The following is a 57,671-nucleotide window of genomic DNA, read 5'->3' as shown; positions in this document are numbered from 1 at the left end:
GGCCCGGGAATCGAGCGTGGGTTCGTCGCCCGTTCCGGTCGTCCGGCCGGTCCGCTCGCCCCGTTCCCGGCCCGGGGTACCCGCGCCAGCCCGGGCCGGCGCGGGTACCGCCGTCCCGTTCCCCCGTCGGTGCACGGCATGACGTCGGTCGCGGTGACGCCGATCGTGAGGGCCTGGACGCCGCCACTATCGGCCCGCTGGTCCATCCGCGCGCCCAAGCGCCTTTGTACCGCCCGGAGTTCCACCAGCGCGGCAGAAGGAGTCGAGGCCGGGGCGCGGTGGCTCAGGCGGCGTGGCGCCGCATGACGGGCACCCGCATGGGGCGGGAACCCGGGCCGCCGACGTGCGAGAAGGGCTGCGTCCGCCAGTCCAGCCCCTGAGGGAGCGTCAGCAGGAGCGCGGTGTCCTGCTCCTGGGGCTCGATGGACTCGTCCGCGGGGCGCGCGTCGGCGGCCCGGCGTCCCGTGCCGGCGCAGACCGTGAGGCCGAACGGGTTCCACGGCGAGGCGCACAACGCGTGCTCCGGAAGGAAGTCCTCGTCCGCGAGCAGGGCGATGGGCTGTGCGCAGTCCGGGCAGATCACCCGGTACATCTCGAAAGTGTCGTACGCGTCGAGTTCGTCCGCGTCCTCGCCGCCGAAGGCGTCGGGTTCGACACCCTCCGGCTCGGGCTCGACGACCAACTGCTGCCGCCTGGGTGCGGTACGACCTGGGCGCTGAAGACTCTGCATGGGATTCTCCCCCTCTGGCTGGGCCGTGAAGGCGCTGCGGCCTCGACCACAGCAAGCACTTCCCAGCCCCTCTCCGGGGTAATCACGACTCCATCACGGAGAATGTTCGAAGCCTGTGGCGTTCGTCACATGCCGCTCGCAGGTGCCACGCGTGGCGCTTTTGTCCCCCGCGTGGTTCACGGGCTGCTCTCGGGGACATCACGAACCGGGCATGACCTGCACCGCTGAGGTGTCCCGTGAGGTCAGGCGCACTGTAGGTTCTTGCGCCATGGAGGAGCTGGACCGACAGATCGTGCAGCTGCTCGTCAAGGACGGGCGGATGAGTTACACCGACCTGGGCAAGGCCACGGGGCTTTCCACGTCGGCCGTGCACCAGCGGGTGCGCAGGCTGGAACAACGCGGGGTCATCCGCGGATACGCCGCGGTCGTCGACCCCGAGGCGGTCGGGCTGCCGATGACAGCCTTCATCTCGGTGAAACCGTTCGACCCCAGCGCCCCCGACGACATCGCCGACCGGCTCGCGGGTGTCCCCGAGATCGAGGCATGCCACAGTGTCGCGGGCGACGAGAACTACATCCTCAAGGTGCGGGTCGCCACCCCGCACGAGCTGGAGGAGCTTCTCGCACGGGTGCGTTCGCTGGCGGGGGTCTCGACGAGGACGACGGTGGTGCTGTCCACGCCGTACGAGGCACGGCCGCCGCGCGTCTGAGCCGCCCGGCGTCCACGGGGTCCGGCGGGAGGCGCGAGACTGTGTGCCATGAGTGAAAGCACCGCCCCGACCGAGACCGTCCTGCTCCGCCGCGGAGAGGTCCACAGCCCCGCCGATCCGTTCGCGACGGCGATGGTCGTCGAGCGCGGCCAGGTCGCCTGGGTCGGCTCCGAGGGCGCCGCCGACGCCTTCGCGGACGGTGTGGACGAGGTGGTCGACCTGGACGGGGCCCTGGTCACCCCGGCGTTCACCGACGCCCACGTGCACACCACCTCCACCGGCCTGGCGCTTACCGGCCTCGACCTGTCCGACGCCGGCTCCCTGGACGAGGCGCTCGCCCGCGTACGGGAGTTCGCCGCCGCCCGCCCGCACGACCGCGTCCTGCTCGGCCACGGCTGGGACGCTTCACGCTGGCCCGGCGGCCGCCCCCCGACGCGCGCCGAACTCGACGCGGCCACCGGCGACCGCCCCCTCTACCTCAGCCGCATCGACGTCCACTCGGCGGTCGTCAGCACGGCCCTCCTCGCCCTCGTGCCCGGACTGGAGCGGCAGGACGACGCCCCCCTCACCCGCGACGCCCACCACGCCGTGCGCGCCGCCGCGTTGGCCGCCGTGACGCCCGCCCAGCGCACCGAGGCCCAGCGCGCCGCGCTCGCCCGCGCCGCCTCCCTCGGCATCGGCTCGGTCCACGAGTGCGCCGGGCCGGACATCTCCTCCGAAGACGACTTCACCGCCCTGCTGCGCCTGGCCGCCGAGGAGCCGGGTCCGCGCGTCGTCGGCTACTGGGCCGAGCGCGACGTCGACAAGGCACGGGAACTGGGCGCGGTCGGCGCGGCGGGGGACCTGTTCGTGGACGGCGCCCTCGGCTCGCACACCGCCTGCCTGCACGAGCCGTACGCCGACGCCGGCCACACCGGCACCGCCTACCTGGACGCCGGCGCCGTCGCCGCCCATGTGGTCGCCTGCACCGAGACGGGCCTCCAGGCGGGCTTCCACGCCATCGGCGACGCCGCCGTGACCACCGTCGTCGAGGGAGTGCGCGCCGCCGCCGAGAAGCTCGGCCTCGCCCGGATCCGCGCAGCCAGGCATCGCGTCGAGCACGCCGAGATGCTCACCCCCGAGACCATCGCGGCCTTCGCCGAACTCGGACTCACCGCCTCCGTCCAGCCCGCCTTCGACGCGCTGTGGGGCGGCGCGGACGGCATGTACGCCCAGCGCCTCGGGACGGAGCGCGCCGGGCTGCTCAACCCGTTCGCGGCGATGCTGCGCGCGGGTGTCCCGCTCGCGTTCGGCTCCGACAGCCCGGTCACGCCCCTCGACCCGTGGGGCACCGTCCGTGCGGCGGCCTTCCACCGCACGCCCGCGCACCGGGTCTCGGTGCGCGCCGCCTTCACGGCGCACACCCGGGGCGGCTGGCGTGCCGTCGGACGGGACGACGCGGGCGTCCTGGTGCCGGGCGCGCCCGCGGACTACGCCGTCTGGCGCACGGGCGAGCTCGTCGTGCAGGCGCCCGACGACCGGGTCGCGCGCTGGTCGACCGACCCCCGTTCCGGTACCCCCGGGCTGCCCGACCTGACCCCCGGCTCCGACCTGCCCGTCTGCCTGCGGACCGTCGTGGGTGGGCGGACCGTGTTCGTGGGGCCGAGCGAGTGATCTCCCGGGGTGGCGCGACAGGGATAGACGCCCCGACCGGTGTCTCACGACCTGCGTAACCACCGGGCCGACCTGTGGTCGGCGGAAAGACCCGCAGGTCGTACGGCTATTGACAGGCGGCGGCCCGGGGCGGGTAGGTTCGGCCGAGTCCACCACGGGACGCCCGACCGGGCATCGTCCGCACACTCGTCGCGGCGCCGCTGGGTCAGGGACGGTGTACCGCACCGGGGCACCGTCACTGGGAGCCAGGCACAGCGACCGCGCCACGGCGGGAGACGTTCCGGCCAGGTCGGCACGGTGTGACCCGGATGGGGCCCGGGTGCTCAGTAGACAACGGCTTCAGGTCGATCCGCAGCCAGCGGGTCCCAGGTCGGCCCGAAGGGCGCCGGGCTCCCATCCGCTGGCATCGCAGCCACCAGCGTCCCCCTGTCCTCTTGCTGTCCTCCCGCTCCCCGCGGGGCTCTTCCCCCCTTGTTCCTCTCAGGTCCCGCGGGCGGCGGCCGGCCCGCGCAGAGGGCCAAAACGCCATCGGTACCCCACTCGCCCGGATTTGACACCACCTTGGGAACGCACGATCCGTCGGCGCAGGCTGCGGCCACTATGGTGGAGTTCTGCGGACCGACTCGAAGGGGCAGCAGTGAACGACGGCGAGGGGAACCGCCCGGCAGAGGCCCAGGGGAGACGCTTCGGCCCGCTCGGCACGGCCTTGGTGATCATTCCGACCTACAACGAGGCGGAGAACATCAAGGCCATCGTCGGTCGTGTGCGGGAGGCGGTCCCCGAGGCCCATGTGCTCGTGGCCGACGACAACAGCCCCGACGGCACCGGCAAGATCGCCGACGAGCTGGCCACCGGTGACGAGCAGGTCCACGTGCTGCACCGCAGGGGCAAGGAGGGGCTCGGCGCCGCCTACCTCGCGGGCTTCCGCTGGGGCGTGGAGCACGACTTCGGGGTCCTGATCGAGATGGACGCCGACGGCTCCCACCAGCCCGAGGAACTGCCCCGGCTGCTCACCGCGCTGAAGGGCGCCGACCTGGTGCTCGGCTCCCGCTGGGTACCCGGCGGCCGGGTCGTGAACTGGCCCAGGTCGCGCGAGTTCATCTCCCGCGGCGGCAGCCTGTACTCGCGCGTGCTGCTGGACGTCCCGATCCGGGACGTGACCGGCGGCTACCGTGCCTTCCGCCGGGAGACGCTGGAGGGCCTCGGACTCGACGACGTCGCCTCCCAGGGCTACTGCTTCCAGGTCGACCTCGCCCGCCGCGCCGTCAAGGCCGGCTATCACGTCGTCGAGGTCCCGATCACCTTCGTCGAACGCGAACTCGGGGACTCCAAGATGAGCCGCGACATCCTGGTCGAGGCACTGTGGCGGGTCACCAGCTGGGGCGTGGGCGAGCGGGTCACCAAACTGATGGGCAGGGGCGGGCCGGGGCCTTCGCAGCCGTAGTGCGGTGGGGTCCGCCTCTTATCCCGTGCTGAGCGGGCGCCAGGCACACTGGAGGCATGACGACTGGCGCATCGAACCCCCCTTACTCCACACGGCCCAGGCGGTCTCGGCTGCGGACGTTCCTGCCGCTGGGCATCGCCGCGTGGCTGGTGCTGGAGATCTGGCTGCTGACCCTGGTCGCCGGCGCGGCGGGCGGGTTCACGGTGTTCCTGCTGCTGGTCAGCGGGTTCGTGCTCGGCGCGGTGGTCATCAAGCGGGCGGGACGGCGCGCCTTCCAGAACCTGAACGAGGCGCTGCAGCGTGGTGCGGCCCCGTCCAGCGGCGGCGGCAACGGCCTGATGATGCTCGGCGGACTGCTGCTGATGCTGCCCGGTCTCGTCTCGGACGCGGCCGGTCTGCTCCTGCTGCTCCCGCCGGTGCAGAAGGCCGTCGGCCGCTACGCGGAGCGCACGGTGGACCGCAAGCTGCGGGCCGCCTCACCCGGTGGTTTCGGCGACGCCTTCCAGCAGGCCCGCATTCACCGCCCGGACGGCAAGGTCGTGCAGGGTGAGGTCATCAGGGACGAGCCGGGAGACGCTCCTCGGGAGCCCCGCCCGCCGCTGAACCGCTGAGACCACCCGGGTCGCGCGGGCCGGCCGGGTGTCCCGGCCGGTGACCGCTTGAGGCCCGTCCGGCCGATGGGACGCTCGGGACCGGTGCGTCCGTGCCGCGCGGCACGATCCATGCGACGGCGCGGCCGTCGCAATCCATGCCGGTGCCGACGCGACCGGACAGCCCGGCACAACCGGTGTGTCAGAGGCCGGCGTGCCAGGGCTTGTGTGCCCGGGGCCGTCCGCCGTCCGACTATGGAGTTCCCATTCGGCGCGCAGGCGCACCGACGTTCGGGGCCTCCGCCGCCACCACGCGGACGCCGGGCGGCGCGAGGCCCTCAGGAACGACCGCGGGCGCCGTACGCACACTCACGTACGGCGCCCGCGGTCAATAGGGGTGCCTCGAAAGACCCCGGCCGAAGCCGCGTGGGAACTACGCGGACTTGCGGCTGTCCCGGGGGTGCACCGCGATGTTCATGGCGCCGGAACGCAGAACGGCGAGACGCTCTTCGAGGACCTCTTCGAGTTCCTCACGTGTGCGCCGTTCCATCAGCATGTCCCAATGCGTACGCGCCGGCTTGGCCTTCTTCTCCTCCGGGCCGTCGCCATCCACCAGGAGTGATGGGGCCCCGCAGACCTTGCACTCCCACTCCGGCGGGATCTCCGCCTCGACCGAGAAGGGCATCTCGAACCGGTGCCCCTTCTCGCATGCGTACTCCACGGCCTGGCGCGGGGCCAGGTCGATGCCGCGGTCCGTCTCGTAGCTGGTCACCACGAGGCGCGTGCCGCGAAGAGCTCGCTCACTCATGAATCGTGCCTCCCGGGCTTGTCGCCCACAGGACAGGTGTCGCTGTCGTCGTCATCCGGTCAACGTCCGGTCGGCGGTAAAGATTCCCGTTCGGAGTTCCGTTCCGGGTCGTGCGTCGCCGTCGTAGCCGCCCATGTTGTACCCACCGGCGCCCGGTTTGTCACATCTGACAGCAGATGTCACCCAGCGATTCGGCATCTTTGACGCGCAGTAACGGTACGCCTGGCAGGCCAAACGCGTACACTACCGCCCTTTCGCCGTCGGTGCTAAATCCGTTCGGGGACCGGGTTCCCGGCAGCCGCCACCGCACGCCGCACCGGCACCCTCGCCAGGAGCACGAAGCCCAGGACGAAGAACGCCACCAGCGAGATGATCGCGTCCCGGTAGCTCCCGGTCAGCTGATAGGTGAGGCCGAACAGCAGCGGCCCCAGCCAGCTCATCCCCCGGTCGCTCAGCTCGTACGCCGAGAAGTACTCGGCCTCCTTGCCCGGCGGGACCAGATGGGAGAAGAGCGAGCGTGAAAGGGCCTGGCTGCCGCCCAGGACGAGCCCGATCCCGGACGCCAGCACGAAGAACCACACGGGTGCCCCCGCGGGCAGGAAGTACCCGGCGGCCAGGATGACCGTCCAGGCGACCAGCGAGCCGAGCACGGTGCGCTTGGCGCCGTACCGCCGGGCCAGCCGGCCCAGTCCCAGAGCGCCGAACACCGCGAGGACCTGGACCAGCAGGACCGCGCCGATGAGCGTCGACTGGCCGAGCCCCAGCTCCTTCGAGCCGTACACCGACGCTTGGGTGATCACCGTTTGGATGCCGTCGTTGTAGACGAGGTACGCCAGCAGGAAGGACAGCGTGAGCGGGTGGCGGCGCATGTCGCGGATCGTGGCCGCGAGCTGGCGCCAGCCGGTGACCGCCGACTCGCGCGCGGGGGAGCGCCGGTCGCGCAGCCGTCGTAGCGGGATCAGCGCGAACGCGCCCCACCACAGACCGGCAGACGCCAGGCAGACGCGCACGGCCATGCTCTCGGAGAGCCCGAAGCTGTCGTGGGCGAGGTAGAGGACCAGGTTCACGACCAGGACCAGCGCGCCCGCCGCATACCCGAAGGCCCACCCGCGCGAGGAGACGGCGTCGCGTTCCTCCGGCGGTGCGATCTGCGGCAGGTAGGAGTTGTAGAGCATCATCGCCACCGACTGCGCGGCGTTCGCGATGATCAGGAGCGCGCCGCCGAGCAGGTAGCGGTCGCCGTCCAGCAGGAACATGCCCGCCGTGGCCGCGGCCCCGAGGTAGGCGGCGGCACCCAGGAGCGGCTTCTTGCGGCCGGTGCGGTCGGCGGCGGCGCCCACCAGGGGCATCACCAGCACGGCCACGATCACCGACAGGGAGACCGAGTACGCGAAGAAGGAACCGGCGCGCACCGGGATGCCCAGCGGATGGACGAAGCCCTCCGCGTCCGCGGCCGACTCGGCCACCGACGTCAGATAAGGGCCCAGGAACACGGTGAGCACGCTCGTCGAGTAGACGGAGCACGCCCAGTCGTAGAAGTACCAGCCGCGTTGCTCGCGCCGCCGTCCGGCCGCGTCGTCCGCCGCCGGTGTCCGCACGGTGTCGGTGCCCACCCGTGCCCTCGCTTCCCCGTCAAGTGCCGTGCGCGGTACGCCGCTTCGGGCCGTCAGGCCCAGAGGCCCCGGTCCTCCATGACCTTGCGCAACGTGTCGATGTGATCGGTCATGATGCCATCGACGCCGAGGTCCAGGAGCCGGTGCATCCGCTCCGCCTCGTTGATCGTCCAGACGTGCACCTGCAACCCGCGCGCGTGGGCCGTGCGGACGAATCTCCGGTCCACCACCTGGATGCCGGACTGGGTCTCGGGCACCTGGGCCGCGACGGCGGATCGGCGCAGCGCGGCCGGCACGCCCCAGGAGCGCAGCCGCAGGTTGAGCACCCCACGCGTGCCGTACGAGGTCGCCAGGCGCGGCCCCGCCAGGCGCTGCGCGCGCACCACCCGGGCCTCGGAGAAGGAGCCGACGCAGATCCGGTCCCAGGCGTCCGTGCGGGCGATCAGGTCGAGGAAGGGGTGAAGGGCGGCCTCGGCCTTCAGGTCGACGTTCCAGCGGACCTCGGGGAAGGTCTCCAGGAGCTCCTCGAAGAGCGGCACCGGTTCGCTGCCCGCCACACGCGCCTGCCGTACGTCGTTCCAGGGCAGGTCGGCGATCCGGCCCGCCCCGTCGGTGACCCGGTCCAGCGTCGCGTCGTGGAAGGCGACGATCCGTCCGTCCCGTGTGACGTGGACGTCGGTCTCGATGTACCGGTAGCCCTTCTCCACCGCGCGCCGGAACTGGAGCGCGGTGTTCTCCAGACCGTCGGCGGCACCGCCCCGGTGGGCGAAGGCGATCGGGGCGGGGTGGTCGAGATAGGGATGGCGTATGCGCGTGCTCACGGACGCAGTATGGCGTGCCGGGGTTGACCGGCGGCGAAGCCGGCGCTGCCGCCGGATGCCGAGGGGGCGGCGAAACGCGTCCGCGCTTCGCGTCGCGCTCCGACCGGGGGTCCGACCGGGGGACGAACGGAACGGACCCCTGCTGGTGCCAGTGGCCTGGCGCGTGGCACCCTGTGGCGGGGAAAGGGGCTCGACCAGGGGCCAATCCGGGGAAGGTGGACTGATCGTCATGGGGCAGTGGACCTCGGCGGTGGGTGCGTCACAGCTGGCCCGCCAGCTCCAGTCACAGCAGGACCGTCCCGCGGGCCCGGGATCGCGCCGGCCGCCCGCCTACCGGGCGCTCGCCGACGGCATCAGGCTGCTGGTGCTCGAAGGGCGCGTCCCCGTCGCCGCGCGACTGCCCGCCGAACGGGAGCTCGCGCTCGCCCTGTCCGTCAGCCGTACGACGGTCGCCGCCGCCTACGAGGCGCTGCGCACCGAGGGGTTCCTGGAGTCCCGGCGCGGCGCGGGCAGCTGGACCGCCGTACCGGCCGGGAACCCGCTCCCCGCGCGCGGGCTCGAGCCGCTGCCGCCCGAGGCCCTCGGTTCGATGATCGACCTCGGCTGTGCGGCGCTGCCCGCGCCCGAACCCTGGCTCACCCGCGCCGTGCAGGGCGCCCTGGGGGAGCTCCAGCCGTACGCGCACACGCACGGCGACTACCCCGCCGGGCTGCCCGCACTGCGCTCGATGCTCGCCGAGCGCTACACCGCGCGCGGTATCCCCACCATGCCGGAACAGATCATGGTGACGACCGGGGCGATGGGCGCCATCGACGCCATCTGCCACCTCTTCGCCGGCCGCGGCGAGCGCATCGCCGTCGAGTCGCCGTCGTACGCCAACATCCTGCAGCTGATGCGGGAGGCGGGCGCCCGGCTCGTACCCGTGGCGATGGCCGAGGGACTCAGCGGGTGGGACGTGGACCGCTGGCGGCAGGTGCTGCGCGACGCGGCGCCGCGCATGGCCTACGTCGTCGCCGACTTCCACAACCCGACCGGCGCGCTCGCCGACGAGGACCAGCGCCGGCAGTTGGTCGAGGCCGCGCGGTCGGCCGGGACCGTGATCGTCGCCGACGAGACGATGCACGAGCTCTGGGTGGACCCCGACGTGGAGATGCCGCGCGCGGTGTGCGCGTTCGACCCCGGCGGGTCGACCGTCATCACCGTCGGCTCCGCCAGCAAGGCGTTCTGGGCCGGGATGCGCATCGGCTGGGTGCGCGCCGCGCCCGATGTCATCCGCAGCCTGGTCGCCGCGCGCGCGTACGCCGATCTGGGCACGCCGGTGCTGGAGCAGCTCGCCGTGCACTGGCTGTTCGGCACCGGAGGCTGGGAGCAGGCCGTGGAGATGCGGCGCGGGCAGGCGCGGGGCAACCGGGACGCCCTCGTCGCCGCGGTGCGCCGCGCGCTGCCCGACTGGGAGTTCGAGGTGCCGCGGGGCGGGCTCACGCTGTGGGTGCGCACCGGAGGACTGTCGGGCTCGCGCCTCGCGGAGGCGGGGGAGCGGGTCGGGGTACGGGTGCCGTCCGGACCCCGCTTCGGTGTCGACGGCGCCTTCGAGGGGTATGTGCGGCTGCCGTTCACCGTCGGGGGCGCGGTGGCCGAGGAGGCGGCGGTCCGCCTGGCAGCGGCGGCACGACTCGTGAGGAGCGGGGGGACGGTGGGGGCGGAGGCGCCGCGGACGTTCGTGGCGTAGGGGCAGGGACGGCGGGGTCGTCGCGGGCGGCCCGCCCGAGGGACCGGGGGGAGCATGGGGGGCCAGGAAGGGCCGGGGGAGCTCCGCGGGGCCAGGAAGGGCCGGGGGAGGGCCGGGGGAGCTCCGCGGGGCCGGGGAGGGCCGGGGAAGCACTGCGGGGCCGGGGAGGGCCGGGGAAGGGCACAGAGGGGACGCGGGACGGAGCGGGAACGGGCGGTGGAGCGCCTCGGGGCCGGGGAGGGGCGGTGGAGCATCGCGGGGCCGGGGAGGAGCGGGGAAGGGGCACAGAGGGGACGCGGGACGGAGCGGGGAGGGGCGGTGGAGCGCCGCGGGGCCGGGGAAGCACTGCGGGGCCGGGGCGGAGCGGGGAAGGGGCACAGAGGGCACGCGGGACGGAGCGGGGAAGGTCGGGTCGGGTGGAGCGCCGGGGGCCTGCGGGAGGGCCGGGGGTGACCCGCTTTCCGGCCCTCGCGGACGCCCGGGAGCGGCGGCCGCGGGGCCGGGGTGCGAGGGTCAGGAGCTCTCCACCGCCACTGCCTTCGCCGGGACCGGCTCGGGTACCGGTGCTTCCGCGACCTCCCCGTCCGGGGCCGCGTCCGCCGGAGTCGTACGGGGCGGGAGCAGGTCCAGCACCGCCTGGCGATGGGTGTCGCTGGTGGCGTCGTCGTACGGGTCGGGGGTGGCCGGGACCTGGAGGCGCAGGACCGGACCCGAGCCCAGGCGGGCGTACCCGCGGCCGGCGGGGACATGCGCGACCGGGGTGGTGTGCGGGGGCGCGCCCAGGACGGTCGTGAGCTGTTCCCTGGTGGCGGGGCCGAGGACCACGCGCGCGCGGGTGTGCTGCTTCACCGGGTCGCTCAGCGTGTCCAGGTTGTCGAACTGTTCGGCGATCACCACCGTGACGTTCGCGGCGCGGCCGTGCCGGAGCGGTACCTGGAGCAGCGACTGCGGGTCCTGGTGCCCGTCCGTGGCGGCGACGTGGGCGAGCGCCGCCGGACGGTCCAGCAGGATCCACAACGGCCGCTTCGTGTCGTCCGGCGCCGGGTGGCCCGCCTGACGCGCGCGGTTGACGGCGATCAGCCGCCGTTCCGTCTCTGTCGCCGCCCACTCCAGGCTCGCCAGCGCCCCGGCCGGCGCGCACTCGACGGCGAGGACACCGTCGCGCCCGATCAGGCAGGCGTATTCGCCGGTCCCGCCGCCCTCGACGACGAGGACGTCGCCGTACTGCAGGGCCTGGAGCGCCACGGAGCGCAGCAGGGTCGACGTGCCGCTGCCCGGCTGGCCGGTGACCAGCAGGTGGGGTTCCGTGGAGCGGATGCCCGTGCGCCACACCACGGGCGGCACGTCGCTCCGGTCCTCGCCGCGGACCAGCGGCAGGGTGCGCTGGACCTCGCTCGCGTCGGTGAAGCCGAGGACCGTCTCCCCGGGGGCGGTCACGAAGCGCTGCGCGGCGATGTCGCCGGGCAGTGGCGCGAGGACGGTGACCGTGAGCTGGTTTCCCTCCTCGTCCCACAGGAAGTGGTACTCGCGGTCGCGGCCCGCCTTGGCCGTCAGCAGATGCTCTACACGCGCGCGTGCCTCCGCCTCGCTGTCCGGGAAGTACGCGGGATAGCGGACCTCGAGGTGCGCGATCCGGCCCGCCGCGTCGAACTCGTACTCCGGGAAGACCTTGTCCCACTCCCCGCCGTGGGCGTACAGGGGTGCGGGGTCCTCGGCCACGGAGAAGCACGGGACCAGTGCCTCGTACAGGGACTGGAGGCGCTGCGTCTGCGTCTCGTCGGGTCCCTCGGGAGCCGTGGGTGCGCGGTCGCGCCCCTGCCAGGCTGCCGCCACCATCAGGGCGATGGCGGCGAGCAGCGGGCCGTACGGCGCGAGCGCGACGGCGAGGATCACGGAGGCCACCAGGAACAGGAGATGGCCACGCTTGTCCTTGGGCGTCTCCGCCCACTTGTGCCGTCCGGCCGCCGCCAGCCGGCGCAGCCCCCTGACGATGGTGATCAGCGGGTGGAGGACGTCGGTGGCGCTGTCGGCCGCCGTCCGGGCCAGCTCCCGGCTCCGGGCCAGCTGCGTGCCGCCTTTGCTCAGAATGCGGGGAAGTGGGCGCCGTGCCACTGCTGTCTCCTGGAGGTGCGTACGGGCGGGACGGTGGGGCCGGACGGCCGGATGGTCAGAACTTGATGCCGCCCAGGAGACCCGCCAGGCTCTCGCCGCCCGCCTTGATGCTCGGCGCGATGGCCGTGCTCGCGAGGTAGAAGCCGAACAGGGCCGCGATGCAGGCATGGGACGGCTTGAGTCCGTCTCTGCGGAAGAAGATGAAGACGAGGATGCCGAGCAGGACGACGCCTGAGATGGACAGAATCATGAGGTCTCCTGGTGTCGAGGGGGACAGTCACCATGAGTACTTCCCTGTTCACAGGATGTATCTATACGATAAAAGGTGCAACTGGGTGAAATCCGGTTGATATCGTCCGTACGGCGGAGCTGCGGCGGACCTGCGGGGTCGGGAGCTTGCGCGCGGCGGGCGCATTGGTGATCTTTGCCTCGGACGTGGCCCGTCATGTCCCCGCACTGCCAGTACGCTGGCGAATCACTCAGAGAGCCCAGCAGTGCGGTTAGCTGTAGTTCGTACGTGTAGGTAGTGAGAGGTGGTCCGGCCGATGACCGAAACCCCCGACCCCGAGGTCGTGGAGTTCGCGACCAAGATCTTCGATCTGGCGCGGCAGGGGCGGACCGAGCCACTCGTGGCGTACGTCGACGCGGGCGTTCCCGTCAACCTCACCAACGACCGCGGCGACTCCCTCGTGATGCTCGCCGCTTACCACGGCCACGCAGCGACGGTGCGGGAGCTGCTCGCCCGCGGCGCCGAGGCGGACCGCGTCAACGACCGGGGCCAGACTCCCCTCGCGGGAGCGGTCTTCAAGGGTGAGCAGGAAGTGATCAAGGTCCTGCTGGAGGCCGGCGCCGATCCGGCCGTGGGCACCCCGTCGGCCGTCGACACCGCCCGGATGTTCGGCAAGGCGGAGCTGCTGGAACTGTTCGACGCACACTGAGACACCACCCCGGCCGCGCGGGACGGGCCCGCGGGCCGGACAGGACACGGAAATCGGGGGAGGCGGTACCTGGCCGCCGGAAATATCGGTCGCGGCATCGAGAAGTGCCGGGTCATCATGACGTCGTGATTCACGGACGCGATGGCTGGGCAGGTGTTGCCGCACCGCGCGGGCCGTGATCGGCCCGCGCGGGCCACTGACGAGAGGCAGAGGAAGATGGTCTACAGCAAGCAGAAGACGGCGGGCGCACCGACGTGTTGTCACGCGGCCAGGTAGAGCACGTTCCCCGGTTGCGTCGACGCTTGATGTGAGGCTGTTTCCCATGTTCGATCCGGTCATAGCGCCCAGCGGTACGCTGCTCGGCCTGCTTCAGCGGGGCCGCGGCGACGGCACACTGCACGCGCTCACGGCCCCCCGCCCCGAAGCGCTGGCGGCCCTGAACCACTGCGTGCTGCGCGATCCCCGCCACGACTGGCAGGTGGAGAACCGCTCCCTGTACTACGCCCGCCTCTACCTCGACCTGAACGGCGAGCTGGACGCGATCGAGGCGCACCTCTTCGATCCCGCGGACGTCGTCGACGACGACGAGACCCGCACCGGACTCGCCCTGTCCGTCCTCGGCCACCTGGCCTCGTACGGCCGGCGCGAGGCGCTCGACCTGCTGCGCAGGTATGCCGCCCAGGGTTCGAACTGGGCCTGGGCCCTGGACGAACTCGCACTGCGCGACGACGACGCCGGGCTGCGCGCCCTGGCCGTGCCCGTGCTGGCCCGCTTCCCGGCCGACGCCGAGGGCGAGGCCGAACTGGCCGCCGTCGTGCGGGACGCCTTCGAGCCGCGTCCCTGGCGGCTGTGGGCCGAGGACCCGCGCGCCACGATCGCCACACGTGTGCGTGCCGCCCAGGAAACCGGCTGCTTCGACCGCTGGCAGCGCCAGATGCGACCAGGCGGGCCCCGTCCGGGGTGGAGCGTGCAGGCCGTGTTCGAGTGGGCCCAGCAGGGCGTCGAGCGCGGGGTCGCGCTGCACGTCCCGGCCGCCCGCTGTCTGTCGGCCGTCGCCGGCCCCGAGGACCGGGCCGAGATCGTCCGGGCGGCCCGGGACGGCGGCGAGGGTGCCCGCTGCACCGCGCTGCGCTATCTCGCCGACACCGAGGACCCCGACGTCCTCGACCTGATCGAGGCGGCCGTGGTCACCGGCACGGCCCCGGTCGTCGAGGCAGCCGTCGAGGCGTTCGAACGGATGCGCGGTGCGGACGTCGTCGACCGGGCGCGCGGCTGGGCCCGCCGCCCCGATCCGCTCGGTGCCGCCGCCGGACGCGTGCTCGCCTGCCGGGGCGGCGCCAAGGACAGCGACCTCGTCCTCGGCGCGATCCGCGAGGCCGTACGGGGCGAAGGGCCCGACGCGCCGACACTGTGGACCCTCGTGGACGGCGCCGGACGGCTCGGCATCGGCTGTGCCGCACCGGTTTTGCGCCATGTCTACCGCGAGACCGGCTCCTCCCATCTACGGGGCAGGGTCGCCCGTGCCCTCGCCGCCACCGACCCCTCCTTCCCCGCGGGTTTCGGCGTCGAGTGCCTCTGGGACTGCGAGGAGACCACCCGGGAACTCGCCGCCCGGCACGCCGAGACCGGAGACGCCCGCGTCGTCGAGCGACTGCGCCGGCTCGCCTCCGACCCCGCCGAGGAGGCCGAGGTCCAGACCGCGGTACGCAGCCGGATCGGCCCCGAGACCATGTGAACGCCGCCCTTCTCCCTCACCGGGTGCCAGGGGGCCCTCGTACCCCTCGGGTGAACGGCAGCCGAATCGGAGGTCAGGAGCGCATGGCCGCGGGCTGACGCGCCTGGGTGCGCCGCGCAACGCTCATGGATCGTTCCCCGTCCGGAAAGATCGACGTTGACACGGCCACGTCCAGCGTGGCGACAACAGCCCTATGCGTGTCGTCATCGTGACCGAATCCTTTCCCCCCGATGTGAACGGCGTGGCCCACTGCGCGCTCCAGACCGCCCGACACCTCGTCGACCGCGGTCACGCTCCCCTCGTCGTCGCCCCGGCTCCCGCTCCCGGGAGCAAGGCAGACGCCCTGGCGCCGTGCCCCGTCATTCACGTCCCGTCCCTTCCGCTCCCCGGCTACCCCCAGGTCCGGGTCGCCCTGCCCAGCCGGCGCCTGGCCGCCGCGCTGATCTCGCACCAGCCCGACGTGGTGCACCTGGCCAGCCCCTTCATCCTCGGCGTACGCGGCATGGCCGCCGCGGCCCGCCTCGGCGTTCCCGCCGTCGCCGTCTACCAGACCGACCTCGCCGGATACGCCCGCACCTACGTGGGCGCCGGTGAGGCCGCGGCCTGGCGGCGCATCCGCTCCGTGCACTCCGCCGCCGACCGCACCCTCGCCCCCTCCAGCGCCTCCCAGGGCGACCTCGAGGCCCACGGCGTGCCCCGGGTGCACCTGTGGCGGCGCGGTGTCGACACCGCGCGCTTCCGCCCCGATCTGCGGGACGAGGCGCTGCGGCGCGAACTCGCCCCGAACGGCGAGCTGATCGTCGGCTATGTCGGGCGTCTCGCGCCCGAGAAGCACGTCGAACTGCTCTCCGGCGTCTGCGGACTGCCCGGCGTGCGTGTCGTCGTGGTCGGTGACGGGCCGAGCGGGCCCGGTCTGGCCGAGGCGCTGCCCGGCGCGGTGTTCCTGGGCCGCCGCACCGGCGACGAACTCGCCCGGATATTCGCCTCGCTGGACGTCTTCGCCCACACCGGCCCCTTCGAGACCTTCTGCCAGACCGTGCAGGAGGCCATGGCCAGCGGTGTGCCCGTGGTCGCGCCCGCCGCCGGCGGTCCCATGGACCTGGTCGACCACGGCCGCACCGGACTCCTGGTGCCGCCGCACGACGCGGACGCCGTCCGCGACGCCGTGGCCGCCCTGGCCGCCGATCCCGCGCTGCGCGCCGCGTACGGCGCGACCGCCCGCGCCACCGTCGAGGGCCGCACCTGGGCCGCCATCGGCGACGAGCTGATCGGGCACTACGAAGCCGTTCTCGACGCGCGCAAGCCGGCGGTGGCGGCATGAACACATCCCTGCGCATCGTCCGGCTGGCGAACTTCGTCGCCCCCGCCTCCGGCGGGCTGCGCACCGCGCTGCGGGAGCTGGGCAAGGGCTTCAAGCTCGCGGGGCACGATCCCTTCCTGATCGTGCCGGGCGAGAAGTACAGCGACCGGGACACCGAGCAGGGCAGGGTGATCACCCTGCCCGGACCGGTGCTGCCCGGCACCGGCGGCTACCGCGTGCTCGTCGACAAGCGCCGCGTCGCCGCGCTCCTGGAGCAGCTCGGCCCGGACCGCCTTGAGGTCTCCGACCGGACGACCCTGCGATGGACCGGCAGATGGGCGCGGCGCGCCCGGGTGCCCGCCGTCATGGTCTCCCACGAGACGGCCGACGGCGTCCTGCGCACCTGGGGGCTGTCGGAGAACCTCTCCCGGCGCGCCGCCGACGCCCTCAACGTCCGCACGGCCCACACCTACGCGAAGGTCGTGTGCACCACCGAGTTCGCCGAGCGGGAGTTCATCCGGATCGGCGCCCGCAACGTCGTACGGGCGCCCCTGGGCGTCGACCTGATGAACCGGCGCCCCACCCTGCGCGACCAGGCGCTGCGCGACACCCACGCGCGGGCGGACGAGAAGCTCCTGGTGATGTGCTCCCGGCTGTCCGTCGAGAAGCGGCCCGGAACCGCCCTGGACGCCCTGGAGTCGCTGCGCCAGCGCGGGGTGCGGGCCGTGCTCGTCGTCGCCGGCAACGGGCCGCTGCGCGCGGGTCTGGAGAAACGGGCGCAGGAGCGCGACCTGCCGGTGACGTTCCTCGGGCACGTCGCCGACCGCAGCCTGCTCGGCGCGCTCCAGGCCACCGCGGACGTGGCCCTGGCCCCGGGCCCGGCCGAGACGTTCGGGCTGGCCGCGCTGGAGGCCATGGCCTGCGGCACACCGGTCGTGGCCAGCGCGTCCTCCGCCCTGCCCGAGGTGATCGGAGAGGCCGGGGCCACCGCGGCGGACAACGGCGATGCCTTCGCGGACGCGGTGGAGATGCTGCTCGACCGCCCCGAGCGCGAGCGCCGGGAGACGGCACGCGCGCGTGCGGAGTGCTTCGGCTGGGGTACGGCGGTGGACGCCTTCCTCGCCGTGCACGACGCGGCGCTGCCCGAGCGACCCTTCGCCCGTGCGGAGGGCGTGGCATGAGATCCGTCCGGTACGTCGCCCTCGGGGACTCGCTGACCGAGGGGGTGGGCGATCCCCTGGGGAACGGGTGGCGCGGCTGGGCCGCGCTGCTCGCCGGCGGCCTGTCCGAGCCGCCCGCCGAATTCACCAACCTCGCGGTCAGCGGCGCGCAGACCCGCGATGTGCTGGAGACCCAGCTGCCTGCCGCGCTGGACCTGCGGCCGGACGTCGCGTCCGTCCTCGTCGGCGTGAACGACACGCTGCGCCGCACGTTCGACATCCAGCACATCACCGAACGCCTCGACCAGGTGTACGCCGCCTTCACCCGGCAGGGCACGGCCGTCCTCACCGCCTGCCTGCCGGACCCGGGTTCGATGCTCGGGCTGCCGGGCGTGCTGGCCAGCCCGCTGGCCCGGCGGCAGCGGGCGGTGAACACCGTCGTCCACGCGCTGTCCGAGCGGTACGGGGCTGTGCATGTGCACGCGGCCGAAGGGGACTGGGTCGACGACCGGGCCATGTGGTCCTCGGACCGGCTGCACCCGGGGGAGCGGGGGCACCGGCAACTGGCCGTCCGGTTCCACGGGGCGCTGGCGGACATGGGGATCGCCACCGGCGCCGCGCCCACCGCCGAGCCCGAGTTCCCGGCGCCGACCAGGTCGGCGAGCCTGATGTGGCTCGCCACCGCGGGCACCGCCTGGGTGCTGCGGCGGTGCAACGATCTGCTGCCCCAGCTGCTGCGCCTCGCCGCCGTCGAGCTGCGGCACCGTGCGCGCGGCACCAGCCCCCGGCTCGACCTGCGGTCCGCGACCGCCGTGTCGAGGGCACTGGCGGCGCTGGGGCTCCCGGAGCCGGGGACCGGGCCCCGGCCCGGGCAGCGGGCCGAGCCGGGGACGCCGGTCCATCCCGAAGCGCTGTCGGTGCCGGGGCCGCGGGCGGCCGCGGATCAGCGGAAAGCCGCGGACCAGCGGACAGGGCTGGACCAGCGGACGGGGCTGGACCAGTACGAAGGCGTGGATCAGCGGACGGCCGTGGACCAGCGCGTGACGGCGGATCCGTGCGTGACAGCGGGCCAGCGCGTGATGGCGGATCAGCGCGTGACGGACCAGCTCGTGATGGCGGACCAGATGGTGATGGCCGAGCAGTGTGCCGTGCCGGATCACCGGGCCGTGGCCGAGCACGGGGCGGTGCCGGGGCAGTGGTCGGGGACGGGGCAGCGGCCGGTCGCGGAGCAGCGCTCGGCGGTGGAACAGCCGGTCGTGCCGGGTCGGCGGTCGGTCACGGAGCAACGGTCCGTCGCGGAGCAGCGCCCGGCGTCGGACCAGCGTTCGGTCGTGGAGCGGCGCGTCACCTCGGACCAGCGTTCGGTCGTGGAGCGGCGCGTCACCTCGGATCAGCGGTCGGTCGTGGAGCCGCAGCGGCCGGAGACCGACGAGCGTGCGGTCGCGGAGCAGCGCTCCGTGGCGGAGCGGCAGCCGGAGCCGGAGGCGGCGTAGGGGCGTGGGGCTTCACGGGCCTCACGGTGCGTCAGCGACGGCGCACCGCCATGAAGCGCACCGGTGTGCCCGGAGCCGCCTGCGCGGCCGCCGCCAGGTCGGCCGTGCGGACGACCGCGATGACCGGGTAGCCCCCGGTGGTCGGATGGTCGGCGAGGAAGACCACCGGCCGGCCGTCGGGCGGGACCTGGACCGCTCCCAGGACCATGCCCTCGCTGGGCAGTTCGCCGGGACGGGCCCGCTCCAGGGCGGGCCCCTCCGTGCGCAGCCCGATCCGGTTTCCGGCGGCGGACACACGGTAGGGACGCGATGTGAAGGTCCTTACGGCCTCTTCCGTGAACCAGTCGTCGCGAGGACCCAGGGTCACCCGCAGGACCAGCTCCGCCGGCGGCGCCGGCTGCGGGACCCCGTCCACGCGCGCGTGGGGGCCCGCGACCTGCCCCAGGGGAAGCACCACTCCGTTGGTCAGCGGCGGCGGGCCGAGTCCCGAGAGTAGGTCCGTGGAGCGGCTGCCGAGCACCGGCTCGACGGCGACGCCCCCGGAGACGGCCACATAGGAACGTACCCCGCGCGTCGCCGCGCCGACGTCCAGGAGCGCCCCCGCGGGCACGCGCACCGGCGCGCCCCAGGCCACCGGGCGTCCGTCCACGGTGACCGGGCACGGCGCGCCCGTGACCGCCACGGTGACCGGCGAACGCGGCCGCAGCGCACAGCCGTTGAGCGTGGTCTCCAGGAGCGCCGCTCCGGGCGGGTTGCCGGCCAGCCGGTTGGCGAGGGCGGCCGCGGGCGGGTCGAGCGCACCGGAGCGCGGCACGCCCAGGTGGGAGTGCCCGGGACGGCCCAGGTCCTGCACGGTGGTCAGCGCCCCTGCCCGTACGACGGCGAGCGCGCGGTCCGTCATGAGTGCCCCACCGGGGCCTCGGGGCCGGCCACGGGGACGAAGCGCACGCGCGTGCCCGGCGACAGCAGGGCGGCCGGTACGCGCGCGTGGTCCCACAGCACCGCGTCCGTGCTGCCGATCAGCTGCCAGCCGCCCGGCGACGTGTGCGGGTACACGCCCGTGTAGGGGCCGGCCAGCGCCACCGAACCCGCCGGGACAGCCGTGCGCGGTGTGGCGCGGCGCGGGACGTCGTAGCGCGGCGGGAGGCCGGTCAGGTAACCGAAGCCGGGGGCGAACCCGCAGAAGGCGACCCGGAAATCGGTCCCCGCGTGGATACGCGCCACCTCCCTTTCGCTCACGCCCCACAGGGCGGCGACGTCCGCCAGGTCGGGTCCGTCGTAGCGCACCGGGAGTTCGACGACCTCCCCCGCGCGCGGGGGAGCGGGCGGCACGTCGGCGGCGGTCAGCTCGCCCGCCACACGGGCGGAGTCGTGCACGCCGTCGAGCAGGACGGTACGGGCCGCGGGCACGATCTCGCGGACCGTGAGCGACCCCTCGGTGCGGCGGCGCAGCAACTCCGCGTGCAGCGCCTGCGCCTCGTCGCCGGAGGAGACCTCGACGAGCAGGGCGTCGTCCCCGACCGGGAGCACCCTCATGCGAAGGCCTCCACCCGGACACCGGTCTCCTCGAGCCGTCGGCGCACCCGCCGGGCCAGCTCCACCGCGCCCGGCGTGTCCCCGTGCAGGCACAGGGAACGCGCGCGTACGTCGACGCGGGCCCCGGAGCGGGAGAGCACCGTCCCGGAGTGGGCGAGGTCCATCGACCGTGCCACGACGGCCTCGGGATCGGTCACCACGGCGCCCTCCAGGGCGCGCGCCACGAGGGTTCCCTCGTCCGTGTACGCGCGGTCCGCGAACGCCTCCGTGACCGCCGGCAGCCCGGCCTCGGCGGCGAGCGCCAGCAGCCGGGAGCCGGGCAGTCCCAGCACCGGCAGCGAGCCGTCGGCGAGGAGCACACCGTCGACGACGGCGGCGGCCTGCTCCTCGTCTTGCACCACGCGGTTGTACAAGGCGCCGTGCGGCTTGACGTAGGCGACGCGGGCGCCGGCCGCGCGGGCGAAGACCTCCAGGGCGCCGATCTGGTAGGCCACCTCGGCCGTCAGCTCGGCGGGTGGCACGTCCATCGCGCGCCGCCCGAACCCGGCCAGGTCGCGGTAGGAGACCTGCGCGCCGATCGTCACCCCGCGCGCGGCGGCGAGCTCGCACACCCGCCGCATGGTCGCCGCGTCCCCCGCGTGGAAGCCGCAGGCCACGTTGGCGCTGGTGACGACGGACAGCAACTGCTCGTCGTCGGTGAGCCGCCAGCGGCCGAAGCCCTCGCCGAGGTCGGCGTTCAGATCGATCGCGGTCATGGGTTTCCCTGGGTGCTCAGGCCACGCGGTACTGCTCGTCGCGGGCGTCGGTGAGGAACATCTGCCCCGGTGCGTGGGTCAGGGCGAACGGCGGCCGTGAGGCCATGACCGCCGCCTGCGGGGTGACCCCGCAGGCCCAGAACACCGGTATGTCGTCCGGATCGGCGGTCACCGGGTCGCCGAAGTCGGGCCGGGCGAGGTCGTCGATGCCGAGCGCCGACGGATCACCGCAGTGCACGGGGCCGCCGTGGACCGCCGGGAGCAGGCTGCTCTCCCGGATCGCCGCCGCCAGCCGCGTGGGCGGGACGGGGCGCATGGACACCACCATGGGCCCCCGCAGCCTCCCTGCCGGACGGCACTGGCGGCTGGTGATGTACATCGGCACGTTGCGTCCCTGGTCGATGTGGCGCAGCGGAACACCCGCGCCGGACAGGGCCCATTCGAAGGTGAAACTGCACCCGATGAGGAACGACACCAGGTCGTCCCGCCAGTGTCCGAGCACGTCCGTCGGTTCGTCCACCAGTTCGCCGTCCCGCCACACCCGGTAGCGCGGCAGGTCGGTGCGCAGATCCGCCCCGGGAGCGAGCCCGGTCGTCCACGAACCGGCGTCCGTGACGTCCAGCACCGGGCAGGGCTTGGGGTTGCGCTGGCAGAACAGCAGCATGTCGTAGGCCCAGTCGGCGGGCACCGCGATCAGGTTGGCCTGGGTGCGGCCCGCCGCGACCCCGGCCGTGGGGCCGGTCAGTCCCGCGCGGAAGCGGGTCCGGGCCTCCTGCGGGGTCCACGCGTGCGCGTGCTCGTCGACGACGGTCAGGGGGAGGTCCTCGGTGCGGTTCACACCAGTTCCTTCCCGCGCGTCTCGGGCAGCCCCAGCAGTGCCAGCGCCGCGAGTCCGTAGCCGATCGCGCCGAAGACCAGCGCGCCGCCCACACCCCAACTGTCCGCCAGGAAGCCGACGGTGGTGGGGAAGACCGCGCCGACGGCACGGCCGGTGTTGTACGTGAAGCCCTGCCCCGTGCCGCGCACGGCGGTCGGATACAGCTCGCTCAGGTACGAGCCGAAGCCGCTGAAGATGGCCGACATGCAGAATCCGAGCGGGAAGCCCAGCACCAGCACGAGGGTGTTGGCGCCGCCGGGGATGTTCGCGTACGCCAGGATGCAGACCGCCGACAACAGGGCGAACAGCCAGATGTTGCGCCGGCGGCCCAGCTTGTCGGTGAGGTACCCGCCCGTGAGATAGCCGACGAAGGCGCCGGAGATCAGAAACGTCAGGTAGCCGCCGGTACCGACGACGGACAGGTCGCGCTCCGACTTCAGATACGTCGGCACCCAGGTCGCCAGCGTGTAGTAGCCGCCCTGGACACCGGTCGACAGCAGCACCGCGAACAGTGTCGTGCGCAGCAGGCCCGGGGAGTCGGCCGTGCCTCGCCTGAAGATGGCCGCGAAGGACCCCTTGTGGGGATTGCGCCGGCGTGCGGCGGCGGCCTCGGGGGCGTCGTGCACCCTTCGTCGCATCCAGATGACCAGCAGGGCGGGCAGCGCGCCGGTCCAGAACATCACGCGCCAGGCCAGGCCCTCGTCGAGGAACGAGAAGACCAGCGTGTAGACGATCGCGGCGAGGGCCCAGCCGACCGCCCAGGAGCTCTGGATCACGCCGAGGGTGCGCCCCCGGTGCTTGGCGCTCGCGTACTCGGCGACCAGGATCGCGCCGACCGCCCACTCGCCGCCGAAGCCGAGGCCCTGCAGGGCGCGGAAGACCAGCAGGGTCTCGTAGTTGGGTGCGAAGCCGCAGGCCACCGTGAACACGGCGTAGGTGACGACGGTGATCATCAGGGCCTTGACCCGGCCGATGCGGTCCGCCAGCACGCCCGCGAGGGCGCCGCCGATCGCGGACACGACGAGCGTGACGGTGGTGAACAGGCCCGTCTGGCCGCTGTCGAGGCCGAAGTAGGCGGCCAGCGCGACCATGCTCAACGGGAGCGTGAAGTAGTCGTACGAGTCCAGCGCATAGCCGCCGAACGCGCCGGCGAAGGCGCGTCGGCCACGCGGGCCGAGGGCGCGCAGCCAGCCGAACGCGCCGTCGCCGTCGTGCTGTTCACCCTTGTCAGGGTGGGTCTCGGTGGGCAGGGCCTGTGGTGGAGGGGTCGTGCTCATGGGCACCTCGCAGAGGGGGGACGGAGGGTGCTGCGGACTGAGCCGTGCCGTGCGGGAGCGTGACGGCGCCGCCGCTGTGAGGGAGCGCGGGGCCGTTCGTAGCAAGGTAGGGGATCGTTCAACGATCCCTCAATACCCATGTTGTTTCGTTCTGGTATCTGCGATTGAATTCCGGTCATGGCAGAGCAGCTGACGGGACTGGCCGACGACCGGGCCCTCCTGGGGCGCACCAGCACCGCCGAGCGCGTCTCGGACATCCTCAGGAGCCGGATCGCCGAGGGCTACTTCCCGCCCGGCACCCGGCTGTCCGAGGACAGCATCGGCGGGGCGCTCGGTGTGTCGCGCAACACCCTGCGTGAGGCGTTCCGGCTGCTCACCCACGAACGCCTGCTGGTCCATGAGCTGAACCGGGGCGTCTTCGTCCGGGTCCTGGCCGTGGAGGACGTCGAGGACATCTACCGCACCCGGCGCCTGGTCGAGTGCGCGGTCGTCCGGGGGCTGGGCGAGCCGCCCTACGCGCTCGACGGGCTCGCGTCGGCCGTCGCGGAAGGGCAGCGGGCGTCGGCCGGGCAGGACTGGAAGGGCCTGGGCACGGCCAACATCCACTTCCATCGCGAGCTGGTCGCCCTGGCGGGCAGCGAACGCACCGACGAACTGATGCGCAGCGTCTTCGCCGAGCTGCGCCTCGCCTTCCATGTCGTGGACGACCCGCACCGGTTGCACGAGCCGTACCTCACCCGCAACCGCCAGATACTGCAGGCCCTCCAGGCGGGCGACCGGGCTGAGGCGGAGCGGCTGCTGGAGGTGTACCTCGACGACTCGCTGCGGCGCGTGGTGGAGGTCTACAAGCGGCGGGTCGGCGACGACGCGTAGGGCGTTCACGGGTCCGCGGCGACCGGCGTGACGCGGGGCGGCATCTGCGTCGTTTGGGTCGTTGTCGGACCGAGGACCTAATCTGTGCACCGTGACTTTGCCTGCATCGACGGACAGTGTTCCGCCCCAGTTCAGCGCGGGGCCGCGCCCCGCTCTGGGTCCGGCTGCCGACGAGGGACTGGCGCGGCGGCTGCGCGCGCTCGCCTGCACCGCGCCGCTGCACGACCTCGACGCGCGCAAGGCCAACCTCGCGGGTGAGTACTCGGTCTACGGCATGGCGGAGGTGGCCCTCGCCGCCATCGACCTCGTCACGCTGAACATGGACTTCGACACCGGCGCCGACCACGACCAGGTGGTGGCCCGGCTCGTCCCGCGCATCGCGGCGCAGGCCCCGCGCCGTCCGTCCCCCGAGCACGACAGGGTCGCCCGCTGGGTTCTGGAGAACCTCATCAACGTCGGCAGCGTGGACCGTGGATTCCGTGCCGTTTACGGCACTTTCGCACCAGATGGGTCATATGTCCGACGGGACTACGACTTCAAGCTGATCGAGGAAGTGCCGGGACCCGGCGGCAGCGTCTACCTCCGTACGACCGACGAGGCGGTGAACGTCCTCGTCGGCGCCCTGGACACCGATGTCACCAGCGCCCAGATCGCCGCCGAGGTCAAGCTGGAGGTGCTGATCAACCGCGGCCGGCTGGCCGACGCCCAGCTGGCGGCCGAACAGGCGCGGTACCGCACCGTGCAGTACTCGGAGACCCTCCGCCGCGCCCTGGAGGCCACCCGGCGCAACGTGCGGGCGGTGGACTGGCTCAGCACCGTCCCCGACATGATCGCCGAGGCCCTCGACCACGTCGCCGACCGCTACCGGCACGAGAACGCGATCCTCACCAACATCCGCCGGGCGCGCGACGAGTCCGAGGACCCCGAGCACAAGCGGCGGGCCGCGGAGCTGGTCGACATCGTCAAGGACTGCATCCGGCGGCACACGCAGTTGCAGTCGCGACTGCTGGAGGCCGGGCCGCTGTTCCGGGCCGAGCAGGACCGCCAGGCCTTCGCGACACCGATGTCCACGGCGGGCATCGACCTGTACGGGCACCTGGTCGCGCCGGTGCTGCCGCTCCCGCTGGAGGGGGCCGTCCGCGTCACGGACGCCTTCTTCGCCAAGGGGACCGGACTGCGTGCACCGGTCTCCGTCCGGGTCGGGGACCTGGTGGATCTGCTGCTCACCCCGCCCGTGGAGCGCGAGCACCTCGGGGCGGAGATGCCGGAGCCCGACCTGATCGCCACACCGGACGACAGCCGCTTCAGCGAGCAGCAGTCGGCTGCGGCGAAGGCGCTGCTGAACCTGGAGCCGGACGCGCCGAGACGTCTGTCCGGGCTGCTGGCCGAGGCCCGCCGGACGGACCCCGACCTGCCGTATCTGGTCGCGCTGATGGCGGTCCACGCCGCCAGCCCGCCGGTCGGGACGGCGTACCGGCAGGGGGAGGAGAAGCTGCTCTTCTCCGTGGACGACGGGACGGAACTGGACGACCCCGAGTTCGGCGGGGCCGACCTGATCGTCGGCACGGCCCTGCTGGACGCGGCGGGGATGACGGCGGACCGTACGGAGGCCGCGTGATGACCACAGAGGAGTTGCAGTCGTGAGCGAGCACGTGGAGCCGGAGGGCGCCGGGACGCCGGGGAGCCCCACGGTCACCCCCGCCGACGCCGCCGACGCGGCGCGGCTCGTCGCGTTCGGGTTGCAGCCGAAGCTGCTGCCCGCGCGCGACCAGGAGTACGCCGATCTGTTGCGGCGCTACCGCGAGCACCCCGCGTTCGCGCGGCTCGCGGACGCCGTGGCCTCGGGGCTGGGCCTCGTCGTCCTGGAGGTGTCCCCGCGCGCGGGGATGGCCGTCACCGCCGCCGAGGACTCCGTGTTCGCCGTGCGGATGGGCGACTACGCGCGGCGAACGGCCGCCGACTCCGGCGATCGGTTCCTGCACGGGCTCGCCCATCTCGCCGTCGCCGCCATGGCCTTCCCGCGCCCCGAGGACCTCGCTGACGACGGATACATCGGCCGGGTGACGGTCAACGGCGTCGACGCCTTCGTGCGCCAGGCATGCCGCCGGCTGGAGGAACGGGCCGCCGAGCGGGGGGAGAACACCGACCCCGCGACGGACGCCCCCGGTCTGGAGGCCGCCTGGCGGATCTGGGTGAGACGCAGCGCCACCGGTGCCACCAAGGACGCGCGGCGTCTCGCGGGATCCACGACCGGCATCGTCGCCAAGGCCGTGGCCTTCCTCACCGACTCGGGGTTTTTGCAGCGGACGGGCGACGACAACGGCGGCACCTACCGCACGACCGCCCGCTACCAGCTCCAGGTACGTGACATGGCCGGCGGCGCGGCCATGGCCGAGCTGCTGGACCTGGGCGTCGTCCCGGTGACCGACGGAACCCCGACGCTGCTGCCCCCCGAGGACGGCGACGACCTGGGGTTGGTGGCCGATGCCGGGCTGCCCTTCCACTCCGTCTGACGACGCGGCCTTTTCGCCCCGCCCCTGACCCTCCGCCCACGCCCCCCTGCCCCCGATTTGCCTGCCCCCGATCCGCACGTCGCGCCGCACTGCACTGCACCGACCTGCGAACGACTACGAGAGTCCGCCATGTACGAGCTGTCCCGGGTCCGCCTCTACTCCATCGGGCCCGCCGGTGCGCGTTATGCCGACACCGTGCTTGACCTGCGCGGTGTGGGCGAGGCCGTGCCCGACCCCGCTCCGACGCAGGCGGAGTTCTTCGAGGACGAGCCGGTCGGCCCGCCGCGCCGGCCCGCCCCCGCCGGGGTGCTCTTCCTGGAGAACGGCGGCGGCAAGTCCGTGCTGCTCAAGCTGATCTTCTCGGTGATGCTGCCGGGCCACCGGAACACCCTGGGCGGCGCCAGCTCCGGCGTGCTGCGGAAGTTCCTGCTCGCCGACGACTGCGGACATGTCGCGCTGGAGTGGCAGCACGTGCTGACCGGCGAGTGCGTCGTCGTCGGCAAGGTGAGCGAGTGGCGCGGGCGGCAGGTCTCCAACGACCCGCGGAAGTTCGCCGAGGCCTGGTACTCCTTCCGGCCCGGACCGGGGCTTACCCTGGACAACCTGCCCGTGGCCGAGGCCACCGCCGTGCGGCCGTCCGCGGAGGGCCAGTCGGGGGCGCAGGGGCGACGACGCACCATGAAGGGGTTCCGGGACGCCGTCACCGACGCGGGCAAGACGTATCCGCACCTCGAAGTGCACTGGGAGGAGATCCACGAGCGCTGGACCGAGCACCTCGGCGACCTGGGTCTCGACCCCGAACTCTTCCGCTACCAGCGGGAGATGAACGCCGACGAGGGTGAGGCCGCCGGCCTCTTCGCGGTGAAGAAGGACTCCGACTTCACCGATCTGCTGCTGCGCGCGGTCACCGACACCCGCGACACCGACGGGCTGGCCGACCTGGTCAGCGGCTTCGGGAACAAGCTGGGGCGCCGGGCCGAGCTGATCGCCGAGCGGGACTTCACGGCCGGGTCGGCCGATCTGCTCGGGCGGATCGTGGAGGCCGCCGAGGCACGCGCACGCGCGCGGGACGTCCACGCCGGGGCAGAGCGGCGGACACGCACGCTGGCCCGGCGGCTGTCCGCGCGGGGCACCGAGGAGCGGTCCCGGGCCGCCGACCTCGCCCAGCGGGTCACGGCCGCCGCCTACGCCGTGACCCACGCCGAGTCCGCCCGTGGGCGCAGCGGCCTGATCACCGCCGAACTCGCCTACCGGCACGCCTCCCTGGCGCTCGCCGCCGCCGAGAAGTCGGCTGCCGCCCAGAAGCGCGAACTCGCCGACGCGCGCACCCTGCACGCGGCCTGGCAGGCGGCCGAGGTCGTGCTGCGCGACCGCGCCGCCGCCGACCGCGTCGCCCGCGTGGCCGCCGCGATCCAGGAGGCCGAACGGGACGCGGCTCCCGCGCTCGCGGCGCGCACCAGAGCCGCCGTGGACCTCGTCAGGGCCCTGCACTCGGCGGCGGAGAGCGCCGAGGCGCTGGCGAACGAGGAGGAGGAGAGGTCCGCCGCGCTCCAGGAGGTCAGCGACTCCGCCTACCGGGACTCGACCGCCGCCGCCACCGAGGCGCAGCGCGCCCGCAGCGAGGTCGGCCACCTCCGCCAGCGGCTCACCGAGGTCGAGCAGGAGACCGCGGAGGCGGTGCGCGCGGGCTGGCTCGACGACACCGCGCCCGACGCCGATCCGGCCCGCGCCGCGCTCGCCGCCAGTGACGCGGAGAAGTCGGCGGTGGCCGCCTGGGACACCGCCCGTGAGGCGTCCCGGCGGGCGAGCGAACAGGCACGCGAGGCGGCGTCCGCCGAGTCCCGGGCCGAGTTGACGGCGGCCCGGGCGGCGGACGCGGCGACGGCCGCGGAGCGGGCGTACGACGGCGAGCGGCGGACCGCCGAGGCACTGGCGGCGGAGGAACGGCTGGCTGAGCTCCTCAGCCTGCCGGTCGCCTCCGGCCCGGCGGCGTCCGCCGGCGTGCCCGCGCCGCGCGCGGGCACCGACGCCACGCACGGCAACGGGTCCGGGCGTTCCGGGCCTGGGCGTTCCGGCTCCGAGGAGGCGGCATCCGCCGGGTCGGAGACCGGCCACGGACGCACCGGCCGAGGCGGCACCACGGCCGCCGACGCCGCGGCCGACGGTTCGGGCCGTCGAGGCACGGACGCGGATCAGGCGTCCGGACCGCACCAGGCGGGTCATGGCACCCTTGCGGCGTCCGCTTCGGCCCACCACCCGGCGTCCGCGTCGACCGGCTCGCGCCATGGCGCCCCGAGGGCCTCGCGCCCTGCCGCCGAAGACGCCCTCACGCCCGAGGAACTCGACCGTTTCGCCGACGAACTGCGCGAACTGCTCGATGACGCGGTCTCCTCGGCGGAGCGGCAGCTGTTCGAGCTGCGGACCGCCGCAGCCGACGACTCCCGCATCCTGGGAGCGCTCGGAGACGGGGGCCTGCTGCCGCCCGGCCCGGATGTGCTCGCCACCGTCGAGTTCCTCGGCGAGCACGGCATCCCGGCCCTGCCCGGCTGGCGCTACCTCGCCCAGGCCGTCGACCCCGCCGACCACGCGCGCGTGCTGGCCGCCCGGCCCGAACTGGTGGACGGTGTGATCATCACCGACCCGGCGTCGCACTCCCGCGCTCGTGAGGCGCTCGGCGACGCGGCGCTGCTGCCCCGGTCCGCCGTGGCGGTCGGCACGGCGGCGGCCCTGCTCGCTCCCACCCCGGCCCCGGACACCACGAGCGACGGCGACGTCTTCCTCGTACCGCCGAACCCCGCCATGCACGACGAACACGCCGCCGACGAGGAGCGGCAGACGCTGCGCGCGCGGGCCGCCGAACGCGACGAGGAGATCCGCACCCTCGCGGCCCGGCTCGGCAAGGACCGCGAGCTCGCCGCGCGGCTCACGTCCTGGCGTACGGGCTGTCCGGCCGGGCGGCTGGTGGAGCTCGCACAGGCGGCGCGTGACGCACGCGCGTTCGCGGAGGAGAGCGAGGCCGACCTGACCGAGGCCCGCGCCACCCGGGCGGAGACCGAGGAGGTAGCAGCCGAGGCCGCGCAGGTGCGCGAGGAACGGCAGGAGGCCGCACAGCGGGCCCGGCGCTCCGCCGACGCCCTCGCCGGGCTCGCCTACCGACTGCGCGAACGGGCAGGCTGGCAGGTCAAGGTGCGCGAACTGGCCGACGAGGCCACCGAGTCCGAGGCCCGCGCGCAGACCTGTCTGGAGCGGGCTCGCGCAGCCGACGAGGACCGGCGTGCCGCCCAGCGGGCCGCCGACGACACCCGCCGCACCGCGCGGGCGCTGCGCGCCGAGCGCTCCGAGATCGCCGGCGCCCCCGACGACGTACCCGAGGGTGAGGCGTCCGAGCGGAAGGCGGCGCTGCCCGCTCTTCGTGAGGCGTACCGGGCGGCCTCCCAGGTGTACGAGAAGGTCGGCGTCGGTGCCGATCTCCGGGCCGAGCAGGCGCGGGCGGAGAGCGACGAGAGCGCGGCCCGCGCGGATCTGGACCGGCTCAGCAACAAGGTCCGTACGCGCGCGGAGCAGCTCCTCCTGTCGCCCGAGGGTTCCGACGGGCCCTCGCGGCAGGCCGCCGCCGCGCGTGCGGAGGAGCTGGTCCAGCTCCTGGAGACCCGGATGTCCAGCGCGAGCGAACAGCTCGGCCGGCTGCGCGGCGAGGCCGAACGGCACGCGCCCGACGAGGGCGAGGCGCACACCGACCTGCCCGAGGAGCTCCAGCCGCGCGACGCCGAGCACGCGCAGACCCTGCTGCGCACGGTGAGCGCCGAACTCGCCACACGCACGGAGGCGTTGACTCAGGCGCGCGAGGCGCACGCCGAACTGCTAGACGCACACCGCGCCGCGGAGGACGCGGCGAGCGGTTTCGACGAGATCGCGGCGCTGCTGCGGGACCTGCTGCGCGAGCACGTCGTCGACGAGGAGCAGGACACGCCGGAGCCGTACCCGGGCGGCATGGAGGACGCCCGGCAGTCCGCCGCCGAGGCCCGCCGGTCGCTGCGCGGCTGTGCCGCCGACCTGTCCGCCGCCGAGGCCGCCGTGCGCGAGGCGAGCGACATCCTCGTACGGCACGCCAACTCCACGCGCTACGAGCAGGTACGCACCCCGGCACGGCAGCAGATCCGCGAACTGCCCGCGTCCGCGCTGCCCGAGCACGCCCAGAAGTGGGCCGACGCCTTCGCGCCCCGGCTAAGGGTCCTGACCGACGAACTGGCGCAGCTGGAACGCAACCGGGACTCGATCGTGGACCGGCTGCGCGGGCTGGTCGAGTCGGCGCTGGCCACCCTGCGCGCCGCACAGCGGTTGTCGCGGCTGCCCGAAGGGCTCGGCGAGTGGTCGGGGCAGGAGTTCCTGCGGATCCGCTTCGAGGAACCCGACCAGGCCACCCTCACCGAAAGGCTCGGCGAGGTCGTCGACGAGGCGACCCGGGCCGCCGTCAAGAAGAACTCCGACCTGCGCCGCGACGGCATGTCCCTGCTGCTGCGGGGCGTTGCCGCCGCCCTGCAGCCCAAGGGCGTCGCCGTCGAGATCCTCAAGCCGGACGCCGTGCTGCGCGCCGAGCGTGTTCCCGTCGGGCAGATGGGCGACGTCTTCTCCGGCGGCCAGTTGCTCACGGCGGCCATCGCCCTGTACTGCACCATGGCCGCGCTGCGCTCCAACGACCGGGGCCGGGCCAGGCACCGGCACGCCGGCACGCTCTTCCTCGACAATCCGATCGGCCGTGCCAACGCCACATACCTGTTGGAACTCCAGCGGGCCGTGTCGGACGCGCTGGGCGTGCAGCTCCTTTACACCACCGGTCTGTTCGACACGACGGCGTTGGCCGAGTTCCCCCTGGTCGTCCGGCTGCGCAACGACGCCGACCTGAGGGCGGGCCTGAAGTACATCAGTGTCGAGGAACATCTCAGGCCGGGGCTGCCGGCGCAGTCTCGGTCCGGCGAGACAGTGCACAGCGAGATCACGGCGACGCGCATGTTCAAGCGCCCGCTCTAGCGGGCCGGCATGCCAGGGCCGGGTCCGGACCAGAAGCCCCTGCCGGGAGGCCGACCAGTTTCCCCGGCCGGAAAGCCCCTGGCCGGAAAGCCCCTGGCCGGAAAGCCTACGAGCCTCCCTGGCCGGGGAACCCGCGATATCCAGCAGCGCGGCCAAGGCAACGGTGCGCTCGCAGGGATGTAGGCCTTGCGCAGTAGCCTCCCCGGCCGGAAAGCCCACGAGCCCCCGCGTCCCGCCTGCACCCGGCCCCGCACCGGGCCGATCAGGGCCGGCCGGTAGAAACCGAATAGCCCGATCGTGCCGTTGCCTCAGGGGTGCGACAACTGCCCGGCCCCGCCCCGCCCGTGTATCCGCTCCTGTGCCCGGTCAGCGGCCCGTGCCTGCCGCCGGGCCCGGCGGCGTTCGCGGCGCAGGGCCCGTGCGGTGCTGCTCGGGATCGACACCACGCCGTTGCGCTGGTTCCACACCTGACGTGTCACCCAGACATCCAGGACGCCCCAGGTGGACGCCATCGTGCTGGCGATAGTGCTGAGCACCATGGGGAACGCGAGCCAGGAACCGGCCAAGGTGCTCAGAAACGCCACCATCGCCTGTATCAGCGTCACGGCGATGATGAGCACCGCGCGTACCGCCGCTGTCCGTACCGGATCCGGCAGCCGACGCCGCTTCGCGGGCTCTTCGATCCACAACGGCCGGTAGGACGACCGTTCATGGGACGAGGCCGCTTCCTGGGACCCGTTGGTGTACTCGCGTGCCGCCCGCCCTCCGGCCTCGGTCCTCCGTTCGCTCTTCTCCGGCGTGAAGTCCCCGTCCGCCGACCTCGGTCCGCACACCCGAATGTCGTGATCCGGCTTCTCGGTGCCCCGTTGCTGCGCCGCCACTTGTGCGACTGCTCCCGTCTCGGGTGTCTCTCGCCGCTCCGCTGTGCCCATCACCGTGTCACTCCCCACCGCCAGCAGACCGCTTGCCCCGGTCCGAAGACCCGACTCCCCAGTGGCTGCCCGGCTTGCGCTGTTTTACGCCGCCCGGGTGCAGGACGCGGCTCCTGTGGCCGATTCCGCCCCCATTCCCTGTAGAGAAGGACGAACGGTGCGCCCCGAAGATTCCCGGCGAACGAATAATTTCGGCCAAACGCCCAGACCTGCCGACCGGATTCGGTTTCCTGGACGCCCGGGAATTCGGGGAGGCAATCTCCCTCAATGACAGGACAACTCCCCATGCCTGAAGCCCGTATGGAAGATCACCTTCCGGAACCGCCTTCGAGTTACGGGTGCGTCGGTAGTAGGCTCGCGCCGTTTGTTGACGCACATGTGTACCCCCTGTCGGTGGGGGGCCGAGCTGGGGGAGGCCATGCGCTTTCGCGGGAAGTCCATCCGCCGGAAGATCGTGGCGCTGCTTCTCGTGCCGTTGCTGTCCCTGAGCGCCATCTGGGCCTTCGCGACGGTACTCACGGGACGCGAGGCTGCACAGCTGTTCAGCGCCTCGTCGGTCGTCGAGAAGATCGGCTATCCGGCCGAGAACACCGTCCGCGTTCTTCAGCAGGAGCGGCGCCAGACCCTGGTCTATCTCGCCGACCCGCGCGCCTCCGACGGACTCGCCGCGCTCCGACGCAGCCGCGCGGCCACCGACCAGGCCGTGGCCAAGGTCCGCAGGAACGCCGCCAGTGCCGAAGTGCGCGACGACCTGGGCGAGACCTCCGGCGAGCGGCTGACCGCGGTCCTGGACTCGCTCGACGGCATCGGACCCTTGCGCCAGAGCGTGGAGGACGGGACCGTCAACCGTTCCCAGGCACTCGACCTCTACAACCGCCTGGTGGACCCGTGCTTCGTCCTCCTCGGCGATCTCCATGTCGTCGACAACGTGGAGATGGACACCCAGTACCGGGCCCTCGTCAACCTGGTCCGTGCCCGCGAACTCCTTGCCCGCGAGGACGCCCTCCTCGGCTCGGCCCTCGTCGTCGGCAAGCTCTCCCGCGCCGAGATCCGCGCCATCTCCGACCTCGTCGCCCAGCGGGGCGGCCTGTACGACACCAGCCTGCCGATGCTGCCGAGTTCGGAACGCGAACGGTACGAGCGATTCTGGAAGAACGCGGCCACGGCTCCCCTGCGGGTGGCCGAGGAGTCCGCCGTGGCCTCCCCTTCCGGTGACGCCGGCGGAATCTCGGCGCAGACGTGGGACGCGGCGGCCGGTAACGTGCTCGACGAACTCGGCTCCCTCGACGACGACGCCGCGGACCGCTACCAGGACCGCATCCGCCCGATAGCCACCGGCATCATCGTCAAAGCCGTCGTGGCCGGCTTCCTCGGCCTGATCGCCGTGCTGGTCTCGCTCGTCGTCTCCGTACGCATCGGTCGCGGCCTCATCCGAGACCTGCGCCAGCTCCAGCTGGACGCCCATGAGGCGTCCGGCGTGCGGCTCCCCAGCGTGATGCGCCGCCTGTCCGTCGGTGAGCGGGTCGACGTGGAGACCGAGGTCCCCCGCCTGGAGTTCGACAGGAACGAGATCGGCGAGGTCGGCCAGGCCCTCAACACCCTCCAGCGCGCGGCCGTCGAAGCAGCCGTGAAGCAGGCCGCGCTCCGCGCCGGTGTGTCCGAGGTCTTCGTGAACCTGGCCCGCCGCAGCCAGGTCCTGCTGCACAAGCAGCTCACCCTGCTCGACACCATGGAGCGCAGGACCGAGGACACCGAGGAACTCGCCGACCTCTTCCGCCTCGACCACCTCACCACGCGTATGCGCCGGCACGCCGAAGGCCTGGTGATCCTCTCCGGCGCCGCGCCCTCCAGGCAGTGGCGCAAGCCCATCCAGCTGATGGACGTCGTACGCGCCGCCGTCGCCGAGGTCGAGGACTACGAACGCATCGAGGTCCGCCGTCTGCCCCGGATCGCCGTCACCGGCCCGGCGGTCGCCGACCTCACCCACCTCGTGGCGGAACTCCTGGAGAACGCCACGGTCTTCTCGCCGCCGCACACGGCCGTCCAGGTCCTCGGCGAGCGTGTGGCCAACGGCTTCACCCTGGAGATCCACGACCGCGGCCTCGGCATGACGGGCGAGGCCCTGCTGGATGCCAACCTGAGGCTTGCGGAGACCCCGGAGTTCGAACTCTCCGACACGGACCGTCTCGGGCTCTTCGTGGTCAGCCGGCTCGCCCAGCGTCAGAACGTCCGGGTCTCGCTGCAGCCCTCCCCGTACGGCGGCACCACGGCCGTCGTCTTCATCCCCGACTCGCTTCTGACGGACGCAGTGCCCGACACCAACGGCCTCGGTTTCCGACTCGATCGCCCGCGCCCGTCCAGGGAGGCCGAGCTCGAGGAGAGCCGCCGGGCCGCGTTCTCCCAGGTGCCGGTACAACTTCCCGGTCTGCCGTCGGCGCTGCTGGACGGGCCGGTCGAGTTGGAGGGCCCGGTCGGCCTCGACGCCATCGAGGACTTCCCGGACGCACTCGACGGTGAGGCAAGGCAACGCGGCGGGCTCTTCCGACCGCGTCGCGGGTTCACCCCCGAGGACGGGGAGGTGACGCCCGGTTCCGACGCCCCCGGCCGCGCCGACGCGGACGCTCATGTCGCCGCCCCGGTGCCGCTGCCCCGACGCCGCACACCCAAGCTGGTCAGCTCGCACGGCCGGCCGGTCACCGACCAGCGGCCCCGGCGTCCGGAAGGTGACGAGGAGAGCACGACCGGTCCCGGTCCGCGCCGCCCGGATGCGGACCGCACCCCACCTCTGCCGACCCGCCGCCGCGGCGACTCACCCCTCGGCAGGAACGCGGAGCCGACCAGCCGGCCCGGGAGCGCGGACGCGGCCGTCAGCCAGGGCACCGGCGAGCCCGCCGCGCGGCCGGGCAGGATCCTGGAGATCGGCTCCGGACCCAAGGAACGCTCTGAGGTGACGGGCGAGACCGAAAGGCAGGGCTCCTTCGGGACCAGGGTCTCCCACCCACCAAGGAGCACCTCCGAGCCGGGGGGCTCCACCGAGTCGAAGGGTGCCTCCGAGCCGGGTGGCTCCTCCGAGCCGAGGGCCTCCTCCGCGTCGGGCCGCACCCTCCCGGGCCCCGAGCGCCGGCTCCGTCGCATCGGCGACGGTTCGGGGCCCGGAATGCATGACCCCGGCCAGGAGGAAGCACCGGCGCCCTCCAGGCACACCTCGGGCCGTACCACCACCGGGCCTTCGAGCCCCGGCGAGTCCGGCCCGGAGCCTTTCGGCGCCGGAACCGGAACCGGAACCGGAACCGGAACCGGTACCGGCACCAGAGCCGGCTCCGGAGCCGCAACAGGCACCGGCTCCCTTCCCCGCCGTGTCCGCCAGGCCAGCCTGGCGCCGCAGCTGAGGCAGGATCCCGGCCGCCGTACCGAGGAGCGAACGGCGCCGGTGGAACGCGACGCCGACGACGTCCGCAGCCGGATGGCCTCGCTGCAGCGCGGCTGGCAGCGTGGCCGCAACGAGAACGCCGCGGGGGACGACACCCACCGCGGCACAGCACCACAAGGAACGACAGAGGGGGACGGTCGATGACCGCACCGAAGGCGCCAGGCCAGACCGACAACGGGAAGTCCGGCGAGCTCAACTGGCTTCTCGACGAACTGGTGGACCGCGTCGCGAGCATCCGCAAGGCCGTCGTGCTCTCCGGCGACGGCCTGGCGACGGGTGTCTCCAAGGACCTCACCCGGGAGGACGGCGAGCACCTGGCCGCCGTCGCGTCCGGATTCCACAGCCTGGCCAAGGGCGTCGGCCGCCACTTCGAGGCGGGAAGCGTCCGGCAGACGGTCGTGGAACTCGACGACGCTTTCCTGTTCGTCACGGCCGCCGGTGACGGCAGCTGCCTCGCCGTCCTTTCCGACGCCGACTCGGACGTCGGCCTGGTCGCCTACGAGATGACGCTCCTCGTGAAGCGCGTGGGCGTGCATCTGGGCACCGCTCCACGTACCGATCTGCCCGCGGGCGGGTAGTGGGATGGCATGAGCGCAGACGGTCAGGCAGGAAGTCACTGGTTCGATGACGAAGCGGGACCGGTCGTCCGTCCGTACGCCATGACACGGGGCCGCACCAGCCATGCGGCCCAGCACCGCCTGGACCTGATCGCGGTGGTCGTGACGGAACCCCATGTGGACGATCCGGGAGCGGACCCGACGCTGTCCCCCGAGCACGTGGACATCGTCGAGCGGTGCCGCGAGGCCCCGCAGTCGGTCGCCGAGCTCGCATCGGAGCTCGATCTGCCCATCGGGGTGGTGCGGGTCCTCGTGGGGGACCTGACAGACGCCGAACTGGTCCATGTGACACGGCCCGTCCCCCCGGCCGAGCTGCCGGACGAGAGTATTCTGCGCGACGTGATCAACGGCCTCCGGGCGCTGTGAGCAGCGCGGAAGCGAGGTGGTGACGTGACAGGCTGGCAGTTCTGGGTCGACCGGGGCGGCACCTTCACCGACATCGTCGCCCGGCGCCCGGACGGACGGCTGCTGATGCACAAGCTGCTGTCCGACAATCCGGCACGCTACTCCGACGCGGCCGTCGCGGGCGTACGCGAGCTGCTGTCCGGCTCGGGGGACCCCGTCGAAGCCGTACGCATGGGCACGACGGTCGCCACCAACGCGCTCCTGGAACGCAAGGGCGAACGCACCCTGCTCGTCATCACCCGCGGATTCCGCGACGCCCTGCGCATCGCCTACCAGAACCGCCCCCTGATCTTCGCCCGCCGCATCGACCTCCCCGAACTGCTCTACGAGCGGGTCGTCGAGGTCGACGAACGGATCGCCCCCGACGGCACCGTCCGCACCGCCCCCGACCTGGAAGCCCTCGCGGGGCCGCTCCGCCAGGCCTACGAAGACGGCATCCGTGCCGTCGCCGTGGTCTGTATGCACAGCCACCTGCACCCCGCCCACGAGCAGGCCGTCGGGGAACTGGCCGCCCGCACCGGCTTCCAGCAGATCTCGCTGTCCAGCGAGGTGAGCCCGCTGATGAAGCTCGTCCCACGCGGGGACACCGCCGTCGTCGACGCCTACCTGTCGCCCGTGCTGCGCCGCTACGTGCGGCATGTCGCCGACGACCTCGAAGGTGTGCGGCTGATGTTCATGCAGTCCAACGGAGGGCTCGCCGAAGCCGGGCAGTTCCGCGGCAAGGACGCGATCCTGTCCGGGCCCGCCGGCGGCATCGTCGGCATGGCCCGCATGTCGCGACTGGCCGGCTTCGACCGTGTCATCGGCTTCGACATGGGTGGCACCTCCACCGACGTGTCCCACTTCGCGGGCTCGTACGAGAGGGTCTTCACCACGCAGATCGCCGGTGTCCGGCTGCGCGCGCCCATGCTGGACATCCACACCGTCGCGGCCGGGGGCGGCTCGATCCTCCACTTCGACGGCTCCCGCTACCGCGTAGGGCCGGACTCGGCGGGCGCGGACCCGGGCCCCGCCTGCTACCGCGCCGGCGGCCCCCTCACCGTCACCGACGCCAACGTCATGCTCGGCCGTGTTCCGCCCGACCACTTCCCTCATGTGTTCGGCCCCGACGGCGACCTGCCCCTCGACGCCTCCCTCGTCCGCGAACGCTTCGCCCGCCTCGCGCACGACATCCGCGAGCGGACCGGCGACGACCGCACCCCCGAAGAGGTCGCCGAGGGTTACCTGCACATCGCCGTCGCCAACATCGCCAACGCCGTCAAGCGGATCTCCGTCCAGAAGGGCCACGACGTCACCCGCTACGCCCTGACCACGTTCGGCGGCGCCGGCGGGCAGCACGCGTGCGGGGTGGCCGACCTGCTCGGCATCCGAACCGTCCTCGTGCCACCCATGGCCGGTGTGCTGTCCGCCCTCGGTATGGGCCTCGCCGACACCACCGCCATGCGGGAGCAGTCCGTCGAAGCACCCCTGGAGGACGCCTCCATGCCCGGCGTCACCAGCACGGCGGACGACCTGGAGGCCGCGGCCCGCGCCGAACTCCTCGCCGAGGACGTCCCCGAGGACCGCATCGCGGTCACCCGCCGCGCCCAGCTCCGCTACGACGGCAGCGACACGGCCCTCACCGTCGAGCTCGCCGACCCCGGCACCATGAAGCACGCCTTCGAGGAACGTCATCGCGCCACGTACTCCTTCACCCTCGACCGCCCGGTCGTGGTCGAAGCCCTCTCCGTCGAAGCCACCGGCATCACCGAACCCCCCGATCTCTCCGCTCTCGCCCCCTACGACGCCGCTCGCACGAACGGCCCCGCCGCCCCCCGCACCGTCCGCCTCCACAGCGGCGGCGCCTGGCGCGACGTACCCCTCCACCGCCGCGAGGAACTCCCCCCGGGCGACACCGTCACCGGACCCGCGATCGTGACCGAGGCCGGTGCGACGACCGTCGTCGACGACGGCTGGCGGGCCGCTGCGACCGACGACGGGCATCTGGTCATGGAACGCGCGACGGTCACGCAGAGTTCCGACTTGGGCACAGAAGTCGACCCTGTTCTTCTCGAGGTTTTCAACAACCTCTTCATGTCCATCGCCGAGCAGATGGGCGCCAGGCTCGAATCCACGGCCCAGTCCGTCAACATCAAGGAACGCCTCGACTTCTCCTGCGCCCTGTTCGACCCGGACGGAAACCTGGTGGCCAACGCCCCCCACATCCCCGTTCACCTGGGTTCGATGGGCACCAGCGTCCAGGAGGTCATCCGTCGCAGGGCCACCGGCATGCGGCCCGGGGACACCTACGCCGTCAACGACCCGTACCACGGCGGGACCCACCTCCCCGACGTCACCGTGATCACGCCGGTCTTCGACACCCGCGCACCGGCGGACACGGAGGGTGACCGGATCCTCTTCTACGTCGCCTCCCGCGGCCATCACGCGGAGATCGGCGGCATCGCCCCGGGCTCCATGCCCGCGAACAGCCGCACCATCGAGGAGGAAGGCGTCCTCTTCGACAACTGGCTGCTCGCCGAGAACGGCCGCTTCCGCGAGGAGGAGACGCGGCACCTGCTCACCGAGGCGCTCCACCCCTCGCGCAACCCCGGAACCAACCTCGCCGACCTGCGCGCCCAGATCGCCGCGAACCACAAGGGTGTCGAGGAAGTCACCCGCATGATGGAGGACTTCGGCCTCGACGTGGTCCAGGCGTACATGAGGCACGTCCAGGACAACGCCGAGGAAGCGGTGCGCCGCGTCATCGACGCCCTCGACGACGGCGAGTACGCCTATGAGACCGACTCGGGCGCCGTCATCCACGTACGCGTGCGCGTGGACCGCGACGACCGTTCCGCCACGGTCGACTTCACCGGTACGTCACCACAGCTGGCCAGCAACTTCAACGCCCCCTACTCGGTGGTCAACGCCGCAGTCCTGTACGTCTTCCGCACGCTGGTCGCCGACGACATCCCCCTGAACGACGGCTGCCTGCGCCCGATCCGCATCATCGTGCCGTCCGGCTCGCTCCTGGCGCCCGAACCGCCCGCCGCCGTGGTCGCCGGCAACGTGGAGACCTCCCAGGCCGTCACCGGCGCCCTCTACGCCGCGCTCGGTGTGCAGGCGGAGGGCTCCGGAACGATGAACAACGTCACCTTCGGCAACGAACGCCACCAGTACTACGAGACGGTCGCCTCCGGCTCCGGCGCGGGCGACGGCTTCCCCGGCGCGAGCGTCGTCCAGACCCATATGACCAACTCCCGGCTCACCGACCCCGAGGTCCTGGAGTGGCGCCTTCCGGTCGAGTTGGAGGAGTTCGCCGTCCGTCCCGGCAGCGGCGGCGCGGGGCGGTGGCGTGGCGGGGACGGAGCGGTCCGCAGACTCCGGTTCCGCGAGCCGATGACAGTCTCCACGCTCTCCCAGCACCGCAGGGTTCCCCCGTACGGCATGGCGGGCGGCGAGCCCGGGGCACTCGGCGCGAACCGCGTCGAGCGCGCGGACGGAACGATCACCGCACTCGGCGGAAGCGACACGACGGACGTCGACCCCGGCGACGTGCTCGTTATCGAAACCCCTGGTGGCGGAGGCTACGGCCCACCGCCCCCCGACCCCCAGCAAGCAGGAGAAGAGATCGATGATCTTCGGGCGAACTGAGCGCGGCAAGCCCCCGGTCGAGCCGGTCACGCTCAAGATCCTGGTGGCCGGCGGCTTCGGGGTGGGCAAGACGACCCTCGTCGGCGCGGTCAGTGAGATCAGGCCGCTGCGCACCGAGGAACTGCTCACCGAGGCCGGCCGCCCGGTCGACGACACCAGCGGCGTGGAGGGCAAGCACACCACGACGGTGGCCATGGACTTCGGCCGCATCACGCTGCGCGAGGATCTCGTGCTCTACCTGTTCGGCACACCCGGCCAGGAGCGGTTCTGGTTCATGTGGGACGAGCTCACCGAAGGCGCGCTCGGCGCCGTCGTGCTCGCCGACACCCGCCGTCTGGAGGACTGCTTCGCCGCCGTCGACTACTTCGAGCGGCGATCCATTCCGTTCGTCGTCGGGGTCAACTGCTTCGAGGACGCGGCCCGTTACCCGGCGGATGAGGTGCGTCAAGCCCTCGACCTCGACGAAGGCGTGCCCCTGGTGCTGTGCGACGCGCGCGACCGGGAGTCGGTCAAGGAGGTGCTCATAGGCGTCGTCCAGCACGCGATGGCGCAGGCGGCGGACCGCCGCCAGGCCGTGACGACCTGACGGGCGCGCACGGCCCGCACCCCCGCCGACCGGGCTACGGGCCGCGGTTCATGGACGTGAGGACGCCACGCGCGCGTGTGCCTAGTAGGGCTTGGTCATCTTCAGGTGTGCGGGCGTGTCTACTGCTCTACGAGCGTCGTTGGAGTGGTGTGACACCTGAGGAGATGGCCTCGGTCCGGGAGGACCTGGATGCGTTTGCGGCGGAGTTGTTCGACGGGTTCTTCCGTGCGGATCAGCGGCGGTGGGGACAGGCGTATGTGCGCGGGCTGCTGCTGGACGGGCGGCGCAAGTCGGTGGAGCCGATGGCGGCCCGCCTCGGTGAGGACGGCAACCGGCAGGCGCTGGCGCACTTCATCACCTCCAGCCCGTGGGATCCGGCGCATGTGCGGGCCAGGCTGGCCTGGAGGATGCAGGACGCGATCGGGGCGGAGGCGTTGATCGTGGATGACACCGGCTTCTTGAAGGACGGGGACGCGTCGGCGTGCGTGTCGAGGCAGTACACCGGCACCGCGGGCAAGGTCACCAAATGCCAGGTCGGGGTGTCGCTGCATCTGGCCCGCGATCATGCCTCAGCCGTGGTGAACTGGCGGCTGTTCCTGCCCGCGTCCTGGGACCCGGCAGCCCCCGAGGCGGACCCGGACAAGGTCGCCCGCCGCACCCGCTGCGGCATGCCCGCGGGAGTGGGGCATGTGGAGAAGTGGCAGCTGGCCCTGGACATGATCGACGAGACCCGGTCGTGGGGAATCGACGTTCCCCTGGTCGTCGCGGACGCCGGCTATGGCGATGCCGCCGCCTTCCGTCAAGGCCTGGAGGAACGCAAGCTGCCCTATGCGGTGGGCATCTCCTCCCGTCACACCGCTCATCCGGCCGACGCCCGGCCCGTCCAACCCGCCTACGCGGGCACCGGCCGGCCACCGAGAATGCAGTATCCCGAGCCTGCGCAGACCGTGAAGGACCTGGTCATCGCGGCTGGGCGGGCGGCCGCAAGGCCGGTGTCCTGGCGGGAAGGCTCCCGGCCCGGCAAGTCGGTCAGCGGTTTCAAACGCATGCGCTCGCGGTTCGTGGCCCTGCGCATCCGCCCAGCCGGACGCGGGGTCCGCCAGGCCAACGATGGTCCTGAGCTGCCCGAACGCTGGCTGCTGGCCGAGTGGCCCCCCACCGAACCCGAACCAGTGCAGTTCTGGCTGTCGAACCTGCCCTCCGGGATGCCGCTGGCCACTTTGGTGCAGCTGGCCAAGCTGCGCTGGCGCATCGAACACGACTACCGCGAGATGAAACAGGCCCTGGGACTGGCTCACTTCGAAGGCCGTACCTGGGGCGGATGGCACCACCACGTCACCCTTGTCTCCGCCGCCCACGCCTTTTGCACCCTGCAACGACTGGCACGAGACCCAAAAGACCCGACGCAGGACTGAGTCTCTACCAGATCGTCCGCGAACTGCAGGCACTCCTCGCCACCTGGACCGGCGCCTGCCCTACCTGCCACCGAGACATACCCACCCCCATGCGAACCTGACCAAGCCCTACTAGCGCTCGTCGTCCGCCACCCACCCGAGCGTCTTCTCGACCGCCCTGCGCCAGTTGCGGTACTCGCGGTCCCGCTCGGACGCCTCCATCGACGGCGTCCACTCCGCGTCCTTCTGCCAGTGCGCCGCGAGTTCGTCGAGGTCGTTCCACACGCCGGTGGCGAGTCCAGCCGCGTAGGCGGCGCCCAGGGCGGTCGTCTCGGACACCCTGGGCCGGATCACGGGCACGTCCAGGACGTCGGCCTGGTGCTGCATCAGGAGGTTGTTCTTCGTCATGCCCCCGTCCACCTTCAGGGCGCTGATGTGCACGCCCGAGTCCTGGTACATCGCGTCGACGACCTCACGCGTCTGCCAGCTCGTCGCCTCCAGCACGGCACGCGCGAGATGTCCCTTGGTGACGTACCGGGTCAGCCCGGCGACGACCCCGCGCGCGTCGGAGCGCCAGTAGGGCGCGAACAGGCCCGAGAACGCGGGCACGATGTAGGCGCCGCCGTTGTCGTCGACACTCGCCGCCAGTGTCTCGATCTCGTCGGCGGTACGGATGACGCCGAGCTGATCGCGGAACCACTGCACGAGCGCGCCCGTTATCGCGATGGACCCCTCCAGGCAGTACACCGGAGCCTCGCCGCCGATCTTGTAGCCTACCGTCGTCAGCAGCCCGTTCTTGGACGGCACCGGCCTGCTCCCCGTGTTGAGCAGGAGGAAGCTGCCCGTGCCGTAGGTGTTCTTCGCCGACCCCACGTCGTAGCACGCCTGTCCGAAGACGGCTGCCTGCTGGTCGCCCAGCGCGGACGCCACGGGTACGCCCGACAGCTGACCCACGGCCGTCCCGTAGACCTCGGCCGAGGACCTGATCTCGGGCAGCACGGACTCGGGCACGTTCATCGCGGCGAGGATGGAGGGGTCCCATTGGAGGGTCTCCAGGTTCATCAGCATGGTGCGCCCGGCGTTGGTGACGTCGGTGACGTGCCGACCGCCGTCGGTGCCGCCGGTGAGGTTCCAGATCAGCCAGGAGTCGATCGTGCCGAAGGCGATCTCGCCCTGCTCCGCGCGGGCCCGCAGACCGGGCACGTTGTCGAGCAGCCAGGTCACCTTGGGCCCGGAGAAGTAGCTGGCCAGTGGCAGCCCCGTCTGCTCGCGGAACCGGTCCTGACCGTCCGAGCCGCCCAGTTGGTCGCAGAGCGCCGCGGTGCGGGTGTCCTGCCACACGATGGCGTTGTGCACGGGCTTGCCCGTGGCGCGGTCCCAGAGCACCGTCGTCTCGCGCTGGTTGGTGATGCCGAGCGCGCTGAGCTGGTCGGGCCGTAGTCCGGCCTTGGCGATCGCTCCGGCGACCACCGCCTGCACCTTCGACCAGATCTCGGTCGCGTCGTGCTCGACCCAGCCCGGTTTGGGGAAGATCTGGCGGTGCTCACGCTGATCCACGGCGACGATCGCGCCGCTGTGGTCGAAGACCATGCAACGGCTCGATGTCGTGCCCTGGTCGATCGCGGCCACGTACCTGTCGGCGGTGTTCGTCATGGCTTACCCCTTGGGCTCGGTTCAGAGACCTGTGGTGTGGATGAGGCCGGCGGGCGCCACTGCCACGAGTGGCCCGACGGCCCGGATCCACGCGTGGCGCCGGTCGGAGGGGGTCCTGTGCGGGGTCGATGGGATGGCGACCCGCGGGAGTGCGCTCGGACGGCCACCAGGGGTGACGGCCGCCCCGGCGTCGCGGAAGCATGGGACCGCCGCCGCTCTGATGAACGTGTCGACGAAGACGTCTCCGCTGTTCATGGCGGCTCCTAGGTGCGCGGCCCGATCCTCCGTGCAGGGTGCTTCGCGTTGCTGCCGAGCAGAACAGCCGGAGCCGGACAGTTCCCGGGCCCCGCCGGCGTCCGTGACGGGCGTGCTGTCGCAGCCGGCCCGACCAGGGGAGTGGGCCCCGGCCCACGAGCCCGTACGGCGCAGCGCCGGAATGCGCCGAGAATGTACGGTGATGTCGGCTGCCAACCCGAAGTGTTCACCGGTGCTCAGGGGGCGTCAAGGGTCGGCGACGGCACCTGTTCCCGACACCGGCCCGCTCTTCCGCGCGAAGGCGCGCCCCCAGAAGGGCACCAGGAAGCGCCCTCCGAGCACCGGACGCGCTGTGACCCCACGACTGCGGCACCGGGCGCTCCTGGCCGCGCCCACAGCGGCTCACGGCCCTCGCTCAGTACCTCCCGGGCTCCCCCAGGGCACACCCGGCCCCGCTCGGTGTCGGGGCCCCGCCGCGCAGGATCTCGTGCCCGGGCAGACCTGCCTGCCCGAACACCCAACTCGCCCCCCTGAGCGCCTTCGCGGCCTGTTTCAGGGGCGCCAGGGAGGCCGCCGCCTCCCGGTGGTCGATGACGCTCCCCGGCGGGCACAGCACGGTGGCCAGGGACAGGGTCACCGGCAGTCCGGAGGCCGACCAGGGCACGTCCAGGACCGACGCGGCGATCGGATCGAGCCCTTCCGGTTCCGCGAGCAGCAGGAAGTCGTCCCCGCCGATGTGCCCCACGCGCGCGTTGCCGGAGGCCGCCACCTGCAGCGCACGACCGACCGACCGGATCAGGTCGTCGCCGGCCGCGAAGCCCGCGACATCGTTGACCTGCTTGAAGTGGTCGACATCCAGCCAACTCAGCGCGAACGGACTGCCGCCCGCGATCCGCCGGTCCACCTCACCGGTGATCGCGTCCGACCCGGGCAGCCGCGTCAGCGGATTGAGCCCGGCCGCTTCCTCGACACGCGTCTCGGCCAGTGCCCGCACGAGGTCCGCCAGCCGCACCACGCCCACGCACCGCCCGTACGTGTCGACGACGGCCACATCCTCCGACGTACGGTCGCGCTCTCCGTCCGCGACGACCTCCAGCACCTCCCACGCGGTGGTGTCGATCCCCACCGTGCGCGGCGGATCGCCCAGTTTGGCCGCGGGCCGGTCGGCATACAGGGCGTGCCCGTAGCGGCCCGACAGGGAGAGCAGGAAGCGTGAGCGGTGCAGGGACCGCACCGGCACCCCGTTCCGGTCCACGAGCAGCACCCCGGACACATCCGGTGACCCGGTCAGCAGCGCCCGCACCTGAGCCGCGGACACGTGCGCCGGCAGCAGCGCGGCCGGCCGCACGAACTCCCGCACCAGCGGCCCCGACGGCGACGGCGCCTCCACGTCGGGGGAGCGGGACGGGACGTACACCTCAGCCGCCGGCAGCCTGGCCGGCGGGGCGAACAACTCTCCCTGAGCCAGTTGCGCTCCGGCCGACAACGCTGCCATGAACTGTGCTTCAGTCTCCACGCCCTCCACGCACAGCAGTGCCCCCGACTCGTCGCACAGCGTCCGCATCGCGCGCACCGCGGCGGGCCGGGCGAGCAGCGACGTGTCGAGCTTCACCAGGTCGGGCTCGAGGTCCGTCAGCAGCCGCAGGGGCAGGTCACCGTCCCCGACACCGTCGGCGCTGATCCGGAACCCCTGTTGCCGCAGCGCCGCCACCGCCTCCAGCAGCGCCTGCTGCGGTACGTGCGTGTACGGCGGACAGACGTCGATCGTCACCTCCCACGGCATACGGCCCGCCCCGCACACGGCGGCGTGCAGAGAGGTGAGCCCACCGAGGTCGGCGAGTGTTCCGGCGAACACGTTGACGTGCAACGGCAGCAGCGACTCCTTGCGAACCGCCGCGCGGATCGCCAGCACGGTCAGCCGCCCGTCGAGTTCGGGATCCCGGCGTGCCTCGGCCAGGATGTCCCCGGCTTCCGGACGGGCCAGGATCTCCAGCGCCGCGACCCCGCCGGTGGACAGGTTGACCACCGGTTGGAACGCGAAGCGGAGTGTGTGCGACCAGGAGCCCACGGGAGCATGATGGCGCCCCTCGGGTGCGCTGAGGCCCAGTTCATGAGACGTTCACGCACCATTCCGGGGTGATCACACAGCGTACGGATCGCCTGCACGAGAGCCGTGTGACGAGGCGTCACCGGTGGTGCGCGGGTGACGTCGAGACCGCAGCGCGCGCCCTGGTGCGCGCACCTCGTGCAGCGTCCCGCGAGTACGCACGTCGTGGGGCGCCCCTCGCGCACGTACGTCGTGGAGCGCCACACGTGTGCGCACGTCTGAGCTGTCGCACACGAGCGGAACGCCTCGCTCCTCACCGCACCGCGATCACCGCCGATCCATGTCCGAACAGCCCCTGGTTGGCAGTGATCCCCACTCTCGCCCCGGTCGCCTGCCGATCACCGGCCCGCCCTCGCAGCTGCCACACCACCTCGCACACCTGGGCGATCGCCTGCGCCGGAACCGCCTCCCCGAAGGACGCCAGCCCACCGCTCAGGTTCACGGGTATGCGACCGCCGGGCCCTGTCGCCCCGTCGCGCAGCAGTTTGGCGCCCTCCCCCTCCCCGCACAGGCCGAGATCCTCGTACCACTGCAGCTCCAGTGCCGTGGACAGGTCGTACACCTCGGCGAGGGACAGGTCCTCGGGCCCGACTCCCGCCTCCTCGTAGGCGGCGCGGGTGATGGACGCACGGAACGTCTCGCCGGCGGGCATGGCGGCCACCGCGGAATCCGTAGCGATGTCCGGCAGGTCCAGGACGGAACCGGGGTAGCGGGGAGACACGGTGGACACCGCCCGGATCCGCACCGGCTCCGCCACCCCGTGCCGACGCGCGAACTCCATGCCGGACAGCACCAGGGCCGCTCCTCCGTCCGATGTCGCGCAGATGTCGAGCAGCCGCAGAGGGTCCGCGACCACCGGCGAGACAGCGACCTCCCGCGCGGTGACCCGCTTGCGGTAGCGCGCGTTCGCGTTCAGCGCGCCGAGCGCCGCGTTCTTCACCTTGACCTGGGCGAAGTCCTCCAGGGTGTCTCCGTGGACCGCCATCCGCCGCCGCGCGTACAGCCCGAAGTACGTCGGATTGGTCGCCCCGAGCACCCGGAACCGCAGCCAGTCCGGATCGTCCGGCCGGTCACCCCCCGCCGGCCGGAAGAAGCCCTTGGGAGCGGCGTCCGCGCCCACGACGAGGACCACGTCGGCCAGGCCCGACAGGATCTGCGCCCGCGCGGTGCTGATGGCCTGCGCCCCTGACGCGCACGCGGCGTACACGCTCGTGACCCGCGCGCCCTGCCAGCCCAGGGCCTTGGCGAAGGTCGCCCCGGCCACGTACCCGGGGTAGCCGCCCCGCACGGTGTCGGCGCCGACGACGGAACCCACCTGCCGCCACTCGAGGCCGGCCTCGGCGAGCGCGGCGCGCGCCGCCGCCACGCCGTACTCGACGAAACTCCGTCCCCACTTGCCCCATGGGTGCATGCCTGCCCCCAGCACCGCGACATCCCCCGTCATGCTTCCACCTCCGTCGGCCGCCAGTGCCAGGTCGTCCAGGTCGTCTCCGCGTCCTCGTGCAGCACGCCGGGAACGACCTCCACCTCCATGCCCACCGCCAGATCGGCGACGGTGACCCCGGGGACCGCCTGCCCCAGCACCACCATCCGCTCGGACTCCAGCTCCACAGCGATCAACGCGTACGGCTCCCAAGGAAGTTCCGGATCGGTCACATAGGGTGACGGAGGCCGGTACCGGCTGTCCGTGTACGACCAGACGCGCCCCCGCCGCGACAGCGGCACTTCCTCCAGGTCGCCACCGGCACATCCGGGGTTGCGGCAGTGCGCGTCCTCGCGGGGGAAGAAGACGGCGGCGCACGCGGAACAGCGCGTGCCCAGCAGATGGAAGCCGTCCCCCTCTCCGGTGAACCAACCAGCGACGACGGGCGCTCGTGAACGCGACAAGATCCCTCCCGGCGACCAGAACTGATGATGTGTCAGAAGTGTGTCACCGCATCCGGGGAAGCGCTAAGGACCGCGACCGGCCGGGCAGGAAAACCCGCACCGGGCCCGGTCGGAGACCCACCGGAGACGCTCCCGGCAAGATCGGCTACAGTCCGCGCGTGTCCGAAACTCAACACTCCGCCCCCAACTCCGCGCCGAACTCACATTGTTCGAGTTGCGGTTCGCCCTACGGAGAGGGCGTCTCCGGCTGGCCCCGCACCTGCCCCGCCTGCGCCACCGTCGCCTACCGCAATCCGCTGCCGGTCGCGGTCGCGCTCCAGCCGGTGTACGACACCCAGGGCACCGCTCTGGTCGTCATCACCCGAACCGTCGCCCCCGCGCGCGGGGGCGTCGCACTGCCCGGCGGCTACATCGACCACGGAGAGGACTGGCGGCAGGCCCTGGTCCGCGAACTCCGGGAGGAGACCGGCATCGAGGCGGCGAGCCGCGACGCCCGGCTCATCGACGCGATGACCTCTCCCGACGGCCACCTGCTGCTGTTCGGTGTCCTGCCGGAACGCCCCGCCGACCGCCTGCCCGAGTCGGCAGCCACGGACGAGACGGCCGGCTGGCACCTCCTGCGCAGGCCCGAGGAACTCGCCTTCTCGCTGCACACGCTCGTCGTGAAGGCATGGTTCGAGGGCCGGTACGTCTGAGTCAGCGCCGGCCGAGCCCGCGTACCCGCACCGGGTGGGGCGGCTCCTCGCCGCCCCTCCCCTCACGCTCGACGACCACCCGCGAGTCCTCCCAACGCGCGTGATAGCGCTCGATCCCGGGTTCCTCCCAGCCGTCCCCGGTATCCGGCACCACCAGCCCGGACCCGGACCGGCCCCGGGCGGGAGCCCACACCTCCAGCTCCAGCCCGCCATCGGCGCCCCGCGTGGGGATCACGGCACCCGCGCGCGCCAGCACGGGAATCCGCGACAACGGCGCATCGACCAGAACCTGCGCAGGGCCCTCGTACGCCTGCTCCGTGGCCGTGTCGTACCAGCGGCCCCGCGGCAGCTGCACCGCCCGCCGGTCCGTGCCCGGGTCGAGCACGGGCGCCACCAGCAGACAGTCGCCGAGCAGAAAGGCGTCCTCGCGGTCCCGTAGCGCCCGGTCCTCGGGCGAACCCCACCACAGCGGCCGCACATAGGGCGCACCGGTGCGGCGGGCCAGATGCGCCAGCGTCAGGAAGTACGGCAGCAGCCGCCGGCGTTCGAGCAGCGCCACGCGCGCGTGCGCCAGCACCTCGGCACCGAACTCCCACGGCTCCCTGCGCCCCGCCCGCATGCTCGCGTGTGTGCGGAACAGCGGCAGATACGCGCCGAGCTGGAACCAGCGCAGATACAGCTCCGGCGACGGACTCCCGTCGAAACCGCCCACATCCGGCCCCGAGTACGGCACCCCGCACAGACCCAGCCCCATGACGAGCGACAGCGACGCCCGCAGCCCCGGCCAGCCGGTGGCCACGTCGCCGGACCAGGTGCCCCCGTAGCGCTGCATGCCGACCCAGCCGGACCGGGAGAACAGGAACGGCCGCTCCTGCGGCACCAGCTCGCGCAGCCCCTGGTAGCCCGCCGCGGCCATGCACAGGGCGTACACGTTGTGCGCCTCGCGATGGTCGCCGCCCCGCCCCTCCAGGTCGTGCCGCGCCGAACGCGGCAGCGTCGGCTCCCCGAACGCGGCGAACGACGTCGGCTCGTTCATGTCGTGCCAGAACCCCGAGAACCCCTGCGCCAGCCGCTCCTCGTAGAGGCCACCCCACCACTTGCGCACGCGCGCGTGCGTGAAGTCGGGATACATCACCTCCCCGGGCCACACCACACCGCGCACCGGTTGCTCCGACGCGTCGCGCACGAAGGCGTCGTGGACCGTCCCGCTGTCGTAGACCTCGTTGCCCGGCTCGGCCTTCACCGCCGGGTCGACGATGGACACCAGCCGGATCCCGTCCCGCCGCAGCTCCTCGGCGAGCGCCGGCAGCTCGGGGAACCGTTCCTGGTCGACGGTGAACACCTGATGGGCGTCGTAGTGGTCGATGTCCAGGTGCACCGCGTCCAGCGGCAGCCCGTGCTCCCGGTACCCCGCAACGATCCGCCGTACCTCCCGGGCACTGCCGAAGCCCCACCGCGCGTGATGGTGACCGAGAGCCCAGGCCGGCGGCAGCGCGGGCGCGCCGGTGAGCGAGGCCCAGGCGAGCAGCACGCGCGCGGGGGTCCCCACGATCACCCAGCACCGCAGCGGACCGCCGTCCATGCGCATCTCGCACGTCCCCGGCCGGTCGTGCCCTGAGCCCGCCCCCTCCTCCCCCTCCCGCAGCGTGGCCGTGCCGTCCCACGAGGTGTCGTGGAACACCAGATGAGTGCCCGCGTCGGCCACCACCAGCTGCACCGGCATTGTGATGTACAGCGGATCGTCACCGGGCGAGAACGCCCGCCCCGGGTCGGTGTTCCACAGCCGGTAGGCGCCGTCCCGCAGCCGGGGACCCGCGGAACGTCCGCCCAGTCCGAAGAAGCGCGCGTCCGCCGACACTTCGGAGCGCTGCATCCAGCGTGCCTGGCCGCCCTCCGCCGGCTCCCACCACCGCGGCGGCAGATCACGGCGCAGTGTCACACCGCCGGGGGTGCGCACCTCCACGGCCCCGTTGCGTGACACCACGACCGTGACGCGCTCCGCCACGACCCGCCAGCCGCCGTCCTTGTCGGGCTCCAGCGCCGCCCGGGGATCGGGCTCCGGACAGTGGCTCGCGAGGGCGTACGACGGCTCGGGCGCCGCGCCGTCCCAGCCCCAGAAGACGGCCCCGTTCACCGCGACGGTGATCCGCAGCTCGGAACGGCTGAACCGCAGGACGCCACCCCCAGGGCCGGGTGTCGCCTCCTGCACCTGCCCGGGCACCCGCGCGCGTTCGGCACCGCGCGCGGGAAGGCCGACGGCGTCCGCACGGCGCCTGCGCCACGCCGCACGCACGGTACGCAATCCCTGAGCCGCCCCCACGAAACCGACCGCCTTCACAGAATGCACCAGGTCACGACCGTCCATGCTGCTCACCCTGCCACTGACCGGCGCATTCGCGAGTGTCGTTCAACTGCCGTTCACCCGTGCCAGGGCCACATCTTCACGACACGGACTATGTGGGCGGCACCCTGGTGTAGAAGTCGATCACATGGCATCGTCCGTGTCAGCCGTGTCACGCGCACACCCCCGCACGTGCGCGAGCGACGCACACGACGCGCACAGTCCGGGAGTCGCCCATGTCGATCGTGAACCCGCAGCCGCTCTGGCAGCCCGATCCGGAACGCATCGCCCAGGCACAGATCACGAAGTTCCAGACATGGGCCGCCGCACACCACGGCGCCCCGAGCGAGGGCGGCTACCCCGCTCTGCACCGCTGGTCCGTCGATGAGCTGGAGACGTTCTGGAAAGCCGTCACGGAGTGGTTCGACGTGCGGTTCTCGACGCCCTACGCGCGCGTGCTGGGGGAACGGACGATGCCCGGCGCGCAGTGGTTTCCCGGCGCGACACTGAACTACGCCGAACACGCCCTGCGCGCGGCCGCGAACCGCCCGGACGAACCGGCCCTCCTGTGCGTAGACGAGACCCAGGAACCACGGCCGGTGAGCTGGGCCGAACTCCGCCGCCAGGTCGGCTCCCTGGCCGCGGAACTGCGTGCCCTCGGCGTACGCCCCGGAGACCGGGTCAGCGGCTACCTCCCGAACATCCCCGAGGCCGTCGTCGCCTTCCTGGCGACCGCCGCCGTGGGCGGCATCTGGACATCGTGCGCCCCCGACTTCGGCGCCCGCAGCGTCCTCGACCGCTTCCAGCAGGTGGAACCCGTCGTCCTGTTCACCGTCGACGGCTACCGATACGGCGGCAAGGAGCACGACCGCCGCGACACCGTGGCCGAACTGCGCCGCGAACTGCCCACCCTGCGCGCGGTCGTGCACATCCCCCTCCTCGGCACGGCGGCTCCCGAAGGCGCCCTGGAGTGGCCGGCCCTGACGGGCGCGGACACTGAGCCCGAGTTCGCGCAGGTGCCGTTCGGCCACCCCCTGTGGGTGCTGTACTCCTCCGGCACGACCGGCCTGCCCAAGGCCATCGTCCAGTCCCAGGGAGGCATCCTCGTCGAACACCTCAAGCAGATCGGTCTGCACTGCGACCTGGGTCCCGAGGACCGCTTCTTCTGGTACACGTCCACCGGCTGGATGATGTGGAACTTCCTCGTCTCCGGCCTTCTGACGGGCACCACGGTCGTCCTGTACGACGGCAGTCCCGGCTATCCCGACACCGGTGCCCAATGGCGCATCGCCGAACGCACGGGAGCCACCCTCTACGGGACCTCCGCCGCGTACGTCATGGCCTGCCGCAAGGCGGAGATTCACCCGGGCCGGGACTACGACCTCTCGCGCGTGCAGTGCGTGGCCACCACCGGCTCGCCGCTGCCGCCCGACGGCTTCCGCTGGTTGCACGACGAGGTCCGCGACGACCTGTGGATCGCCTCGGTCAGCGGTGGTACCGACGTGTGCTCCTGCTTCGCGGGAGCCGTGCCGACCCTGCCCGTGTACATCGGTGAACTTCAGGCCCCCGGGCTGGGCACCGACCTGCAGTCCTGGGACCCCAGCGGCAAACCCATGACGGACGAGGTCGGCGAGCTCGTGGTCACCAACCCGATGCCGTCCATGCCGATCCACTTCTGGAACGACCCTGACGGCAGCCGCTACCGCGACAGCTACTTCGACACCTACCCCGGGGTCTGGCGCCACGGCGACTGGATCACCGTGACATCACGGGGCTCCGTGGTCATCCACGGCCGGTCCGACTCCACGCTCAACAGGCAGGGCGTACGGATGGGCTCCGCCGACATCTACGAAGCGGTGGAGCGCCTGCCCGAGATCAGGGAGTCCCTCGTCATCGGCGTCGAACAGCGGGACGGGGGCTACTGGATGCCGCTGTTCGTCCACCTGGCGCCGGGAGCCGTCCTCGACGACGCCCTGCTCAACCGGATCAGACAGACCATCCGTGAACAGCTCTCACCACGCCATGTTCCCGATGAGATCATCGAGGTGCCCGGAGTCCCGCACACGCTGACCGGAAAGCGCATCGAGGTCCCGGTCAAGCGGCTCCTCCAGGGCACCCCCCTGGAAAAGGCGGTCAACCCCGGCTCCATCGACAACCTCGACCTGCTCCACTTCTACGAGGACCTCGCCCGCGAACGACGCTGACGGCCCAGGTACGAGCGGCCCCGAAACCGGCCTCGGACACACCGCCGGAATGCGGAAGCCCGAGGCCGCTGCTCGCCAATGTGGACGTGACCTGCGGTTTCTCCTCGCGGACGAGCTGCCCTCCCCTCATTGTCAGTGCAGTCGGTTACTGTGAGTGAGCATTGATCGACCGCGTGCACAGGGGGAAACAATGGCGCACACCGACCGCACGACCACGCGACGCGTCCTGCACCGCGAAATCGCCGGCACGATCGGCCTGCTCACGGACGAGCACGACTTCCACGCGATGCGGCGCTACCGCAGCTTCACGTTCGACGACCACGAGACCTATCTGCGGCAGATGGAAGCCCTGCTCAGGACACGTGCCGCCGACGGCGGCCACACCACCGTCGCCCTCTTCGACCCGCAGGAGTACGCGGACTTCTGCGAGGGCGGAGGCATCGACCCCGATCTCCCGTCGAGCCGCGCACGCTTCACCGCCGAACTGGCGGCCACCGGCGCCACCGTCACGTACGAGGGCCAGAAACTCGCCGACCTCGTCCCGGTCCTCGTGAGCGAAGCGGTACGTCAGGCGACCTGGGAATACGCCTCGACACTGCTGGCCCGCGTCGGCGCGTGCGCGACCTGCGGCGAGGACATCGGGCACACGGCCTTCGCCCGCGCCTCGAAACTCCTCGTCCGCGTTCTCGACACGGCACCACCCGGGGACCGGCACATCGTCTGCAGCGTCACCGGCACCCCGGAAACCCTCGTCGCCGTCCTCCACGCGGACCGCGCCACCGACGGAACCACACAGCTCGACGAAGCCGAAGCGCTCGAGTTCACCACAGTTCTGGCCCTGGGCATCGCCACCCGCAACGCCGGCGGACTGGTCATGCGGACCACAGCCCCAGCCACCCCGGACCGCGTCTACGGCTGGCGCCTGCGCGGGGGCGGCCTCGAACCCCTGACAGCCGGCGAGGTCTTCGACGCCTACTGCACCGACGTGGACTCGGGCGACCTGATCTCGCCGGAATCCGGGGTCGACTACGGCGTCCCGCCGGACCTGGGCCAGGAGGCGCGGGCCGCGGATCGCGGCGGCGAGGAAGAGGAAGGAGAGGAGGGGACGGCCGCGGAACACCGCCACTGAAAGAGCCCCCGGAGACGGAAGGGGCGCTCCACCGTCAGATGGAGCGCCCCGGACAAGAGACCTTCGTCGGCCCGGCAGGCCTACTCGCCGGACAGCACGGCCTGAGCCGCGCCACGGGCCTCTTCGGCGGTGTCGGCCGCACGCGCGGCAGCCGCGGCACGCTCGCACTGCGCCAGCGTGTACTTCGCCAGGCTCGCCCGGACATAGGGAATCGACGCCGCACCCATGGAGAGGGAGGTGACACCCAGACCGGTCAGCACACAGGCGAGCAGCGGATCGGACGCGGCCTCACCGCAGACACCACAGCTCTTGCCCTCGGCCCGCGCCGACTCGGCGGACAGCGCGACCAGGTCCAGCAGCGCCGGCTGCCACGGGTCCTGCAGCCGGGACACCGCGCCCACCTGCCGGTCGGCGGCGAACGTGTACTGAGCCAGGTCGTTGGTGCCCAGGGACAGGAACTCGACCTCCTGGAGGATGGAACGCGCCCGGAGCGCCGCCGACGGAATCTCCACCATCGCGCCGAACTTGGCCCGCAGCCCGGCTTCACGGCACGCGTCCGCGAACGCCTTGGCGTCCGTGCGGTCCGCCACCATCGGGGCCATTACCTCCAGATGGACGGGCAGCCCTTCCGCGGCCTTCGCCAGCGCGGTCAGCTGGGTGCGCAGCACCTCGGGGTGATCGAGCAGCGTCCGCAGGCCGCGCACGCCCAGGGCCGGGTTCGGCTCGTCGGAAGGCGTCAGGAAGTCCAGCGGCTTGTCGGCACCGGCGTCCAGCACGCGCACCACGACACGGCCTTCGGGGAACGCTTCGAGGACCTGCCGGTATGCCTCGACCTGCTTGTCCTCGGAAGGCGCCTGCTTGCTGTCGTCGAGGAAGAGGAACTCGGTCCGGAACAGACCCACGCCCTCGGCGCCCGCCTCCACCGCGGCAGGGATGTCCGCGGGGCCGCCGATGTTGGCCAGCAGCGGCACCTTGTGCCCGTCGGAGGTGGCACCGGGTCCGGTCGACGCGGCCAGCGCGGCCCTGCGCTGGGCGGCCGAGGCCTCCAGTTGGGCCTTCTTCTCGTCGCTGGGGTTCACGAAGATCTCGCCGGTGCTGCCGTCCACGGCGATCATCGTGCCTTCGGCCAGCTCACCCGCGCCCGGCAGTGCCACCACGGCCGGCACGCCGAGTGCCCGGGCAAGGATCGCGCTGTGGCTGGTCGGCCCGCCCTCCTCGGTCACGAAACCGAGGACGAGCGTGGGGTCCAGCAGCGCCGTGTCCGCGGGCGCGAGGTCGCGCGCGACCAGCACATAGGGCTCGTCGCTGTCCGGCACACCCGGCATCGGCACTCCGAGCAGACGCGCGACGATACGGTTCCGCACGTCATCGAGGTCCGCCACGCGTCCGGCGAGGTACTCACCGGCACCGGCGAGCAGGTCCCGGTACGACGCGAACGCGTCGTACACCGCGCGCTCCGCGGTGCTGCCGACGGCGATCCGCCGGTCCACGTCCGCCATCAGCTCCGGGTCCTGGGCCATCATGGCCTGCGCCTCGAGCACGGCCTGGGCCTCGCCGCCCGCCAGATTGCCCCGCGCTATCAGGTCGGCCGCCACCGCCTCCACGGCCTGCCGGGCGCGCCCCTGTTCGCGCTCCGCCTCCTCGGCCGGGATCTGCTTGGCGGGCGGTTCGAGCACCGCCGTTCCCATATGCCGGACCTCGCCGATCGCCACCCCGTGGCTCACGCCGACGCCTCGCAGCGTTGTCTCCATCTCACCCGTCTCCGATAGTGCGGCGGACCCCGCCGCCGCGGTGGTTGTCCTGCATACCGTCATCAGACGGCGATGACGTCACTTCCAGACGAAGAGGGTGTCCCCCGACTTCACGTCGCCGTCCTCGCGGAGCTCGGAGAGAACATCAGCCGTGGCCTCCAGAGCCACGATCGGGCAGACCGGCGACTTGCCGGCGGCCTCGACCGCGCTCGGGTCCCAGCGCACGACGCCCTGACCGCGGGTCACGGTGTCGCCCTTGTTCACGAGGAGCTCGAATCCCTCACCGTTGAGCTGCACGGTGTCGATGCCGAGGTGGGTCAGCACGCCGTGTCCCTCCGCGTCCACGACGACGAAGGCGTGCGGGTGGAGGGAGACGACTACTCCGTCCACGGGTGCGACGGCCTCGGAAGGCTCACGCACGGGGTCGATGGCGGTACCCGGGCCGACCATGGCTCCCGAGAAGACCGGGTCCGGCACTGCGGCAAGTCCGATGGCGCGTCCGGCGAGCGGAGAGGTAACAGTGGTCATGAGGAGCCTCCCAGGGGCGGAGATTCAAATATGAGCCGTCACAGCCTGTCCCGGACGGCCCATTGCTGAGCAGGGTATGTCATGGGAAGTCCCGGTACGCCGGAGACCTCCCAATAGAGGTCTAGACCACCAGCCTAATGGATTTGCGCGCGCTCCGCGGCCCCCTGTAGAATCGTGCTCCTGCTTGAGGCTGGCTGACGCAAACAAGCGTCGTGGCCCGGCGGCACCCAACTTGTCAGATCCAGACTCGGATCTCCTTCTGCATGCCCGCAGAACGGTGGTCAGAGAGACGGAAAAACCCTGATAGAGTTTGGAACACCGAAGGGAAGCGCCCAGAGGAAAGCCGCGAGAGAGATTCTCGGGTGAGTACAAAGGAAGCGTCCGTTCCTTGAGAACTCAACAGCGTGCCAAAAGTCAACGCCAGATATGT

General features: G+C 72.4%; 42 protein-coding genes and 1 pseudogene. 23 read left to right on the top strand and 20 right to left on the bottom strand.

Translation table 11 applies throughout. The features are described 5' to 3' along the window. Positions 1-283 precede the first annotated feature (283 nt). Entirely contained in the window at positions 284-730 is a 447-nt protein-coding gene (locus ACWCPM_RS04765) for a hypothetical protein (RefSeq protein WP_450974694.1), read from the bottom strand. A 268-nt stretch (positions 731-998) separates the two neighbouring features. Between ACWCPM_RS04765 and ACWCPM_RS04760 the strand changes: the two genes are divergently transcribed. The 4 genes from ACWCPM_RS04760 to fxsA all read left to right on the top strand — a co-directional run bounded on the left by ACWCPM_RS04760 (position 999) and on the right by fxsA (position 5,147). Further along, positions 999-1,439, top strand: a complete 441-nt coding sequence (locus ACWCPM_RS04760; protein WP_086703418.1) for an Lrp/AsnC family transcriptional regulator — start codon at positions 999-1,001, stop codon at positions 1,437-1,439. Between the two features lie 48 nt (positions 1,440-1,487). After that, positions 1,488-3,092, top strand: coding sequence for an amidohydrolase (locus ACWCPM_RS04755; RefSeq protein ID WP_450974693.1), 1,605 nt, complete (start codon positions 1,488-1,490; stop codon positions 3,090-3,092). A gap of 637 nt (positions 3,093-3,729) precedes the next feature. After that, a complete protein-coding gene (locus tag ACWCPM_RS04750) occupies positions 3,730-4,536 on the top strand; it encodes a polyprenol monophosphomannose synthase (protein ID WP_450974692.1) in 807 nt (268 codons plus the stop codon). 56 nt (positions 4,537-4,592) lie between these two features. Beyond that, on the top strand, positions 4,593-5,147 hold the full coding sequence (gene fxsA, locus ACWCPM_RS04745) for an FxsA family membrane protein (RefSeq protein ID WP_450974691.1): 555 nt from the start codon (positions 4,593-4,595) through the stop codon (positions 5,145-5,147). A 412-nt stretch (positions 5,148-5,559) separates the two neighbouring features. On the opposite strand, the gene ACWCPM_RS04740 is transcribed toward fxsA, so the two are convergent. The 3 genes from ACWCPM_RS04740 to ACWCPM_RS04730 all read right to left on the bottom strand — a co-directional run bounded on the left by ACWCPM_RS04740 (position 5,560) and on the right by ACWCPM_RS04730 (position 8,368). Then, on the bottom strand, positions 5,560-5,934 hold the full coding sequence (locus tag ACWCPM_RS04740) for an RNA polymerase-binding protein RbpA (protein ID WP_450974690.1): 375 nt from the start codon (positions 5,932-5,934) through the stop codon (positions 5,560-5,562). A gap of 266 nt (positions 5,935-6,200) precedes the next feature. Beyond that, positions 6,201-7,547, bottom strand: a complete 1,347-nt coding sequence (locus ACWCPM_RS04735) for an MFS transporter (protein ID WP_450974689.1) — start codon at positions 7,545-7,547, stop codon at positions 6,201-6,203. A gap of 53 nt (positions 7,548-7,600) precedes the next feature. Beyond that, positions 7,601-8,368 (bottom strand): glycerophosphodiester phosphodiesterase, encoded by a 768-nt coding sequence (locus tag ACWCPM_RS04730; RefSeq protein WP_450974688.1) that lies wholly within the window; start codon positions 8,366-8,368, stop codon positions 7,601-7,603. A gap of 229 nt (positions 8,369-8,597) precedes the next feature. On the opposite strand from ACWCPM_RS04730, the gene ACWCPM_RS04725 reads away from it, so the two are divergent. Beyond that, positions 8,598-10,097, top strand: a complete 1,500-nt coding sequence (locus ACWCPM_RS04725; protein WP_450974687.1) for an SCO1417 family MocR-like transcription factor — start codon at positions 8,598-8,600, stop codon at positions 10,095-10,097. Between the two features lie 513 nt (positions 10,098-10,610). On the opposite strand, the gene ACWCPM_RS04720 is transcribed toward ACWCPM_RS04725, so the two are convergent. Both ACWCPM_RS04720 and ACWCPM_RS04715 read right to left on the bottom strand, forming a co-directional pair. Continuing rightward, positions 10,611-12,209: a hypothetical protein gene (locus tag ACWCPM_RS04720; protein WP_450974686.1), complete on the bottom strand. Its 1,599-nt coding sequence runs from the start codon at positions 12,207-12,209 to the stop codon at positions 10,611-10,613. A 55-nt stretch (positions 12,210-12,264) separates the two neighbouring features. After that, positions 12,265-12,459, bottom strand: coding sequence for a hypothetical protein (locus tag ACWCPM_RS04715; RefSeq protein WP_450974685.1), 195 nt, complete (start codon positions 12,457-12,459; stop codon positions 12,265-12,267). Between the two features lie 295 nt (positions 12,460-12,754). Here ACWCPM_RS04715 and ACWCPM_RS04710 point away from each other — a divergent pair, with 295 nt between their 5' ends. From ACWCPM_RS04710 to ACWCPM_RS04690, 5 genes and pseudogenes are all read left to right on the top strand, one after another. Further along, positions 12,755-13,147, top strand: coding sequence for an ankyrin repeat domain-containing protein (locus tag ACWCPM_RS04710; RefSeq protein ID WP_450974684.1), 393 nt, complete (start codon positions 12,755-12,757; stop codon positions 13,145-13,147). 322 nt (positions 13,148-13,469) lie between these two features. Next, positions 13,470-14,882 carry a HEAT repeat domain-containing protein gene (locus tag ACWCPM_RS04705; protein ID WP_450974683.1) on the top strand — a complete coding sequence of 471 codons (1,413 nt, stop codon included), beginning with the start codon at positions 13,470-13,472 and terminating at the stop codon, positions 14,880-14,882. Between the two features lie 193 nt (positions 14,883-15,075). Next, the gene (locus ACWCPM_RS04700) at positions 15,076-16,203 is read left to right on the top strand and encodes a glycosyltransferase family 4 protein (protein WP_450974682.1); all 1,128 of its coding nucleotides are present in this window, start codon (positions 15,076-15,078) and stop codon (positions 16,201-16,203) included. Further along, positions 16,200-17,363: a glycosyltransferase gene (locus ACWCPM_RS04695; protein WP_450974681.1), complete on the top strand. Its 1,164-nt coding sequence runs from the start codon at positions 16,200-16,202 to the stop codon at positions 17,361-17,363. Before ACWCPM_RS04700 ends, ACWCPM_RS04695 begins: the two co-directional genes overlap by 4 nt. Continuing rightward, a pseudogene (locus tag ACWCPM_RS04690) lies at positions 17,360-18,190 on the top strand (SGNH/GDSL hydrolase family protein); the annotation flags it as partial. The gene ACWCPM_RS04695 and the pseudogene ACWCPM_RS04690, both read left to right, overlap by 4 nt. A gap of 676 nt (positions 18,191-18,866) precedes the next feature. On the opposite strand, the gene ACWCPM_RS04685 reads toward ACWCPM_RS04690, so the two are convergent. The 5 genes from ACWCPM_RS04685 to ACWCPM_RS04665 are packed head-to-tail and all read right to left on the bottom strand — an operon-like array spanning position 18,867 to position 23,280. Next, positions 18,867-19,736 (bottom strand): 5-oxoprolinase subunit C family protein, encoded by an 870-nt coding sequence (locus ACWCPM_RS04685; protein WP_450974680.1) that lies wholly within the window; start codon positions 19,734-19,736, stop codon positions 18,867-18,869. Continuing rightward, the gene (locus tag ACWCPM_RS04680) at positions 19,733-20,371 is read right to left on the bottom strand and encodes a 5-oxoprolinase subunit B family protein (RefSeq protein WP_450974679.1); all 639 of its coding nucleotides are present in this window, start codon (positions 20,369-20,371) and stop codon (positions 19,733-19,735) included. Before ACWCPM_RS04680 ends, ACWCPM_RS04685 begins: the two co-directional genes overlap by 4 nt. Next, positions 20,368-21,126, bottom strand: coding sequence for a LamB/YcsF family protein (locus ACWCPM_RS04675; RefSeq protein ID WP_450974678.1), 759 nt, complete (start codon positions 21,124-21,126; stop codon positions 20,368-20,370). The genes ACWCPM_RS04680 and ACWCPM_RS04675 overlap by 4 nt, the downstream gene beginning before the upstream one ends. Before the next feature lie 16 nt (positions 21,127-21,142). Next, positions 21,143-21,964, bottom strand: a complete 822-nt coding sequence (locus ACWCPM_RS04670; RefSeq protein ID WP_450974677.1) for a putative hydro-lyase — start codon at positions 21,962-21,964, stop codon at positions 21,143-21,145. Then, positions 21,961-23,280: an MFS transporter gene (locus tag ACWCPM_RS04665; protein WP_450974676.1), complete on the bottom strand. Its 1,320-nt coding sequence runs from the start codon at positions 23,278-23,280 to the stop codon at positions 21,961-21,963. The genes ACWCPM_RS04670 and ACWCPM_RS04665 overlap by 4 nt, the downstream gene beginning before the upstream one ends. A gap of 177 nt (positions 23,281-23,457) precedes the next feature. On the opposite strand from ACWCPM_RS04665, the gene ACWCPM_RS04660 reads away from it, so the two are divergent. The 4 genes from ACWCPM_RS04660 to ACWCPM_RS04645 all read left to right on the top strand — a co-directional run bounded on the left by ACWCPM_RS04660 (position 23,458) and on the right by ACWCPM_RS04645 (position 31,694). After that, complete coding sequence (locus ACWCPM_RS04660; RefSeq protein WP_450974675.1) at positions 23,458-24,153, top strand: GntR family transcriptional regulator; 696 nt, start codon at positions 23,458-23,460, stop codon at positions 24,151-24,153. 91 nt (positions 24,154-24,244) lie between these two features. Next, positions 24,245-25,771: a hypothetical protein gene (locus ACWCPM_RS04655; RefSeq protein ID WP_450974674.1), complete on the top strand. Its 1,527-nt coding sequence runs from the start codon at positions 24,245-24,247 to the stop codon at positions 25,769-25,771. A gap of 22 nt (positions 25,772-25,793) precedes the next feature. Continuing rightward, on the top strand, positions 25,794-26,666 hold the full coding sequence (locus tag ACWCPM_RS04650; RefSeq protein ID WP_450974673.1) for a hypothetical protein: 873 nt from the start codon (positions 25,794-25,796) through the stop codon (positions 26,664-26,666). Positions 26,667-26,795: 129 nt separating this feature from the next. Further along, on the top strand, positions 26,796-31,694 hold the full coding sequence (locus ACWCPM_RS04645; protein ID WP_450974672.1) for a hypothetical protein: 4,899 nt from the start codon (positions 26,796-26,798) through the stop codon (positions 31,692-31,694). A gap of 308 nt (positions 31,695-32,002) precedes the next feature. On the opposite strand, the gene ACWCPM_RS04640 is transcribed toward ACWCPM_RS04645, so the two are convergent. Further along, a complete protein-coding gene (locus ACWCPM_RS04640) occupies positions 32,003-32,626 on the bottom strand; it encodes a hypothetical protein (RefSeq protein ID WP_450974671.1) in 624 nt (207 codons plus the stop codon). Between the two features lie 418 nt (positions 32,627-33,044). On the opposite strand from ACWCPM_RS04640, the gene ACWCPM_RS04635 reads away from it, so the two are divergent. The 6 genes from ACWCPM_RS04635 to ACWCPM_RS04610 all read left to right on the top strand — a co-directional run bounded on the left by ACWCPM_RS04635 (position 33,045) and on the right by ACWCPM_RS04610 (position 42,712). After that, on the top strand, positions 33,045-36,200 hold the full coding sequence (locus ACWCPM_RS04635; protein WP_450974670.1) for a nitrate- and nitrite sensing domain-containing protein: 3,156 nt from the start codon (positions 33,045-33,047) through the stop codon (positions 36,198-36,200). Then, complete coding sequence (locus tag ACWCPM_RS04630) at positions 36,197-36,634, top strand: roadblock/LC7 domain-containing protein (RefSeq protein WP_450974669.1); 438 nt, start codon at positions 36,197-36,199, stop codon at positions 36,632-36,634. Before ACWCPM_RS04635 ends, ACWCPM_RS04630 begins: the two co-directional genes overlap by 4 nt. A 9-nt stretch (positions 36,635-36,643) precedes the next feature. Beyond that, entirely contained in the window at positions 36,644-37,039 is a 396-nt protein-coding gene (locus ACWCPM_RS04625; protein WP_450974668.1) for a DUF742 domain-containing protein, read from the top strand. A gap of 24 nt (positions 37,040-37,063) precedes the next feature. After that, on the top strand, positions 37,064-40,711 hold the full coding sequence (locus tag ACWCPM_RS04620) for a hydantoinase B/oxoprolinase family protein (RefSeq protein ID WP_450974667.1): 3,648 nt from the start codon (positions 37,064-37,066) through the stop codon (positions 40,709-40,711). Then, positions 40,692-41,297 carry a GTP-binding protein gene (locus tag ACWCPM_RS04615; RefSeq protein WP_450974666.1) on the top strand — a complete coding sequence of 202 codons (606 nt, stop codon included), beginning with the start codon at positions 40,692-40,694 and terminating at the stop codon, positions 41,295-41,297. The genes ACWCPM_RS04620 and ACWCPM_RS04615 overlap by 20 nt, the downstream gene beginning before the upstream one ends. Before the next feature lie 149 nt (positions 41,298-41,446). Beyond that, complete coding sequence (locus ACWCPM_RS04610; RefSeq protein ID WP_450974915.1) at positions 41,447-42,712, top strand: IS701 family transposase; 1,266 nt, start codon at positions 41,447-41,449, stop codon at positions 42,710-42,712. Positions 42,713-42,823: 111 nt separating this feature from the next. Here the strand turns inward: ACWCPM_RS04610 and glpK are convergent, their stop codons facing one another. From glpK to ACWCPM_RS04590, 4 genes are all read right to left on the bottom strand, one after another. Beyond that, positions 42,824-44,344, bottom strand: a complete 1,521-nt coding sequence (gene glpK, locus ACWCPM_RS04605; RefSeq protein WP_450974665.1) for a glycerol kinase GlpK — start codon at positions 44,342-44,344, stop codon at positions 42,824-42,826. Between the two features lie 670 nt (positions 44,345-45,014). Further along, positions 45,015-46,667 carry an EAL domain-containing protein gene (locus tag ACWCPM_RS04600; protein ID WP_450974664.1) on the bottom strand — a complete coding sequence of 551 codons (1,653 nt, stop codon included), beginning with the start codon at positions 46,665-46,667 and terminating at the stop codon, positions 45,015-45,017. A gap of 292 nt (positions 46,668-46,959) precedes the next feature. After that, positions 46,960-48,150: a lipid-transfer protein gene (locus tag ACWCPM_RS04595; RefSeq protein WP_450974663.1), complete on the bottom strand. Its 1,191-nt coding sequence runs from the start codon at positions 48,148-48,150 to the stop codon at positions 46,960-46,962. Next, positions 48,147-48,593 carry a Zn-ribbon domain-containing OB-fold protein gene (locus ACWCPM_RS04590; RefSeq protein ID WP_450974662.1) on the bottom strand — a complete coding sequence of 149 codons (447 nt, stop codon included), beginning with the start codon at positions 48,591-48,593 and terminating at the stop codon, positions 48,147-48,149. The genes ACWCPM_RS04595 and ACWCPM_RS04590 overlap by 4 nt, the downstream gene beginning before the upstream one ends. Positions 48,594-48,751: 158 nt before the next feature. Between ACWCPM_RS04590 and ACWCPM_RS04585 the strand changes: the two genes are divergently transcribed. After that, positions 48,752-49,288 carry an NUDIX domain-containing protein gene (locus tag ACWCPM_RS04585; RefSeq protein ID WP_450974661.1) on the top strand — a complete coding sequence of 179 codons (537 nt, stop codon included), beginning with the start codon at positions 48,752-48,754 and terminating at the stop codon, positions 49,286-49,288. A 1-nt stretch (position 49,289) separates the two neighbouring features. On the opposite strand, the gene ACWCPM_RS04580 is transcribed toward ACWCPM_RS04585, so the two are convergent. Then, positions 49,290-51,653, bottom strand: coding sequence for a glycoside hydrolase family 31 protein (locus ACWCPM_RS04580; protein WP_450974660.1), 2,364 nt, complete (start codon positions 51,651-51,653; stop codon positions 49,290-49,292). Between the two features lie 212 nt (positions 51,654-51,865). On the opposite strand from ACWCPM_RS04580, the gene ACWCPM_RS04575 reads away from it, so the two are divergent. Together ACWCPM_RS04575 and ACWCPM_RS04570 are read left to right on the top strand one after the other, a co-directional pair. Continuing rightward, entirely contained in the window at positions 51,866-53,833 is a 1,968-nt protein-coding gene (locus ACWCPM_RS04575) for an acetoacetate--CoA ligase (protein ID WP_450974659.1), read from the top strand. Positions 53,834-54,023: 190 nt separating this feature from the next. After that, entirely contained in the window at positions 54,024-54,962 is a 939-nt protein-coding gene (locus ACWCPM_RS04570) for a hypothetical protein (protein ID WP_450974658.1), read from the top strand. Positions 54,963-55,042: 80 nt separating this feature from the next. On the opposite strand, the gene ptsP is transcribed toward ACWCPM_RS04570, so the two are convergent. The 3 genes from ptsP to ACWCPM_RS04555 all read right to left on the bottom strand — a co-directional run. Further along, a complete protein-coding gene (ptsP, locus tag ACWCPM_RS04565; protein ID WP_450974657.1) occupies positions 55,043-56,713 on the bottom strand; it encodes a phosphoenolpyruvate--protein phosphotransferase in 1,671 nt (556 codons plus the stop codon). A gap of 78 nt (positions 56,714-56,791) precedes the next feature. Then, a complete protein-coding gene (locus ACWCPM_RS04560) occupies positions 56,792-57,241 on the bottom strand; it encodes a PTS sugar transporter subunit IIA (protein ID WP_450974656.1) in 450 nt (149 codons plus the stop codon). Between the two features lie 235 nt (positions 57,242-57,476). Then, positions 57,477-57,671 (bottom strand): hypothetical protein (locus ACWCPM_RS04555; protein ID WP_450974655.1); only part of this gene is annotated, 195 nt, incomplete at its 5' end.

This window comes from Streptomyces sp. NPDC002309 (assembly GCF_053593375.1).
This window is presented reverse-complemented; position numbering and strand designations above follow the sequence as displayed.

Bases quoted from the DNA above. Each gene is read 5' to 3' on its own strand.
- ACWCPM_RS04765 (WP_450974694.1), bottom strand. From the start codon at position 730: ATGCAGAGTCTTCAGCGCCCAGGTCGTACCGCACCCAGGCGGCAGCAG.
- ACWCPM_RS04760 (WP_086703418.1), top strand. From the start codon at position 999: ATGGAGGAGCTGGACCGACAGATCGTGCAGCTGCTCGTCAAGGACGGG.
- ACWCPM_RS04755 (WP_450974693.1), top strand. From the start codon at position 1,488: ATGAGTGAAAGCACCGCCCCGACCGAGACCGTCCTGCTCCGCCGCGGA.
- fxsA (WP_450974691.1), top strand. From the start codon at position 4,593: ATGACGACTGGCGCATCGAACCCCCCTTACTCCACACGGCCCAGGCGG.
- ACWCPM_RS04740 (WP_450974690.1), bottom strand. From the start codon at position 5,934: ATGAGTGAGCGAGCTCTTCGCGGCACGCGCCTCGTGGTGACCAGCTAC.
- ACWCPM_RS04725 (WP_450974687.1), top strand. From the start codon at position 8,598: ATGGGGCAGTGGACCTCGGCGGTGGGTGCGTCACAGCTGGCCCGCCAG.
- ACWCPM_RS04715 (WP_450974685.1), bottom strand. From the start codon at position 12,459: ATGATTCTGTCCATCTCAGGCGTCGTCCTGCTCGGCATCCTCGTCTTC.
- ACWCPM_RS04710 (WP_450974684.1), top strand. From the start codon at position 12,755: ATGACCGAAACCCCCGACCCCGAGGTCGTGGAGTTCGCGACCAAGATC.
- ACWCPM_RS04705 (WP_450974683.1), top strand. From the start codon at position 13,470: ATGTTCGATCCGGTCATAGCGCCCAGCGGTACGCTGCTCGGCCTGCTT.
- ACWCPM_RS04700 (WP_450974682.1), top strand. From the start codon at position 15,076: ATGCGTGTCGTCATCGTGACCGAATCCTTTCCCCCCGATGTGAACGGC.
- ACWCPM_RS04695 (WP_450974681.1), top strand. From the start codon at position 16,200: ATGAACACATCCCTGCGCATCGTCCGGCTGGCGAACTTCGTCGCCCCC.
- ACWCPM_RS04685 (WP_450974680.1), bottom strand. From the start codon at position 19,736: ATGACGGACCGCGCGCTCGCCGTCGTACGGGCAGGGGCGCTGACCACC.
- ACWCPM_RS04680 (WP_450974679.1), bottom strand. From the start codon at position 20,371: ATGAGGGTGCTCCCGGTCGGGGACGACGCCCTGCTCGTCGAGGTCTCC.
- ACWCPM_RS04675 (WP_450974678.1), bottom strand. From the start codon at position 21,126: ATGACCGCGATCGATCTGAACGCCGACCTCGGCGAGGGCTTCGGCCGC.
- ACWCPM_RS04665 (WP_450974676.1), bottom strand. From the start codon at position 23,280: ATGAGCACGACCCCTCCACCACAGGCCCTGCCCACCGAGACCCACCCT.
- ACWCPM_RS04660 (WP_450974675.1), top strand. From the start codon at position 23,458: ATGGCAGAGCAGCTGACGGGACTGGCCGACGACCGGGCCCTCCTGGGG.
- ACWCPM_RS04645 (WP_450974672.1), top strand. From the start codon at position 26,796: ATGTACGAGCTGTCCCGGGTCCGCCTCTACTCCATCGGGCCCGCCGGT.
- ACWCPM_RS04640 (WP_450974671.1), bottom strand. From the start codon at position 32,626: ATGGGCACAGCGGAGCGGCGAGAGACACCCGAGACGGGAGCAGTCGCA.
- ACWCPM_RS04635 (WP_450974670.1), top strand. From the start codon at position 33,045: ATGCGCTTTCGCGGGAAGTCCATCCGCCGGAAGATCGTGGCGCTGCTT.
- ACWCPM_RS04630 (WP_450974669.1), top strand. From the start codon at position 36,197: ATGACCGCACCGAAGGCGCCAGGCCAGACCGACAACGGGAAGTCCGGC.
- ACWCPM_RS04625 (WP_450974668.1), top strand. From the start codon at position 36,644: ATGAGCGCAGACGGTCAGGCAGGAAGTCACTGGTTCGATGACGAAGCG.
- ACWCPM_RS04615 (WP_450974666.1), top strand. From the start codon at position 40,692: ATGATCTTCGGGCGAACTGAGCGCGGCAAGCCCCCGGTCGAGCCGGTC.
- glpK (WP_450974665.1), bottom strand. From the start codon at position 44,344: ATGACGAACACCGCCGACAGGTACGTGGCCGCGATCGACCAGGGCACG.
- ACWCPM_RS04595 (WP_450974663.1), bottom strand. From the start codon at position 48,150: ATGACGGGGGATGTCGCGGTGCTGGGGGCAGGCATGCACCCATGGGGC.
- ACWCPM_RS04580 (WP_450974660.1), bottom strand. From the start codon at position 51,653: ATGGACGGTCGTGACCTGGTGCATTCTGTGAAGGCGGTCGGTTTCGTG.
- ACWCPM_RS04575 (WP_450974659.1), top strand. From the start codon at position 51,866: ATGTCGATCGTGAACCCGCAGCCGCTCTGGCAGCCCGATCCGGAACGC.
- ACWCPM_RS04570 (WP_450974658.1), top strand. From the start codon at position 54,024: ATGGCGCACACCGACCGCACGACCACGCGACGCGTCCTGCACCGCGAA.
- ptsP (WP_450974657.1), bottom strand. From the start codon at position 56,713: ATGGAGACAACGCTGCGAGGCGTCGGCGTGAGCCACGGGGTGGCGATC.
- ACWCPM_RS04560 (WP_450974656.1), bottom strand. From the start codon at position 57,241: ATGACCACTGTTACCTCTCCGCTCGCCGGACGCGCCATCGGACTTGCC.